Here is a 57,671-nt window from a genome sequence, read left to right as displayed (position 1 = left end):
AACATGCTACATAATATTTTTTCTACCCCTGTTGGTCTTCCAAAAAAAATACGCCAACCATTATCTATTTACATGAATCAGGATGCTTTTTACATATATCTACCATATCGGCCGAGTATATCCATGTAGCAGTAAGTTGTTGTAATACTTTTTGAATCCGGTCGTACATTAATCCTCTTACTTCAAGCAACTGTATGTAATATTTATTGGTGGTCTCATGATTATCCAAGATCGCATTGTACCCTCTTTTGTTCATGTAAGCATTCGTCCCGACCAGGATTTGTTTTACTTTTTTTATATAGTGCGGGATTTCTTTGCGATATAGTTCTAACTGCAATGCAGCCCTGTCAATAGCGGGATAATTTAGTTTGTTTATAGAATCATAGGCGTTTCCGAGGGTGCGCCCCAATTTATCCGCTTCACTGAAAAAAGAGTTATTAATATCTCTCATCCTGTTTTCGAGATCTTTGTCCCTGGGTAATTGATTATGAATACGATCAAATTTTCTATCGTCCTGTCCTACTCTGCCGGCCATTGTCATTAACAAATAGCTTTTACCGGCCGCCTCTATAGCCAGTGTATTAATAGCTGCTTTAAGCGTGTCACTATACTGTTGGTAGGGAGGTTTCTTTGTTTTAGGGTAAATTGTCTTATAAGCCTCGTCAACTGTAGCAGGCAGTGATGGCATTCTTTCAAGAAAATTGGGGATTTCGGCACCTTTCATTGTTACCTGCGCCTTAGCTGTTGTCCAAAACAGCAATAATGCCATGCAGCCAAATAAATATCGCATATATTATTATTGTAATGAAGTGACAAAGTATATCCCTCTCTTCTCTCTTGAAATACTAACGTAAATGAACTGCATAAAAGCCTGCATGAATTGAAGCCCGACAACGGTATAAAAAACAACAAACCCCGTCGCTGGCGCAAGTATGCAGCAATGATTGTGTGCGGATGGGTACTTATACCTGAACTAAGGAAATGACTGGGCTAAAAAGTCTTTAAGAAAACTACGATAAAGAAAAAGCAGAACTAAATGAAGGCACAAGTACACTAAGCTGCAAAGCCACCCTGCGTATTTGCGCCGGAGTTAGTATTGAAGAATGACAATACAAAAAGTATAACGTGGGCGGATTGTGATAACGATAATCTTAATTTATAACAGTAAAGATTTTAAATTTAGTATTCGTTTTCGTTGACTTCGTCCTTTCGGGGTTTCCTCTATTATCAACAAGAAACCGAAAACCATCAATAATTATATTCTTATGCTTATCGGGCTGCAAAAGTTTTTTCCATTCCAGGTTTGTGACTGTAAAAAATTGTGGATATTCAGTAATAAAAGCCGGCATATGCGATATGAAAACCACCCTCGGCGTAATACATATTTTATGAAAACAGTCAATCTTTTATTTTTTGTTATTATGTTGCTTGGGGCCTGTTCGTCCCCAAAGAAAACGACTAAAGCAGCTTCACCGGCAGTAACCCGCGACGACGTATTACGAGGTGGTACTTCTTTTAGTAATGCGGTTATTTTAATGGTGGAAAGTGAAAGCGCAGGACTAAGCGAGGAATACAAATGGTTGGCTAATAATTATCCGGGTTATGGGTTAATCAGGAGGACCCACGTAAAAAAGTTGTCAAAACACTATGATATCATACGGATCAAAACAAGACAAGGACATGTAAAGGATATTTATTTCGATAGTACAAGCTTTAGGGGGAAAACCTGATTAAGTAGCTTTGCGTCCTGCCGGGGTCTCCCTTTACCACAACGAGGCTCTGTCTCACCGGGGTTTGGCCCAAACCAACCGGCAGGACAAAAAAAAGGAAGATGACTTTAGACGATTACTGCAAGAGAAAATTAAAAATAACCACACCCCCTTCCCGCCGGAACCAGAACAATAACCATTTTAAAAAACAAGGAGCAAAGAAATCACTGATTCTTTGCCCCCTGTCATTAATGAACTGACATGAAAGTTATAGCTGCTTCCTCACTCTTTCCAATAACGCTTTTGTCTTTCGTATCCCTTCTTCTTCGCTTATTTTATCACCCTCATATTCGATGCCTACATAGCCTTTGAAACCGGAGTCTTTTACAATCTTCATGATCTTATTGTAGTCGGTTTCAATGCAATTGCCCTCCTCATCGAAATCATAAGTTTTGGCACTGACGCCTTTTGCAAATGGCATTAGTTCTTGGGTTCCCTGGTAGCGGTCATAGCTTTCCAGGCAATTGGTCCAGTTGTTCGGTTCACGTTTAATGCAGAAGTTGCCAAAGTCAGGAAGCGTTCCCACATTTTTCTTACTAATTTGTTTCATCACACCTGCCAGCCAACTACCATCGGAAGAATAACCGCCATGATTTTCCACGATCACGTTGATCTTTTCTTTGTCGGCGTATTCACCCAGCCTGCCCAGGCCATCCACTGCAGCACTGGCCACTTCTTCTCTTGTTCCTTTGCCGGCTGCATTCACCCTGATAGTGGCACAGCCCAGGTATTTCGCGGCATCCACCCATTTGTAATGATTCTCGACAGCTTTCATTCGTGCCGCATCATCGGTAGCGCCCAACTCGCCTTCACCATCGCACATGATCAAATGATTTTTTACCCCATTGTCTTTGCATCGTTTCAATAATTCGTTGAGGTAAGAAGTATCTTTTGCTTTGTCTTTGAAAAACTGGTTCACATATTCTACTACACTGATTCCAAAATCATTTTTTGCCTTAGCAGGAAAATCGAGGTTGTCCAGCTTTTTTGCAAACAGGGCTTTATGCAACGACCATTGCGCCAGCGAGATTTCAAAAAATGGCTTTTTTATAATCTCAGCAGCAAATACGTCCTGGCCCAGCACCGAAAGTCCCGCTGCACCGGCTGCAAGTCCACTGAGCTGTTGTAAAAATTGACGGCGATTAGATGACATGTAATTTGTTTTTAGTAAATGAAAATAAACAATCTTCAATTTATTCTCTTTCCGGAAATTATTCGCCAGCGGCAGTAGCGGCTGTTGAGTTTAAAAATTATTCTATTACAAACCAGGTATAGCTTTCGGGTGCTATGGTAAACGATAACTGAATCTCATTCTTTTCATTCATCCGAATCGATTGCATTGCTTTTCCCTTTTCACCGATAAGGGCCGAATTCTCTAAGCCAGTGTAATATAACGGAACCTGGATGGCTCTTCGGATGCTTTCTTTTAATGGGTTATACAACATCAGCAGGCCTTTTGTTTTCAAAGCCGGGTTCACATGCAATATCCCATCCCAATCTCTTCCATCGGCCCTTCTTAAATGAACAATGTCTGAATTTAGAATAGCCCGATATTTTTTATACCAGTTGATGACGTCAACCACTACCTTTCTTGTTTCATCGGTATCATATAATCTTGGACCACGATAGCAAGCCTGCACTCCTGCCCCATAATATTGCATCATCAACTGTTCATAATCTTTTATGTGTTCACTTAATGGTTCCAGTATGGCTTCGGGCCCGCCACCCTGGTATCTCGTTAATGGAACAAAGCCCCAACCCATCGATGGTGTTTTTTCCCAGGTACCATCGAAGATATTTTGCCGGTTTAAAATTTTTTGATTTTCCCGCGGTAAAGAAAAGTTGACTTCGCGGTAGCCAATAGCAATCTTATGGGTGCCATCTAAAAAATACCAGTCAGGTGCATTGATGTAAACTCCCTTTTCATTCAGCCAGCGATATAACTCCTTTTGAATTTCCATTTGCCGCCACTGTGAATCATCCAATCCTTTATGACCGGGGTGTAACACAGAAGCACAAACATCACCGGGATATGGGCCATCATTTTCCCAAATATCAAAACCGGTTTGTGTAAAAAAGTATTTTATTTTGTCCCGGTAGGCTAATCCCCATTTACTGCCAAAGCAGGGTGCATTGCCAAAAAAAGCCCCGCCTGTTTTACCGGTTAGCGGGTTGATCACATCATCTTCTTCGCTGATGCGTCTTGAACTGAATAAAGAATAACCACCGATCTTAATTCCTTTGCGATGCGCATATGCAGCATTATTTTTCCAGCGTTTTATATTGTCCGCAGAACTATCTTCCATATTGATATGACTGCCGAAGCTTAAGATCAATGCCTCATAACCTGTAGCAGCACATTGGTCAATGGCATTTTTTACTTCTTCATCATTCTTACTGACGAGATGCATAAAGATGGGATTTGCTGTAGTCCAGGGAGCAATGCTGCGATACATTTTGCGGATGGTTAATCCTCTTCGCTCCCGGTCATAACTATCCATCAGCAATTCAAAACTGCGAACAGAGGTAAATGATTCGCCGGATTTTAATACAATGCCCGGCGCTTTGTCGGGGTATACTTCCAGCACGCAGGGAGTATTATAATCATAGTTTACCTGCGAAGTGTATGATGAATCGATTTTCCAGTGCAAGGTCTGATCGCTGATATCATAGCGCATCGCATTGTTGAAGGCATAATTGGTTTCGACATAAATGCCCTGTTGCTTTTTCATCCGGTCGGGTTTGCCCACCACGGCACTTTCCTCTTCCACTATTGCCAGTAATTCATTTTTAACGCGGTCTATTTTGACAACCGCACCGTCATTCTCAATGGTCACCCATTTGGCGATCAATGGCAGCCCATCATATAAAGCGTAGTGAACTTTTACTGTTAAATCTTTTACCGGGGCAGCATCATTTTGATAAATAAAGCTGATTAAAACGCCGGTTGGCTGCTGTGTATTGGATGCCCACCAACCTTTTGCATTCCAGTTAATAAATGGTTGGAGTTTGTTGATTTCAAATTTTACGAACTGAAAATCATTATCATCTTTTCTAAATTCATCCACCCATGCAGGAAGCAAATAGGCCTTTTCCTTTTGGCCATACAATCCGCCGACATTATACTCTTTTGCATTAATGGTGATCACCGCTTCCGGCATCACGCCTCGCAGCAATTGCTGACCGGTAATCATATTTCTATAATCAATGCAAACGGTATTGGGCAATAACCGGAAAGTTCTTTTCACCAAGCCATTGTACAGTGAAATATCTTTTTTGTCGGCGCTGGTGTAAATGGCAGCTTTTTGTTTTACGGGGGTGATAAGCCAATCCTGCTTGTATAAAGCAGGTTCAACTGTCAATGTTTGCAACGGCGACTGAGCTCGTAAAACAACGGCAATTGTGAAAGCGGGAATTATTGGCAGCAATCTTTTCATCATAATAGGCAATGCTAATCGGATAGTTGTATAATCCAAACTCAGAGAGAGTTGGTTTAATCATGAGGAGAATTTTCAAGCGAATCTTTATTCAACGCTTTATTTCAGTTCAACTAAAACCACTGTGTCAGCTCCATCCGTAGCTATTCCTTCTGTTGAAATAGTTACGCCATCCTTCTGTTGTTTAAATTTCATTTTATCAGTTGCTCCTAACAATGTTACCTGCTTTATCTTGTCTTTTATCGGCAATAAAATTGTATTTGCTTCAGGCTTTTTAAATAGATGGAGGTAGATTTTTTTATCTTTTTGTGTTGTCACGCCCCAGGGTTGGGGGCCAAGCGGTCCGCCTCTTGTTCCATAAATACTCTCACCGTATTGCTGCAACCATTTGCCGGCAGCTGCTAATGTATCGGTAAACTCCGGCTGTATCGCACCGTTTGGCATGGGGCCAATGTTCAACAACAAGTTTGCATTGCGTCCTGCTGCACCCACTAACAATTGGATCACCTGGGAAACTGTTTTGTAACTCGTGTCTGTAATATTATAGCCCCAGGAACCATTGATGGTTTCGCATGTTTCCACGGGCAGCTCATCCGATGCTTTTTGAAAGCTAAGCCCTGATTTATTTTCACCGGGCAGGTCCCTTTCAAACATTTGAAAGTCTTCACCATTTAGCGGTGACAGGTGATGATTGTTTCCAATCATACACTGTGGTTGAAGTTTGTGAATTAAACCATAGATCTCATCATATTTCCAATCGATGCGGGATGTCCTGTCCGCATCTCCTTCGGGATTTGTTTGATCCCAATGACCATCGAACCAAACAGACATGATCTCACCATAGTTGGTCAGTAACTCCGTCAGTTGGCTTTTCATGAATTGCAGGTAGGATGCATAATTACTTTTTGCCGTACGACCGGTGCCTTTTCCTGTTCTTCCTGTTTCATAAGGATAATCATTGCGGTACCAATCCAGTGTTGAATAATACAGGCCGAGTTTTATTCCTTGTTTCTTACATTCATCCGCCAGCATTTTCAAAACATCTTTACCATAAGGAGTGTTCGTGATTTTCCATTCCGATTGTTTAGTATCCCAATTGGAAAATCCATCGTGGTGACGGGTGATAAAAACAATATATTTCATGCCTGCATTCTTCGCCGTAGCCACCCATTTAGCGGCGTCGAAATCAACCGGGTTAAATGCACGGAGCAAACGGGTATAGTCTTCCACTTTGATGTTGCGGTTATTCATCACCCACTCACCGTGCCCCAATACGCTTGACAGGCCCCAGTGAATAAACATTCCATACTTATTATCCTGGAATTGACGACGGGCTTCGAGGTTTTCTTTAGCAGGCGTATACGATGACTGTGCCAACAACCATGTATTTACAAAAAGGCAGGCTGCGATCATTATTAATTTTCTCATACAAAATGTGTTTGAACGATGAAAATTAAAGGATAATAAGCGAACAGGATCAAAATGGGCTTGATTGATTTTACCCTTTTGTAGTGATTGTTTCACTTAGAAGTTCCTATGTTTCAACCAGGAAACCTGTTTAATTTTTTTTAGCATAGACCGCAGATATGTTAAGATAGTGATGATTTTCGCTGATTTTATCTTGATAAATCATCCCGATAGCTATCGGGATCAGTGTTATCCGCGTTCTGCTTTTACAATTTTAAACAGTTTCTTAGAGTGGTACTGATATAAAATCAAAACGGCCTGCCGATCAGGCAAGCCGTTTATTTTTTGCTTTCAGAAATTCAATGATCTCATTTGGTTCCATGTTCCCCTGTAGAGGTCGTGGCTTTATAAGTATTTTCTTTTTGTTGTGCTAAAAAGCTAACCACGTCCCTGATTTCCTTTTTGCTCAGTATATTTTTCATTTCAGGCATACTGGAAGCAGCATTCGTTCGTTTTGCAACCTGGTCCTTAGCAATGGTTTCATTTTGCTGATCGCCGGTCTTTACCACTAAGCTGGTTGCTGTTTCACCATTCAAAGTACCGGAAACCGTCTTCCCACTCTTCAACTCCAATGTAATAAACCCAAAGCCCGGAGCGAGCCGTGCACTCGGATTGATCAATGCTTCCAGAATTTGCGGACGGGTCAACCTTGCTGCCACACCATTCAAACGGGGACCGGCGTTACCCCCCATATCATCATAAGAATGACAACGGATACACTGCGCTGATTGGTTTCTGAAAAATATTCTCCGGCCTTTATCCGGATCGCCACCGTATAAACTTCCTGCATAAGCGGATGCCAATGTATCAGGAGAAAGAGATGAGCTGATTTGTTTGTACTTCGTGATTAACTCAGATGAACGGGTACTATCGACAGCTTCAGCTAATTCCAGGTAAACGTCTGACGAAAGCTTACCGGATCCCATTTTTTGCAGCAAATCATCAAACACCGCTTTTGAATTTTGGACAGGAAGATTTCCAAGTGTTAACAAAGCCGCCTGTTTTTCCTCAGAGGTTTTTGTATTGATCACATCTGAAAGCAATGATACCATCAATTCTTTTGAAATACTCATTTTGGGAAGCAAATCAATTCCTGCAATGCGCACTGATTTATCTTTATCAGCAATCGCAGATTTGATAGCGTCGCCAATCTGTGCATCACCAATGGCAGCCAGGGCTTTCAGCGCTTCTACCCTTACCGATGGTTCTTTATCATTTTTGACAAGATTCATCAACACAGCATTGCCTTCGTTGATTTTTAATTTACTAATGGCCTTTACGGCACTTGTTTTGACGATCATATCTTTATTCTGCAACAAGCTCACCAAGGTTGATGATGTCTTTGCTTTTAATGAGGCAAGGTCACGCTGAATGACGCCGCGGTAACGACCGTCCACTCTATCGACCACTGATGGTTTTGCCCAGGTGCTCAATGCATCGATAGCTTCTGCCCTCATCTTCGCAGGAGTTTCTTCTCTTGTTGAATAGCTGACAAGATTCTGCAGCGACTGATCTGTGCCTACCCGGAGATTGGCATTTATGCAACGCCTGATCAATGCCTCGTTTGTAAACCTTGTGGTGTTTAACAAATTTCCCAATGCAGGTAAAGCGTCTTTAATTGAAAGATCATCATTGATAGCTCGTGCCGCTTCGGTTACTACAAACTCATCGACATCGTTTAAAAAGTTAGCTATACCCGGGTGAGCCATTCTTCTTAAAGCCACCACAGCGCCTATCCTTACGGCACGGGATGGATTCTTCGCCAGGTTGATAAGCGGATCAGCTTTTCCAATTTTTGCTAATGCAAGGCTCGCTGCATGACGGATGTAAGCATCTTCATCATTATTTGTTTGCAATAATTCAATCAATGCATTGATGGCCGGCTCGTGTTCTGTACGTCCTAATGCTTCAGCAGCAAAGAAACGGGTGCGGCTATCAGAATCTTTTAGTAATGGAATCAATTTGCTGCCTGCTTCTTTATACTTTGTATCGCCCAACCATTTTGCTGCCTGTGCTCTTATCTCGGGATCTTTATCCTGCAACAAAGGCAAAAGACTCTCTGCATACTTTTTTTCTTTTCTTGCCAATTGGCTGATGCCCCAGATGGCATGTACTCTTGCTAATTGGTTTTCAGTTTGAGCCAATGCTTTTTGAAATATCGCATCACCCGATGCACCACGTTTTGCTAATTCAAACTGGGCTTTCATACGAACCCGCATGTCGGCATTCTTCAACAAGTCACCCAGCTCATTTTCTTTTTTCGCAGTAAAATCCGCTGCTAATAAGGTTTTAGTTTGGTTTCTTTCAGCAGTGCCTCTTTTGTCATCCAGTTTCCAGACACGGCCATAGTCATGAGTGCCCCATCCATCAATCCAGTCGGCAATGTATAAAGCTCCATCTGGTCCGAAGTCAAGGCCCGTTGGCAACACGCCACCCACAATTTTTTTACTGTCGCCTAATTCAAAGCTGGCCCCTTTTGGTTTCAGCTTAAAGCCATAGACACCCGACTGTGCAGGGTTACCTACAAACTCTCCAATGAAAAAAGTGTTTTTATATTCAGGGCTCAGGGCGGTACCGGGGTTATACACCATCCCTGACGGACCACTTACATAATTGCTGATGCAGGGAGTGATATATGCAGCTTGTCCTTCAAAGCGTGGCATCCACATTTTTTCATCCATCCATACTTTATAGGTATTGTTTTCGGGATCACGATACTTACCATATTGCCAGTTGCTTCGCCAGCCGGCATCGGAACCATTCACGATATAAACCAGTCTTTCTTTTTCGCCGGCATGATCGCCATCATTGTCTTCACTGATAAGATTCGCATATTCATCAAACACAAACTCATGGGTATTGCGAAGCCCGGATGCAAATATTTCAAAGTCACTTCCATCAGGATTGCTACGGGCAATCACACCGCAATTGGGGTATTCCCATTTTTTACCTGTTTGATCAGTACCATTAAATCCAATATCACCGATCTGCCAGTAGATTCTTCCATCGGGGCCCATTTCTACGCCCGACATACCATGCCCGCTAAACCCAATGTGAATACCATAGCCATGCGACATGGAAGTCTTGTCATCAGCGATGCCATCCCCGTTTTTATCTTTCATCCGCCACATATCCGGTCCTACTGATACATATAAATCTTTTCCATCGATCAATAGACCGCCGGCCACATCGGTCACCTCATCATGAAAGTCATCGACTACCAATTGTGATTTATCGGCAACGCCATCCCCATCTGTATCCTGTATGCGGTAGATATTTTCTTTTTCAACCGTCATGTCACGCCAGTCATGGGAGCTGTCGCCATTGACATCCTTTAACCACAAATTATTCTTGCTGTTTTCCGGCGATAGCACTTTACGCAGGAAAGCCCGTTTGTCGTCGATTGTTTGTAATTGAATAGAAGGGATCTCCCACTCCTGGTGGCTGCGGATATCAAATTCAGAATTTTTTTGCCGGTTGGTAGTCACATAATACAGGTCGCCATTATCATCAATATCGATAGCAATCGGTGATATCACTAATGAATCAATACCCCATAAGCTCATGGTGAGATTGCTGTCAGCCAGTTCGGGTTTCACGATGGACTCAACGGTGGCAGCCACTTTTGCTGCTTTGGCGGGATCCATTTGTTTAATTTTTTTGTCAGCCGCTTCCTGCTTACAGCCCGTCACACAGGTTATAGCCAGCACACACAAAGAGATGAAATGATATTTGCTTGTTGATACAACCATTGGTTTCTTCATTCTAGTCATTTAAAAACATAATTGAGATTATATATTACTTTTTTCTTTTCTTTAAAAATACAAGTAGCAGCACAACAGCAACCAGCGCTGCCAATAAGTATGCAAAATAAGGGGTTTTTTTAGCGGGGATTTCTGTTATCGTTATTTGTTGGTTAATGTCCACATTGGTTAACGTTTGTTTGTTACCACCGGTCCAATAAACAGTGATCTTATCAATCTTGGTCGCCTTTCCCAAACCAAAATGAGCAATCACTGAATTCTGGGAAATATGACTGGAACCGCCGCCATCAATCTCACGAATCATTTTTTTTCCGCCTGCTTCTACTTCAATTTTAGAACCTATGCCCTGGCTTTCCGCATCAACACCTTTCAACGCAATTTGTATCCAGTTGCCGCTGGTTGAATCATTCCGGTATAAACGGGTGAAGGATGGCACAGGATAATCTGCAACAGGTTGCTGGTTTACGACTAACAGATCAAGATCGCCATCTTTGTCATAATCAAAAACGACGGAGCCACGGCCTATGCCGTAATCTGCCAAGCCATAAGCACGGGCTTTATCTTCAAACTTAGTACCGAGGTTTTCAAAATAGAAATCTGCCATCGCAACGCAATTGGGATTCAGATCACCATTGGCAACAAAAAGGTCCACATCACCATCCTGGTCAAAGTCGGCGAAATTAGCTCCCCAACTAATGGCAAAAAAACCCATGCCCAACTCGGTTGCTTTATTTACAAACGGTTTGCCTGCACCCTGGTTCACCATAAAATAATTAAAGCGGATATTGGTCATGTAATAATCCATCAGCCCATCATTATTATAATCACCAACAGCCGTACCCATGGAATTTATCTTAAGATCCATGGCCGTTTCTTTCGACACATCTTTAAATGATTTTTTGGGATAGTTGTTTTTTAGCAACATATCCGGTGTTCGCTTGTAACCAAAATCATGATTTACAAATAAGTCCTGGTCGCCATCATTATCGTAGTCTGTAAAAACACCACCGAAACCAAAACCCCGAAAATCCAATCCATAATCTGCATATACATCCCGGAACTTTTCTCCCTTTTCGTTCAATAAAAGATAACCCTTTGCAATTTGGTTGGCACCGACAACCGTATAGTCGTTGATCACACTCAGCTTGCCTGTATATTCATTGAAGTAATTGCCTACATAGATGTCTGGCCAACCATCAGCATTGATGTCGCCAAAATTGGCACCGGTGCTGAATGAATACATCTGATCAAGTCCATATTCTTTCGTGGCGTCACGAAATGTGCCATTGCCCTTATTTAAAAAAAGTAAATTTATTTCCCGCGGTATGACTTGCTTTTTATCCCGCGAGGTAATGGTTGTAATAAAAAGATCAACAAATCCGTCACGGTTGACGTCCGCTCCAGTTACTCCCTGCGTTACGTATCGCTTAGTAATTGTTAACCCGGATTGTTCAAATACATTGGTGAATGTGCCATTGCCATTATTCTTGTATAAAATATCATCATTGGTACCACCGGTGATATAAAGGTCTTCATACCCGTCTTTATTGTAGTCAAAAACACAGGCACCGCCACCAAACATTCCTTCATATACTTTAAATACGTGATTGATACCGGCTGCAGCCGTCACATCGGAAAATTTTGTTTGGCAAAAAACGTTGCAGGAAAAAGAAGTGATAAAAAACAATACTGCAAAACAATGACGCATTTTCAAAATACTTTTAAGATTTTCTTTTCCATTTTAACTGGTTGATATTGGTCCCGATTATTTTTCCTTTCGCCAGCCCCTGGGCATTATCCTGCGGGGTGTGTATACCACCATAAAAGCGGGAGTTAGCTGTTTCTTCTGCTACCTGCATAAAAGAGTCAAACTTTCGGAATTTAAAATCGGCATTCCTGATCTCGTCTCTTTTTCTTCCGGTATGAGCACTATCTGTAAAGGAGAAATTGCTTCCATATAAATCGGTAAGAACAGTGGCTGCCGCAGCGGCTTGTATGGCATGACCCGAAGGAAAAGCCGGAAAAGGCGGATCGGGCCAGAAGGAGTTCCACTGCTGGTCTATATGTTGAGTAATGTAAGTGTTGGGCCGTTCTGAGAAAAAATGAAATTTCCATTTCCAGCAATTCCGGAAAGCATCCGCTACAGCCATTCCCACCCTTGCATAGGTCTCAGCACATTTTATTAATGGCGGTTTCGATTTTTGAATCGCCAATGTTGCGAGGTAGTAAGAATGGCCGGGAGGTGTAAATGTTTCTTCCGGATCATCGCCCCACCAAATGGCAATTTCTTTTTCTTCCTGTGTCAGCGATTTTTCTTTGTCATATACTTGTTTAAACTGGCTATAGTACGCAGAGCCCGGCACCGTATCAAAAGGAATAAATTCAGGATCGGCAATAGTTGAATCACTAACTAAAAAAGTGCGGTTCTTCCCCCAATGCGGATGAAGCGGGTAGTGACTAAATGATTGCGCATATAAAGGCGGCCTCCAGCAGCCGGGTTTTTCTTTAAACAATAATTGTTTGTCAAAATTTTTCAAATACGCCCGGTGCCCCCCATCCGTTTTGGACCACTCAAAAATTTGTTGCGCTATTTTTTTGCCATATTGTGCAGATCGGTTGATAACTGAATCACTAACATTATTTGCCTTAAACCAGTTGATGAAATGGTCCTCAAGTGAGTCAATTTTAGCTTTATTCTGATCAGAAGTTTGAATGTAAATATTCCGGATAATTTCAGCCTGTCCCGCATTTAAAACCAGTGGCCAACTATAGGATGCATTTTTTTCAGGTAAGGTCAAATTGCCTAATCCATTTAGCTGAGGAGCGATTGATTGATACTCCGTGAATCCATTCACCACTGACTCATACATGGTAAGTCCAATATATCCAAAACAGCGGGATGCGAAAGTAGGTGTATTGGCAGGCGTTGTTTTTGTAATATGATTTGTCATATTTGCCCAAGCTGTTGCTAATTCAAAATCCTCCGGCAATTTTTTGTTCTCCTGTTGGCATGACGAAACAAATAGAATGATCGTCATTCCAACTACTAAAAACATATAAAACTGCAATCGCTTCATTTTACTTCGCTAAGGAGTAAGCCACCAGGCCTTTCCCATTAATACCAAAAATGATTTTATCATTTAGCTGAATACTGCTTCTTACATCCCCCCAGATATTAAAACCGGATTCATTCTGCTTAAGATAGCTGAAATTTCCTTTGCCATCCCCTTGTAGCAATACGCCATAGTTTGCATCAAACTTACCCAACCTGATCTTCGTATTGCTATTGTTGCCACAAAGCAAAATATCTGTTTTCCCATCCTTGTTAAAATCTAAAATGTTAATGTTGTAGACAGGCGAGTACTGTACCTGCAGAGGCAATTCCATTTCCTGGAACTTTCCGGATGCCATGCTTAAAAAGCAGGTGGTCTTCATGTGATTAGCCACCAGGTGTCCTGCATCTTTTAATTCGGTGGATGAAAAAAGATCGTCCATCGTTATATCAGCATAGCTTTTGAAGTTGGAAAATCGTTTCCGCATCACGGGAAGCTGGCCCACCAGTTCATCACGGGTGAGAAAAGGATATTTTTTCCCCTGGATATAAAAACTGAAAATAGGATCCACAGAACCATTTTTGTCAAAATCCTTGTAATACATTTCCAGCGGCTCTTGTGGAGTTGCTTTGAATTGTGTATTCAATCCCATGTTTCCGATAACAAGATCAGCACGACCATCTGCATTAAGATCGCTGACAGCTATTTTGTTCCACCAACCGGAATAACTTTTATCAAAAAAAACGTTGTTGCTATTAACGAGTTTGTCGTTGCTCTTACGATACACGGTTACCGGCATCCACTCGCCCACAACAATTAGTTCATTTTTTTTATCTGCGTCTAAGTCAACCCATGCGGCATCTGTAATCATTCCTGCGGTTGAAAGTTCAAGACAAATACCTGCCGTTTGATCGGTGAAATTTCCTTTACCATCATTGATCAGGATAAAACTCTTTGGTGTTTCAGGATAACGGCCAGGAACTACTCTGCCACCAACAAAAATATCAGGCGCACCGTCGCCATTAATATCTTCGACCCTTACACAGGATTTACTTCCTTTTATTGCAGGAAGCGTTTGACTCTTATTAAAGTTATTATTTCCATCATTCAGATAAAGCCTGTCCTGCAACATAGAGTCTGAGACAGTAAAACTATTGTATCCGCCACTGGCTATATAAATATCCGGGTGACCATCCGCATTGGCATCCAATACGGCGATATCAGCGTCCACACAATTCTTATCCTGCTCCAATGCAGGCATTTTCTTTTGTACAAAAGAGCCACCTTTTTGTTGCATAAAAACCGTTGTCGGCTGTCCTGCTCCGCCACCAACAATCACATCTTCCAATCCATCCTTATTCAGATCATATTTATATAAACAAGGTCCCTGGCGGGAAAATTTACTGATCAATAGAAGCTGCCTGTTAAAATCATTAACCCTGGCTGAGGAGTCTGAATATTTTATCGGGGATTGAACTTCAGTAAACCATTTTGTAACCGGTTTGGAAAAAGAACTCTTATCCCTGGCATCTTTTTCGGCAAGTGTCAGTACCTGGTTCGCTTTTATATCATAAAGCTTTTGTTCCTTGCCACTATTCCATGTTACAATTAAAGAATCTAATTTTTCACTTTTACCTAAACCAAAATGCAGTGTAAATGAAACGTTCGATAAATAGCCCCGTGCAGGATTTTGTTCCAAAGTTTGAACTTCTCCTTTGTGATAAATTTTAATTTCTGCGCCAAGGCCCTGTGTATTTCCTGCTTCACCGTTTAACCTTACCTGCAGGAAATGAGTACTTCCCAGTTTCCTTGCTTCATTGCGATAAATAAATGCCGGTTGATTGATATTATTCACGACGAGATCAAGATCCCCATCATTATCCAGGTCCGCATACAAGGCGCCGTTGCTGTTGGACGGCTGTTGAATACCCCAATCCTTATTTCTATTTTGAAAGCTGCTGCCTTGTTTGTTTTGAAAAATATAATTGACGACGTTCGAAGAGGGCATATTCTTAATAATATCCATCACATCTTCCCGCTGCAACCGGCCTTTCTCCTCTACATACTCGTTCATATAATTGATAAAGTCAAGATTGGTATAATCCCTGAAATAGCCATTGGTCACAAACAGGTCTTTCCAGCCGTCATTGTCATAGTCTGCAAACAATGCGGACCAGCTCCAATCCGTATTGGATATCCCGGCTATTTGCCCGGTTTCGCTAAATGTGCCATTTCCATTATTCACCTGCAGCATGTTGCGCATATACTGATAATGGAAACCGCTGCGAACATTCAGGTCAAACTTTTCATGATTATCCGGAGCCAGCAATAATTTCTGGCGATGGTTATCTTCCGGCAACATATCCAATGTAAAAATGTCCTGTAGTCCGTCATTATTGATGTCTGTCACATCATTACCCATGGAGAACTGGCTGTTGTGACCGATGCTACTTTGCAATTGATTGGTGAATGTTCCGTTCTTGTTGTTTAAATACAGGTAATCGGGTACAGCATAATCATTGGATACATAAAAGTCGGACCAGCCGTCTTCATTCAGGTCGGAAATTCCGAGACCCAGGCCATAACTCAATTGGGAACCATTGATGCCGGCGTTTACAGTGATGTCCTGAAATTTTCCATTTGCCTGCTGGTATAAACGAAGTCCCATTTCCACATTGTCTTCCTTCAATAATTTCGCCGTGCCTTCTTCGTTGAGCAACGGCAAATTTTTTGGATTATGATTTAACAACAACATGTCCAGATCACCATCTTTATCATAATCGAAAAAATAGGATTGATTACTAAACCCTGTACCGGCTAATCCATATGACTCTGCTTTTTCATCAAACATGGGCACACCCTGGCTGTCATTTCCGATATTGATAAATAACTGGTTCGCTCTTTTTGCAGGAGGCAGTGCACCGGAATAACAAACATACAGGTCGAGCTTTCCATCGGCGTTAATATCCACGGCATTCACTCCTGTTTTCCACGGACCGGGTCTGCCGCCGGCATGTGATGCGAGTGTGATATCCTGGAACTGCATGTTGCCTTTATTCAGGTAAAATTTATTATCACTCATATTCGAAGTGAAATAAAGGTCGACAAGGCCATCGTTATTAAAATCGCCTGCGGCTACACCGCCACCGTTGTAGAAATATTCATACATCAGGATGTTAGTGTTTAAGCCTTCTGTCAACAAATTCTGAAAATCAACTTTTGTTTCCTCAGGGGTTAACAGGGTAAAAAGTTGTGGGCCTGTTTCGCCGATATTGTCCGTTGTTCCTTTACAGCCAACTAAAAAACAAGCGGCTGCGAGAATTAAATTCCGCACTAATTTGGTAGGGTTCATTTCAAAAAGGATCATAAGTAAAAAATCTATCTCAAGATAGAGATAGATTTTTTACATCTGCTTATTTAACTGTTTAAAATCCGGGGTTGTTAACGAGTTTTGAATTGGTATTTATTTCATCCCTGCTGATAGCACGATAATACATCTTATCGTTCCAAACCCTTGTTTCGTTTTCTGTATTATCAACCGGCGTATAGGTGTAGGTATAAACTGTCTTATCATACCTATATGGAACAAGTGCTGATTTACCGGGTTTCAATTTTGCAACGATGTTAATTGCTTTGATACCTCTGCCGACTGTTTGTGCAGGTATCATCCACCGCCGTGCATCGTGATAGCGATGCTCCTCATACGCCAATTCTATCCGTCGCTCATTACGATAACGGGCTACCAGCGCTGCACCGGCGTCTGTAACTGCCGGCATTCCGGCACGGAATCTTATTTTGTTTAACCAAATTATCGCCTCTGCTTCATCGCCCGTTTCAATGCAAGCCTCGATGTAATTCAAAACCATTTCAGTATAGCGAATGAATGGCCACGGAATAACCTGAGCATTTGATTGGTTATCCGGCAACGCAGGATTTGGATCGATAAATTTCCGGGTATAATAGTGGGTTCTACTACCATTCCAGTTTTCAACGGGGGACTCCCTTGTATCGACGCCATTGATCAATCCGCCACTGCCATTATCATAATAGCCTGTTTGAATTTGATTTACCGGATCTACTGCGGCTACATCTGCTGGTCTTGGTTTCCATTCTGCGCCATCGTACAAAATGGTTGCATAGAACCGGGGATCTCTTTCAGCATAAGGATCAGCCTTATGCAGCGGGTTAGACCAGTCGAACTTGGTTCCGTCCATCATTTCGTAGTCATCCACCAGCTGTTGTATCGGTGTATTACCGGCCCAATTGTGATAGCCGTTGGGACCATTATTGATACCATAGTGAATACCGCCCAGTGGCCAATTGTCTTCTTCGGTGTAAAGAGCAGTATGCGAACGCTGGAAAATAAGTTCAACGGCTGCCACCGCATCGGCACCGGGAGCTGCACTTTTACCACCCAATGCAATCGACATATAATTCAATCTTCCGTCTTCTGCAGACACGGGTGCAGTCAGGTTAAGTTTATAGCCCTGTGCGGCATCTATCACAGCTTTGGCAGCAGCTTTTGCAGCCTGCCATCTTGATTCCTGGCTGCCGGAAGGATAAGCTAATAAATCAAGATTTGCATAGCCTGATAAAACGGACGAATTAGCTTTCGCCGTAGGTCCATCATGCAAGTCGCTTGCTGCATATAACAACACTCTTGACTTCAAAGCCATGGCCGCTATTTTTGATGTGCGGCCAGCCGTTATTGGTTTACCTTCTAACAGTTGAGCGGCTTTGTCCAAATCAGCTACAATAAAATTTACACACTCCTCAAATGTGTTCCTGGCAACGCTATAATCTTCATTCAACCCATATACCTTCTCGATAAGCGGAACACCTCCATAAAACCGCAACAATTGATGATAATAATAAGCTCTTAAAAAATGAGCTTCCCCCAGGAGACGATCCTTTAAAACCTGATCGGTAAATGTAGCATCGGGGAGGTTTAGAATGGCAATGTTTGCGACACGTATCGCTTTATACATCTGTTTCCATTCATAAGTATTACTCAGCCAGCCTAGACTTGAAGCAGTTTCAGATCCCTGGGTAAACGTGTTAATGTTTCTGCCAGCATGGGTAAACATGGCTTCATCAGTATAAGCAGCAAGAGCTTGTTCTTCAAAGCCGCCATAACCCAGGTAAGCGTAAATGCCATAGACAAACGCCTGGGATAAAGCACCATCTGCCCAGGTTAGGTCACTGGATACCTTGTCTTTGGGCTGCACATCGAGAAAATCCCTCTTACATGAAAGAGTGAAAAGCAGGAATAGTCCCAGAAAGCCGGTTATTAATCGTAAATTTTTCATATCAATTAGTTTAGAAAGTTAATGTCAAACCAGCATTGATCACTCTGGCCTGTGGATAATAGACACCGCTTTGTACGGTAGCTTCAGGGTCGTACACCTTGATCTTATCCACGGTAAATACATTCAGGCCGTTTACAAACAATCTGAGGTTACTGAGTTTTGCCTTGTTTAACAGACGCTCCGGTAAATTGTAACCCAATTCAATATTTTTGAGACGCAAATAGTTTTTACTAAATAAATAGTAAGTATTATTTCCGAAGTTGCCACCGGTAAAATAAGTATCGCCACGACTTGCTAGTCTTGGATGCTCACTGCTTGGATTATCAATTGACCAACGATGGTCATATGAATATTTCAGGAAGTTGCCGATGTCACCAGATTCAGTTTGTATGCGAATGGCAGCACCAGTAGCACCCTGGAATAAGATATTTAAATCAAATCCCTTGTAACGAACATCAAAGGTGGCACCGTAATTAAAAGTAGGTGTTCCACTTTTATCTAAACGAACCTGGTCGTCACCGTTAATTTTGCCATCACCATTTACATCCTCAAACTTCATATCGCCGGGAATCAACTTACTGGTTACGCCGCTATAATCAATCGTATTTTTATTAATGTCGTCCTGGTCTCTGAATACCCCAGCGGATTTGTATACCAGATAACCGCCGATCGGTTTACCTTCCTGTCTCTGGTATGGTGGCGCACCCGGAATTTCATCCATAAATTTTATTTTATTTTTTGCATAGCCCCCATTGACTCCGGCCCTGAAAGTCCAGTCACTTCCTATTTTACCATTATATGCCGCACTAAATTCAAATCCTTTATTGTCAACTTTACCTGCATTTACCGGGGGCAGATCGTCAACTATACCCGTAGTCTGTGGAGTTTGGCCGACAAGTTGAATCAGGATTTGATTTCTCTTGTTATAGAAATACTCCAATGTAAGTTCTACCTTATTATTAAACAACGTAGCATCCAAACCTACATTATAGTTGTTGGCAACTTCCCAGGTAAAATCAGGGTTGGGTACAATTCCTGGCACAACAGTTCTTACAACACCGTTATCAATGGGATATCTTCCAAACCCATATAATGCCAGGTAAGCAAACTCCTGCAGCCTTCCCTGGTAGAATACCTGGTCATTGCCCATCTGGCCATAAGAAGCCCTTAATTTGAGGTAGTTAATTTTGCTCACCTGGAAGAAATCTTCATTAGAGATATTCCAGCCCAGCAATAATCCGGGGAAGAAGCCAAATCTTTTTTGATCCGGGAACATGTAAGAGCCGTCATAACGCCAGATAAATTCGGCGAGGTATTTTTCTTTATAGTTGTATTGAGCTCTTCCGTAGTAACCCAGTTTGGTTCTCTCAAAAGCACGGCCATCAACAGTCTGTGTCGCTCCGCTCACAAAAAGTTGGTCAACAGCGGATGAAATAAACTCCCTTCCAAAAGCGGAAAAAAATTCACCCGAAAATTTTTCCTTTGTTACACCTGCCAGGAGACCAATATTATGATCAGAACCAATCTTGGTATCATAGTTCAGTAAGGCGGTCAGATTAGTATTCAAAACAGAGCCATAGCTTTGTCTTAACCTTGGATCGGTAAAGTTTGAACGGATAGCACCTACCAATTTAGGAGTTCCATCAGCCTCGTAGGTGACTTTATCCCAGGTATAGAGCATCCAGGGTGTTTGCCATGTTTTATTGGTGCCACTGTTTTTGTCGACTGCTCCCGACAAGGTTAGTTTAAGTCCTTTAATCCAGGGATTAGTTATTTCCACTGAACCATTTCCCTGAACAAAATCGGTTGGATTGTCAACGTAACCGGTAGCATTGGTGGTAATGACGTAGGGGTTTTGACCATTTTCAATATCCGGACCAGGCTTGCCATTGGGCCAAACTTCTGGTTCGGTCGGACGACCTCTCATTAACATACGAAAAATAGCTCCGGCACTTTCTGTTGGAAAACGTCTTTGCTCCCTGCGCACCATAATACCCAGGTTGGTATTTATGTAGTCGTTTACTTTGGCTGACAGATTTGTTCTGAAGTTATATTGATCATATTTCGTCGCCGAATTTTTATAATAGGCATCTTGCTTGACGAATCCCAAAGAAGCGAAATATCTGAAATTATCGGAACCACCACTTATTTGAAGATTGTGCCTTGTTTGGGGAGACCATTCTTTAAAAGCATCATCAAACCAGTCTGTATCAGGATATTTCCAGGGATCGCTATGATCCTTATGCTTTTGTACTGCTTCCGGGCTGTAGTTCGCATTTAATGTACTCACATTAGGAGTCGGAGAATCATAAGTGCCTGTTTCTTTTATGGCTGTCCAGGCGGCTTGCCATTCGTCAACCGGGATTGTTTTATAAATAGGCAGCTCATTCATGATAGTTGCATATTCATAAGCATTTGACATCTCCGGAATTCTGGCCGGCTGGTTCCAACCCCTGTTAAAATCATAAGTAATCTTTGGTTTGCCAGTAGCTCCTTTTTTAGTGGTAATGAGAATGACTCCATTAGCAGCTCTTGATCCGTAAATGGCAGCCGAAGCATCTTTTAACACTGAAATATTTTCGATGTCTCTTGGATTTAAACGCCCAAGCCCACCATCTCTTTCAGGCACACCGTCAATAACGATCAATGGGCTACTGTTTCCTAACGTGTTTGTGCCACGTATGGAGATAGTAGCACCATCATAGCCGGGCTCGCCACTTTGTTGAATAACAACAAGCCCGGGTAAACGACCGGCTAAAGAGTTGGATAGATCAACAGCCGGAGACTTCACCAGGTTTTCACCTTTTACTGCTGACACCGCACCCGTTACCGTCACTTTCTTTTGAGTAGCATAACCGACCACAACTACATCAGTCAAATGCTGGGGTAATGCTACTAATTGAAGATTCACTGAATTGCCCTCACCCACGGCCACTTCCTGGTTGGTGAATCCAATTGAAGAAAAAACCAGGACAGCATTTCGGGGAACGGTGATGCTGAAGTCACCTGTTTCAGAAGTTGTCGTTCCATTAGATGTTCCTTTTTGAAGAACACTCACACCCGCCAGGGGTTTGTTCTGCTCGTCAGTTATTTTGCCTTTTACCGTTTTATCCTGGGCTTGCAGATTACTGATAAGTCCAAAACAAAGGAGTAAAATCAGAGCAGACGTTAGATACTTTTTAATGTATCTCTCATAAAAGATTGGTTTTATCATAATAAGTTAGTTAACGATTAAGCAATAGTTAGATCATACACTGCAAACAATTTAAATAATGGCTGCCTTAACCATCCGGACAAAAAAGTGTCATAGTATTATGTGTTTAGAATTTGGGGAAATGTTTTTTTCCTTTCATTCTCTATAGGAAGGTCTGTATTTGCTAAACTATTTTTTGCTGAAGATTCACGAAAAAATGGCACCGGTTCAAGAACGATCTTTGATATTAAACCCGTCTTGTCGTTCTTCCTGTCGATTAATTTCATCAACATGTTGAAAGCCTCTTGTCCCATCCGGATTGTTTGCTGATCGATGGAGGATAATGTTGGCGATATATGCTCATCAAAGTCTTCATTCGCAAATCCAATTAATCCCATCTCACCAGGAATACTTATACGTCTTTCTTTGAACCGCTTCATCAGCCCAAGTGCAGAAAAATCTTCAACCGCGAAAACGGCATCAGGTGGAGCAGGTAAGGCCAAATAATAATCAGCTCCCGCCTTGCCTGCTTCGATAGATAAATCACCGGTATAAATCAAAGATTCATCTATCGGCATATTATAAGCTTTCAAAGCTTCAAAATAACCCCGGAGCCTGTTTTGAAATGTTTCAAACCTTGCCGGACCAGCCAGATGAGCAATACGCTTATAGCCTTGCATGATCAAATGTTCTGTAGCGCAGAATCCACCTTTAAAATCGTCCAGGACCACAGAGGGAATTTGTAAAGAATCGTTTGACCGGTCGAATAGGACCAGGGGTATATTTTTTTTCTTTAGATCAACGTAATGGCTGAAGTCAGTGGCCTCCTTTGCAAGAGAGGCAAGGATGCCATCAACTCTTGCTCCCAAAAAAGCTTCTATTGCTTTTTTTTCCAATTCCGGTTTTTCTTCCGATTGATAAATGAACGTATGATAATTGTATTCACTTGCCAATGTCTCTATTCCATGAACGACGGAGCCAAAGAAGTTCATCCTGGCGCTGGGAATGATTACGCCAATTGTATGCGATTTTCCGGTCCTAAGTGAAGAAGCTATCCTGTTTCTACGGTAGTTTAACCGCTCAGCGGTGGCATTTACAATTTGCTTGGTTTCACTACTAATACGGGGATGATCACTCAATGCACGGGATACCGTGGCCGGTGTAAGATTCAACTCTTCAGCTATATGCTGTATAGTTGTCCGCAATGGTTAAGCAATTGGTTAGTTAATGTGTGCAATCGATTACACAAGTTAAAATAGATTTCAACGAACGCCAAAAAAAATTAAGCTTTTGTTAACACAAAAATGTCTTTTCGTGATAGTTTTTTATCCTTCCAATGCCTGGATCTCCAGATAAAATCTAAAAAATATAACTCAATAAAAAGAAAATGCCCTGCTTTCGCAAGGCATTTTGATTGCTAACTTACAATTGACTGCTTATGAGAAAAACTTTAAGTCAAATACCTATGCCACACAAAAACGGCAGTTGGTTCTTATTGGTAGCCAGGATTTTGTATCAACAAGTTGTTACGTTGCGTTTCATCCAGGCGGATTGGACGGAAATACATCTTATCCACCCAGACTCTCTTTTCAAGACCCTCATTCACAACTGGCAGGTAGGTATAGTCAAATTTTGTTTTATCCTTACGATAAGGAGAAGGAGCTGTTGCACCTGCTTTCAGCGTTCCTTCAATCTGAATATAGGTTGTTTTCCTGCCCAACGTTTGTGGAGCTATCATCCAGCGTCGCGCATCAAAATAGCGTTGCTCCTCAAAGGCCATTTCTATTCTTTTTTCGGTTCGATACCGTTGCCTGAGTGCGTCGCCGGACTCTGTGATTGCAGGCATACCCGCCCTGAATCGTATCTTGTTTAACCAGGTACGGGCTTCATCTTCCTGCCCGAGTTCGATGCATGCCTCGACGTAGTTGAATATAGCTTCTGTATACCTGAAGTAAGCCCAGGGAATATATTGACGGCCGGTATTATCCCGAAGGTTAGGATCCGGATCAATAAATTTCCTGAAATAATAACCTGTAAAGCTGCCGTTCCAGTTTTCTATTGAACTCTGCCGGGTGTCAATACCGTTAATTTTAGTTCCATTCACAAAATAAGTTCCGGTTTGTATTTCATTAGCAGGATCGGCTGATCTGCCGCGAGGCTTCCAGGGCGCGCCATCATAAAGTATAGACACATAGAAACGGGGCTCTCTATTTACATAAGGATCGGTCTTATGTGCGACATTGCTCCAGTCAAACTTTGTACCGTCCATCATCTCATAATCATCTATCAATTCCTGGATCGGAGTATTTCCTGCCCAGTTATTGTAACCATTGGGTCCCTGGCGAAGGCCGTGCTGTTGGGCACCTTCATTTAAATCGAGGCTAAAAGTCCTTTCAAATATGATTTCTTTGGTTGAGGTGATAGCCGCATCCGCATCTGGATGTTTACTACCACCAGCCATTGCGATAGACAGGTAATTTTTTTTGCCCTCATCAAACGAAACAGGAGCTGTGAGATCAGTTTTATACCCAGAGCCGGCTTCATCCAACACGGCTTTTGCAGCGTCTCTTGCCGCAGTCCAACGAGCCACCCGGTCCCCGCTTACAAAACCCAACAATTCAGGATTCGCATAGCCGGAAATAGTAGCCGACTTTGCCTTGGCTGTAGGAATATCGTGTAAATCACTGGCATCATATAGCAGTTGCCTTGACTTTAATGCAAGGGCAGCTAAGGCCGAAGCATTTCCCCTTACCCTTGCTTTATCCTTTAACAACAAATAGGCTGAATCAGCTTCTTTTATTATAAAAGCGCTTACCTCGGCATAGGTATTCCGGGCCATTTTGTAATCTTCGTTCAGGCCATATGATTTTGTAATAATGGGAACGCCTCCATAGAAGCGAAGCAATTGGTGATAGTAATAGGCTCTTAAAAAACGAATCTCCCCCTCCAATTTTTGTTTTAAGACCACATCATCGAAAGTAGCGGTCGGTAAACCCTCCATCCCCAGGTTGGTCATTCGAATAAAATTATACATATTAAGCCAACTGGTGTGGCGGTTGACCCAACCTTCGTTGGAAGGGTTTAACGTGCCTTCGTTGATAGTATTGATACCACGACCGGCATGGGTAAATATTGCTTCGTCGGTAAGACAGGCAATCATTTGCTCATCAAACCCACCTTCATACAAGCCACCGTAGAGGCCGTGAACAAATGCCTGTGCAAAAGCAGGGTCGGTCCATGTTATATCGGACGGAACCTGGTCTGCCGGATCAGTGCTTAAAAAGTCTTTTTTACACCCAGTAAAAAAAACACCTGCCGACAATAAAAGCAGAATATTTATATAGATTATTTTCTTCATAGTGTTTTATAATTTAGAAAGTTACTCGTGCTCCCACGCTTAGAATTCTCGACTGTGGATAGATATAGCCATTTTCAGCAGTTCCCTCCGGATCCCATATTTTCATCTTTTCCCAGGTAACCAGGTTTAACCCGCTTACATAAACCCGGAAACGGCTGATGCCAATTTTGCGGCCTATATCAGAAGCAAGAGTGTACCCCAACTCAACATTTTTAAACCGCAGGTAATTATTGTTTCTAAGCCAATATGTGTTATTGCGAAAACCTCCGGTATAGTACGTATTGGTACGGCTAACCAACCTTGGATGCTCACTGCTGGGATTGTCAACCGACCAGCGATTATTGTAACTATAGTTTAACCAGTTACCAAATTCGCCGGTTTCATTAAAGTTTATTAGCTGGAAACCTCCTGCAGCTCCCTGGAAAAGAGCCGACAGATCAAAGGACTTGTAGGATACATTGATATTAAGACCTCCTGTAAATTTGGGGTCCCTGGTTTTGTCAAGCCTAACCTGGTCCAAAGAAGTGATCTTTCCATCAGGCTTTCCATCAGGCCCCGAAATATCCTTGAACTTCATGTCCCCCGGACGGAGACCGTTTGTCGCTGCGCTATAGTCAATTGTATTTGCTGCAATTTCTGCCGCATCTTTAAACACGCCGTCATATTGGTAGGCCAGGAAAGCGTATCCGTTTGTTCCAAAAGGATGGCCTGTAGCTCGCTGATGCGCCGGCACACCCGGGTTTTCATCCCAGAACATTACTTTGTTTTTTGTATAGGCTCCGTTGACACTTACCCTGAAGACCACATCACTTACTTGCCCATTATATCCCACATTAAATTCAAAGCCACTATTATTAACCCGTCCGGCATTAACAGGAGGTAGTTTTTCGGAAATACCGGAACTTTGGGGGGTTGATCCAGTCCGTGGAATAAGGATTTGCTCCCGCTCATTTTTAAACACATCGAACTCGAAAAACACTTTGTTATCTAGTATAGCACCTTCAAGACCGATATTAGCATTGTTGGCTACTTCCCAGGTAAAGTCAAGATTGGGAACGCGAGGTTCTATCAACGACCGAACAACTTGTCCATTGACGACTCTTGTTCCTAGAGCATACAAAGGTAGAAATGCATATTCCTGCAATACGCCGTTAAATTCGACCTGGTCGTTACCCATCTGGCCATAAGAAGCCCGAAGCTTTAAGTTATTCAGGAAGCTTATACTTTGCATAAAGTCTTCCTTGGTAATATTCCAACCGACTAAAACGCCGGGGAAGAAACCAAATCGACCAGATTCAGGAAAGATATATGAACCGTCATAACGCCACAGGAACTCAGCCAGGTATTTTTCTCTAAAATTATAAGCAGCACGACCAAAATAACTTAAGCGGGTCCGCTCATAAGCAGTTCCACCAACATTTTGTTGTGCTGTTCCACCCACATTCAAAACATCGAGGTTGGGTGAAATGAAATTGCGTCTGAAGGAAAAGAAATTATCCCCTTCTCTTGTCTCTCTCTGCACTCCTGCCATAACACCGACCGTATGATCAGCAGCAAACGTCCGGTCATAGTTAAGCATGGCTACCAGGTTAGTGCGCAGCTCCGCCTCATCAGATTGAGTTAGTTGCGGATCAGTGAAAGTAGAACGAACCGTCCTGGTAAGTTTTGGCGTTACGCCGTCAGCTTCAAAGGATACTTTATCCCAGGTGTACAATGACCAGGGAGTGGCAAAACGCTTGGTGCGCCCAATATATTTGTCTGCCGCACCCTGTAGTGTAAGTTTTAATCCTTTGATCCAGGGGTTTGTAATGTCAATTTGACCATTTGTTTGAATATAGTCACGACGGTTTCTGTCGTACCCTGTTGCCCCGGTAGTAATAACCACAGGATTTTCTCCATTTTCAATATCAGGTCCTGGTAAGCCATTTGGCCATACTGCGATTTCAGTAGGTTTTCCACGTACCAGCATCCTGAAGATAGCACCCGCACTGGAAGTGGGGAAAAAACGATATTCCTCACGACCGGTAATGCCAATTGTAGTAGTAATATACTTGTTCACCTTGGCCTCAAGGTTTAATCTTATATCGTATTGCTTATAGCCGGTTGCCGAGTTTTTATAATAAGCATCCTGTTGTTGGTAACCAAGAGAAGTAAGGTACTTTACATTTTCTGATCCTCCACTTACCTGCAGGGTGTGCTGCTGCTGGCCTGACCAATCTTTAAAGACGGTTTTATACCAATCCGTATTAGGATGCGTCAGCGGGCTGGAACCATCGGCAAATTTTTTTATATCGTCTGGCGTGTAATATGCATTTACTTTGTTCCCGTCAAGCTTTGTATAAGATCCTGTTGTCTTAAATGCTTGCCAGGCGGCGCTCCATTCCTGGTAAGGAACGTTTTGAAACATTGACTGTTCATTTAACAATTCCGCATATTGCGAGGAGTTTCCCATTTCGGGTATCACAGTAGGTTGCAGCCAACCCTTATTGATATCATACGATACCGTAGGTTTCCCTATCTTACCCTGCTTTGTAGTAATTAAAATAACTCCGTTGGCCGCCCTTGCCCCATAAATGGCAGCAGAGGCATCTTTTAATACCGACATGCTTTCTATATCGGCCGGATTCAAACGTTCGAGCCCACCGGAGCGTTCAGGTACACCATCAATAACGATCAATGGGCTACTATTTCCTAGGGTGTTAGTACCACGAATACGAATAGTTGAACCGTCATAACCAGGCTCACCACTCCGCTGCATTGCCGTAACACCAGGCAAACGCCCGGCAAGTGTGTTAGAAAGGTTCACTGTTGGCGATTTGTCAAGATCAGCACCTTTTACCTGCGTTACTGACCCCGTCACCGTAACTTTCTTTTGGGTGGCATACCCTACAACTATTACCTCGTCCAATTTCCTTTCAGCCTGTTTCAATGTTGCATTGACCATTTCGCCTTTGCCTATCGTTAGCTCTATTGTTTCAAACCCTACAGCAGAAATAGACAGTACATCCCCTTCATTAGCATCAATCGAAAAATTTCCGTTTTCATCGCTGCTGGCGCCTTTGGTTGTACCCTTCACTACCACACTCACATTGGCAATCGGGTTACCCGCAGCATCCTTGACCGTTCCTTTTATAGGTTTGAAAAAAAACAGCTCACTGACATTTTCGTTCTCCACCTGGCTTATCAGGCTGAATAACTTTTTTTTGCTCAACACTACCTGCTTACCGACAGCCTCATAATTAATACCGTAAGGCTGAAACAATGTTTTAAATATATCGTCCAGGGTTTGGTTGTTTACGGAAATAGATATTTTTTCCTTTTCAGGTATGGTATTCCGTTGATAAGAAAAGCGAATATCTGCCTGATCGCTTATCTTCCGCAATACATTTTTAAAACTTTCATTTTTAATCTTAAAAGAGATCTTTTGATCCAGGATACCCTGGCCTTCAGCCTCTTTGGCAAACGATACTGCTGTGAAGGCAAGGGTAATAAATGTCTGAAGCAGCAAGACTTTCATGAGAAAAGAAGGAGGTTTAGTACACCATACGGTTTTCTTCATAACTTTAAACAGTTTTGCAATTAGTAATAAATGTAAAAACTCCTTTTCACCGGTATTTGTCTGTGATGAAAAGGCTTCTAACGGTTGGCCGCTGTTCCAGAGCAGTCAACCGTTTCTTTTCAGGTTAGTTTGGTTTCATTTTTATTTGTTATTGTTTTTGTTCAGCAACCTCCTTCCAACGGTTTAAGATTGGCGGATTGTTACCTATAAAAAATTGTCGTCGCTATTAGTTTGTGTTTGAGTCATCCCCTGTTTCTTCCACCTATTACTCAATAATTATTTGCAACCCCGGCCTTCGATACTGATGCCGTAATCACTGATACTGAAGGAAGCCCCTACTGTTTTTGTTATTACCTGCAGCTTGTCTTCAAGGCTTTCGTGCTCCAGTGAAATAGTAATAAAACAGTTTTTAAATACTTCCTTATCATAGTGAACTGGCAGGTTATACATTTTTTCCAGTGTTTTTAACACGCCTGCCAATGGCGCATCTTCAAAATTGTACCCGCTTATATTTTCAACTTCTATTTCAATTTTGGACTTGCCTGTATAGGATGTGGTTATTAGTTCGTGTTTAGGAGCAGAATAGGTGCAAATCTGTTGTGGTAGTAGAATTTTTTCGGTTGATTTTTCAAGACCCTTTCCGCGGAGAGAAACGGAAACTTTACCGGTCTTCACTGTTACAGATTCTTTACCGGCAAGGGTATTAACTCTGAAACTGGTTCCCAGTACTTTTATTACCATGCTTGTGGTGTAGATGTAGAAAGGCTTTTCGGGATTTTTTTCAACGTCAAAAAAAGCTTCGCCGCTCAGGGATACTTTTCGTTTTTTACCATTCATCAGGCGGCTATAAGTGATGCGGGAGCCCTTTGCCAACGTTACTTTAGAGCCATCCGGCAAAAAAACCAATTCATTTTTTTCGCTGCCATTGAAATGAGTTACCTCAGATGGTGGCAGCTTTTCCTTAGAGTCCCCCTTCGCCGCTGAAACCTGAATATTGTTATTGCCTGACGTAAAATAAAAAAATCCTAACAAGGAGATCACACTGACAACTGCCGCTGCAGCCCAATACCAGCGCCTGTTGACCGGTTTTTTAATGGCAACAACAGATGAATCATGGTCAATTGCCTGCCTGATGTTCATCAGCATTGATTCTATAGTTTCGTTGTCGATTTCCCTGGAGACCTCCTTTTCGCTTGCTCTGAATTCAAGCAGGAATTTTTTTGCACTTTCGGCTATTGCAGCGTTTTCGGGATTGGCATTAATCCACTGCAGCCAATATTCTGCATATGGACTTTGAGGATTTATGACCCAGTCAACAAATCTATTATCAAGCAATAAGGCGTTAGTTTTCTCCTGCATTTTACTCATATAGGCATGCAATACTAACTATAATGGAAGTTTTGCTGATTATATACTCAGTTTCCGGAAAGTTTTTTCAGAAAATTTTAGATTTCGGACGTGGGAGTGCCGCGATATTCCTTTCGCATGGACTTTAAAGCCCTTTGAACCAGGTTCAGAACTGACTGATAGTTCATGTTCATCATTGACGCAATGGTCTCATAGGAAAAATTGTGATAGAACCGGAGATATATAGCTTCCTTTTGTCGCTTTGACAATCTTTCCAACACCCGCTTTAGCACCCCGTTGCTTTGGGATTGCTGTTCTTTATAAACGATTGTCAGTTCTACATACTCAGTCTGCAAATTTTCTTCAACAAGCTGCAGCTCTTCTTCGCTGACAAAAGAATGCCGGGATACACCCCTCATTAATTTATTCCGCAAGGCCCTGAAGAGATAATATTTTGGTTGATCTGTGTCCGCCAGGTTTTGGCGGCCTTTCCAAAGCTCAATAAAAAGATCCTGGATACTGTCTTTAACCAAATTCAGGTCATCAGTGATCTTCAAACCATAATTGATCAATGATTGCACATGCAACCGATAAATGCTTTCAAGCGCATTTACATCACCGCTTTTGAAACGGCTCCATTCCATATCGTGGGAAGAGGTAAGCAATCAGAGTCTGTTTTGCAATCTTTGCTTTTAACACATACTTGCAATGGAACATGAAAGTACAAAACTAAAATTCTTAAAAAAGATTTTTTTTCTTTTCCATGATATTACCCCATTCTTCTTTATTATTACCTTTTTTTTACTACCTGGGACAATCGTCCGTTGTACGAAATATGGTTCGTCATGTTTCTATCTTTTGTTTTGAATACTGATGGAATACTCCTGTACTTATCCTTTCTTGCTAAATAAAATGTGTTCAATTTAGCTATAAATTACCCCGCCCGGGATTTCTTACTTATAATAAAAAGGCAAACGAATGAAAAAAAAGTTCAACCGTTTGCACTAGTTATTAAAACCGGTAAAACAACAATCTACTTCACAAATGAAATCCTTTTATTTATTGCCCTGCCATTTATATTTATAAAATAAATTCCCTCTGTCAATTTGCTGATGTCAATTCTCAAGCGGTTGTCGCCTGTCACTATCAGCCTTGATTGACTATTGATAAGCCTGCCGGTTGCATCGAAGATTTGCCATTTGATATTATCCTGAATCGTGGAATAAATGAAAAGATTGAGCTCTTTATTTGCCGGATTAGGATAGAGCTTAACCAAATCATTTCTACTACCCAAAGAAAGGGTCACCACCTTTGAATAAGTAAGCCGGCCGTCTATATCCCTTTGCTGTAAGCGGTAATAGATTGTTTTCACTCCTAGGGCAGATACGCCTATATCAGTGAAGCTATAATCATGAGTACCTGCCGTATTTAATGCAGCAACTTTTCCTACCTCATTAAATTGAGCACCATCGACACTTCGCTCCACTATAAATTTGTCCGTGTTCAACTCATTTTCCGTCTTCCAGTTTAGCACCGCATAGTTATTTTCAAATTTACCCGAGAACTCCAGCAGGGTCAAAGGAAGAGCAGTATTGGCTTTATTGGAGAAGTAAAAAGTAGAAAATTCATCAATGCTTGCTGTAAGTACATAATCATTTATCCAATTACCGGCAGTCGTTATCACCTGGCTTGCCATTTTTAAAATCGCAGCCCGGCAGCCATCAACATTTTTGAATATACCCAGGTCATTGATTGTATTGATACCCGAACCCACTCCATTTGAATTAACAGCATTCTTCAGCGCCTCGAGTTCTTCAACTTTTAAATAAAGCCGTATATCAACAGGCGTAGCCGGTTGAAATTGTGGAGTGATAGTTATGTTCCTATCCAGGTACAACCGTTTTTGCCCGTCCTCCCTAACAGGATTATTATTAATAAATAAAGAAGTGGTTACCATGCCGAGGTTGTTTCCATTCGCATTTATTTCTGCAATGGCATTGCCTTCGGTATCCGTAATTGGCACCCATTGATCGCTGTTATCGTCATCGATGGTAACCGGAGATATCGTCAAGCAGCTGCCCGGCATGCCTTCAGCCACATTTGCTGGCAGCGCTACCAGGTTACTCCTGTTGTCGACTCCCCGTCCGTTTGTCCCATTGAACTCACTTTTGATATTGAACTGGTACGAGGCCGGATTAAACTCAAAGATTGCACCCATGTTTGAACTTCCACCATTACTTGTCATCCCATATAATTTACCACTCTTAACCACCAGGTTGCGGAGAGGCTTCCCATCGGTGCTGGTAAAATCATAACGCTTATAATATGTATTGGTAGCAGGATCCCATTCAAAAATAACTCCCATGCCATTAGCTCCGCCTTCACTGGCGATACCCCAAAATGTATTATCCAACAACAACAAATTGCCTTCAGGTTTACTGCCTGTTGCCAATGCAAAATCAAACTTTTTGGAAAATGTTTGCATGGCGATGTCCCATACGTAGAGCACACCAAGATCGTTAATACCTCCAAGTGAAGTTAAACCGTATATTTTACCGTCCAGTGGGGTCAGCCCAATACCGGGACTTCGTCCGGTAATCTCGTCGGTATTATTATAGGCTGGCCCAAAAGAGAATAATTCTGTTAACACATTTATTCCAGGATCCCACTCAAAAAGCTTTCCGTCACTAACATCAATAGTGCCGTAAACCTTGCCGCCAACTTCAATTAGATCTCCGGACGGCCGGAAATTTTGATCAAACTTATACAATGATGAATAGGTATTGTTTTCAGGTTCCCATTCTACAATATGCCAGTCAAAATTTTGGTTTTTGTTTGGCCAGGAAGTCAAGGTGCCACTAACCATGTAAAACTTATTATTGTATTGGGTCATTTTTCCGAAAGGCTGGCGTCCGTTTCCTAAGTCTATATCTTTTGTCTTTTTAAACTGGGCAGATAAACGATCCCATTCGAAAATAACGCCTAATCCATTGATTCCCCCATCGGCCAATCCGTATAAATTATCATTGTTTGCAATAAGGCTTTGGGGTTTATACCCATTATCAGCGCCATTAAAACTTATTTTCCTTTCGTAGATATTTGAAGTTGGATCCCATTCAAATATTACCCCATTATTGGTGCTTCCGCCCTTACTCGTCATGCCATACATTTTTCCATCTAATAATATTAAACTACTATAAGGGTTTTCTCCCGTTGGAGTGTCATCAAAGTCACCAGTGAAGTTGGTATAAATGTATTTGCCAACATGACCGTTCGTTATCGGATCCCACTCATATAACGCCCCATAAGTGTATCGACCATTTCCTCCGCCCGACATCATCGTATAAAATTTTCCATTGTAAAATAACAAGCTGCCGTAAGGACTATGCCCATGAAGCCCTCTACCATTACCTCCTTCCAAGTCATAACGCATAATGTAATTGTTTATATCTGGCTCCCATTCAAAAATGACTCCAAAGCCATAAAGTCCCCCATCAGTGGTCATCCCATAAAATCTATCATTTACAAAAGTCATCTTTGAATAAGGGTTAGCCCCATTGGCTCCTGTAAAATCTACTTTTTTTATATAGTCATTTGTTGCCGGATCCCACTCAAAAATGACTCCTTTATCACTTGTGCCACCCGTGTTTGTCATTCCATAGAATTTTCCTTCATGTAGCACAAGATCTCCATATGGATTGGAACCATCCGCTCCATCAAAATCATGCAGCTTAAAATAATTATTATTAACAGGGTTCCATTCAAAAATGACACCCTTGTCATTTACCCCGCCGTCATTTGTCATTCCATACAATTTATTATCTCTCACAGCGAGGCTGCCATAGGGGCTGCTGCCTGTGGTACCATCAAAATCAAATTTCCTGGTGTAAACATTTGTTACAGGATCCCATTCAAAAACGACTCCTTTATCATTCGTTCCTCCGGCAAGTGTCATTCCATATAATTTGTTATTCCATACCAGCAAACTCCCATGTGGCTTTGTTCCTTTTTCAGGATCAAAGTCAACTTTTTTGGTATAAATATTTGTTACAGGATCCCATTCAAATAGCACACCCAGATTATGGCTGCCTCCTGCAGAAGTCATCGCATACAACTTACCGTTATATTCGGTCAATTGATTGTACATCGGCGTAGCACCGGCGTGATATTTGGCAAAGGAATACAGCGTCTGAATATTTTGGCCCTGGCCATCTGTTCGAAACAAAGTGCCATAGTCATCGGCGCCGCCTTGCGGTGTAGTGCCCCATAGTTGATGAATGCCCTGACCAAAGGATAACCGGGCAATACAGCAAAATAAAATAAGAGCAATACCGGGGTAAAATTTTTCTTTCATATTATAAGGTTTAATAAAATACTTAGCCAGAACAAATATGTTCATGCAAGGGCGCAACTCCACTAATCAGGAATTACTTTGACAGATTTGTTTACAAGGGAAGACCGGGGAAGAAAACAGGAAAGTTTTAGCAATAGATTTGGATGGATGGCGAAGCGGTCAACACAGCGTACAAGAATTTATGTATGTACGAACAGCTAATAAATAAGCACCCGAATCAACTCGTATCAAAAAAGCGATCAGCAGCTGATCGCTTTGGGTGTACCTTAATGGATCAGCATGTTACAACGAATCTATTATAAACCTTGTACTCAACCAGTAATTTCTCGAAAACGGGAATTATTGTTTTACAAATTGAATTTGCTTATTGATTTTATCACCCTGCACACCGAGCAAATAAACGCCTCTGGATAATTTCGTCACATCAAGTCCAACGATATTGTCGCCGGCAGCAATCGTACGCTGCCCATTCATTACCGTCACACCCGACATATTAATTATTTTCCAAACAACTCTGTCATTGGCAGCCGAAGTTATTTGTAAGCTAAGTTGAGTCCCCACAGGATTGGGGTACGCCTTTACATCGTTCCCTTTATTCTCCAGCGAAACGGATATAACTTTTGAATACGTGAACTTTCCGTCAATATCTTTTTGCTGCAACCGGTAGTAAACAATGGACACGCCATGTGCGTTGATGGCAGGATCTACAAAACTATAATTATGAGTTCCCGCTGTATTTGCTGCCGCTACTGTCCCTATACCGGCATAGGATGTGCCGTCAGTACTTCTTTCTACAGTAAACTCCTGTGTGTTCAACTCATTTTCTGTTTTCCAACTTAGCAGTGCATCGCTGTTTTGCAACCTGCCCGAAAATTCCAGTAATGTTAAGGGTAGGGCTGCTCCTGCCTTATTAGCAAAATAGAAAGTTGAAAATTTAGTAATGGTGGCCTGCATAACATAATCATCGATCCATGCAGCGCCATTAGTTATAACGGGACTTGCTGTTTTTGAAACAGCAGCACCACAACCATCATCATTTTTGAAAACGCCAAGGTCAGTAATGGCATTTATTCCTGATGTCGTGCCGTTTGAGTTAACTGCAGTTTTTAATGCAAGCAATTCCTCGCCCCGGATGTACAAGCGAACATCTACCGGCGTGGATGGTTGAAATTGTGGCGTGATGGTGATATTCCTGTCGAGATACAATCTCTTAGTACCGTCTTCTCTTACGTTTGAATTGTTTACAAACACGGAAGCAGTAACAATACCCAGGTTATTACCATTGGCATTTATTTCTGCAACCGCCAGGCCGTTCTCATCCGTGACTGCCACCCATTTATTACCGTTGCTGTTGTCAATTATAACAGGCGCATATGTTTGGCAACTGCCGGGCAAACCTCCGGCTACTTCCACAGGCACTTTTGTTAATTCATTTTTAGAGGTTGGATTTCTTCCGTTCGTTCCATTAAAATCTGACTTCTTCGTGTACGCATGGGTGGCAGGGTCCCACTCGAAAATCGTTCCTAACCCATAAGCGCCTCCGTTCCTTGTCATCCCGTAAAACTTGCCATCGTTTAGCACAAGACTACTGATGGGATTACCACCATCGGTGCTATTGAAATCATATTTTTTGATGTAAATATTTGTTGCAGGATCCCATTCAAAGATGACGCCTAGGTTATTGGCACCGCCAGCGCTGGTCATACCGTAAAATTTCCCGTTATAAAGCAGCATTGTCCCAATAGGTGCACTGCCAGATGCAGCAATCAAATCAAACTTTACAGTATAGCTTGTCGTAGCAGGATCGTATTCAAAAATAAAGCCTGCGTTGTTGGCGCCACCATTACTTGCCCCATATAATTTTTCGTCTTTGTTGGCTAACCCATTTCCGTCGGGGCTATTTACCTGAGTAGCCAGGCCTGATGTAAACTGATTGGATGCAGGATCATATTTAAACAAACCGGTGTTTGAAGGAGGTCTGATAATGCCATATAAAGCATCTCCACTTACTGACAAGTCGCCAGTATTTCCATAGCTCCCATAATAAAGCTTTTGTGTAAAATTGTTGGTAGACGGATTCCACTCAAAAATATGACTTTGAGGTTGAGGACCTCCGCCAACCAACATATAATAACTTAACCCGTAAAAATTACCATTGAAAAAGGTCAATTTTCCACTTGGATGCCGCGTATTACCTGAATACTGTTCTATTCCGGCATTTCCGTCAAAATCGTGTTTCTTATCAAGTTTATTTGTAGAGAAGTTCCATTCAAAAATCGCCCCGAGGCCGTCAAACCCTCCTTTATTCGTAATTCCATACAAATGATTTTCATGAAATACAAGGCTATTAGGAAGCGAAGCATTGTCATGAGCATTTAGATTTATTTTTTTTGCATATTCAGTAGTGTTCAGGTTAAACTCAAAGATGACGCCATCGTCACTGCTCCCCCCTTCAGAAGTCATTCCATAGATTTTTTCGTCTTTAATAATCAAACTTCCATAGGGATTCTCTCCATTAAAAGTATTATCCCGACTACCCTGAATCGTGTAATTATATTTAATGATATATGCATTGGTAGCAAGATCAAGTTCAAAAAGATAACCAAAGTATTTCCCGTTACTTACATAGTCTGAACTGGCCATACCATATAGTTTACCGTTATGAAATACTAAGTTTCCGCGAGGGTTTCCGTCTGCCCCCAGGTATTCGTGTAATTTGATAAGAGTGTTGCCGGTAGGATCCCATTCAAAAATAATTCCCTCCTTTGCGCCTGGCGCCCTGCCCCAGGTCATTCCATAAAATTTTTGATTTACTAATGTCAGGCTACCATATGGCTTGCCCTGGTTTGTAAGATCAAAATCCAATTTCTTTACATAATTATTTGAATTGGGGTTCCACTCAAATATTACTCCGTAGTTATTCGCTCCACCCGAAAAAGTCATCCCGTAAAACTTACCGCCTTTTAATGCCAGATCCCCATAAGGATTACTTCCATTGGCGCCATCAAAATCATATTTTTTCGTGTACGCATTTGTCGCTGGGTTCCATTCGAAGATTACGCCTTTATCATTAACGCCGCCGGAATAAGTCATCCCGTAAAACTTTCCGTTATCTGCTACAAGACTACCATAAGGATTGCTACCACCTGCTCCGGTAAAATCATACTTTTTTGTATAAACATTTGTCGCAGGGTCCCATTCAAAGATCACGCCCTTATCATTAGCCCCACCGAACAGCGTCATCCCATAGAGCTTATTATTCAACACAACCAAACTGCCGTGTGGATTGATACCAGTAGCCAGTTCGAAATCATATTTTTTTGTATAAATGTTAGAAGCCGGATCCCATTCGAATATCACTCCCAGGTTGTTGCTGCCTCCTTGTGAGGTCATCGAATAAAACTTCCCGTTGTACTCTGTTAACTGATTGTACATGGGAACAGCTCCTAAATTGGTCATCGGGAAAGAATACACAGATTGAATATTGCCGCCCTGTCCATCGGTGCGGAAGATAGCGCCGATATCGTCGGCTCCTCCCTGCGATGTCATTCCCCATAATTGGTAAATACCCTGAGCAGGAGCGCCAAAGGATAAGATTGTACAGATAACGAGAGCGAATAGAGGGTAGAATTTTCTTTTCATAACATAGGTTTTATCTCTGACCGAACTGTAGCATGGCAGGTATTTATTTGCTACTACCCGGTCCTTATTTATTTCGTTAGGGTATTAATGAAACTAACAAGCCTTAAATACACAATGAAAGAAACTGGAGTATTTCACGAATGGATATAAATGGATAAGCGGGATACTTTCCAGGATATTAGTCGCATTTCTCTGTAAAAGAGAAACACCGGCTGCCCTTACAAAAGGTATTGGATGGGAGAAATTAGCGCCGGGATAAAGGCGCAAGATCAGCATCTAAGTTAGGGTAAAACAGGTCAACCTGGCAAATACAAATTTGCACAAAATTGTTTTGAGTCAATATAAGGACATGATATCTTAATGAATCATGGTTTATTACCAGTAGCTACCGGCCGGTCATTTCTCGACCATTCACTCCAGGAACCGACATATAAGGATGGTATCCCGAGCCCTGCCTGATCCATTGCCAATAGCGTATGGCAGGCCGTAACGCCTGATCCGCAGTGGACGATCACCTGTTTGGAACCCTTGTCGCCAAGCACTTCTTTATATTTTGTCGCCAATTCCCCGGGTGAAAGAAAATCTCCGTTTGCATCCAGATTGCCGGCATAGGGAATATTGACTGCTCCCGGGATATGACCTGCAACGGTGTCGATTGGTTCGCTTTCGCCGCGATACCGGAATGCTTCTCTTACATCGACCACTTTGTAGCCGGGGTCTTGCACTGCGTTTGCCACTATATTGATATCAACGGTCGGTAATACCCATTCAATAACAGGATAAGCCGATTTTGTTCTTGCTTTTGAAGCTTCGCTGGTTATTGGCAGGCCCGCATTTTGTGCAGCCTGTAATCCTCCATCAAGCACCTGGACTTTTTCATGTCCAACGGATCTCATCATCCACCAAAAACGAGCGGCAGCATTTGCACCGCTTTTATCATCGTAAACCACCACATGGCTTGCTTTATCAATGCCCAATTGCCCGAGCAAAGCCGCAAAATCTTTTACCGCCGGTAAAGGATGACGCCCCCCGTTTGCCGGATCTTTTTTTTCAGACAGATCCTCTTCCAAATCCACAAATAACGCTCCCTTCAAATGCTGGCCGTTATATTTTTCCTTTATCCCGGGTCCCGTCCTTGCATCAATCAAAACAAGATTTTCATTTGATATCAATGAGGTCAATTCTATTGCACTGATTAAGGGAGATATTTTTTGCATAGCTATTTTTATTTGAGTCATCAAAATTGCAATGATCCGGTAAATCTTGAAAGATTTTTTTATTAGCCCTCTTTCAATAACAATCGTTGGTCAGCTTGTCTAAAACGCTTAAACTTACTAATTACCTACATTTGCGGCACAAAATTGTATTGTATGGATTATCGTATAGAAAAAGACACCATGGGCGAAGTGAAAGTGCCTGCCAACGCCTATTATGGCGCACAAACACAACGCAGCATCGACAATTTCAGGATTGCACAGGATATCAATAAAATGCCAAAGGAAATTATCCGCGCCTTTGCCTACCTGAAAAAAGCAGCTGCTATTACTAACCAGGAAGCTGGTGTATTGGCAAAAAATAAAACTGCCCTGATCGGTAAAGTATGTGATGAAATACTGGATGGAAAACTGGATGATTATTTTCCGCTTGTGGTTTGGCAAACAGGTAGCGGTACTCAAAGCAATATGAATGTAAACGAGGTGGTCGCTTACCGCGGTCATGTGTTGAGAGGCGGTAAACTTACCGATAAAGAAAAATTCTTACACCCTAACGATGATGTCAATAAATCACAATCATCGAACGATACGTTCCCCACAGCAATGCATATTGCCGCTTATAAAATTTTGGTAGAGACTACGATTCCCGGTATCAAAAAGCTCCGTGATACACTTGCGAAGAAGAGTAAGAAATACATGAAAGTAGTGAAGATCGGCCGCACTCACTTCATGGACGCTACGCCATTAACTGTAGGCCAGGAATTCAGCGGTTATGTGTCGCAATTGGATCATGGATTGAAAGCGATCAATAACTCACTAGCCCATTTGAGTGAACTGGCGCTGGGAGGAACTGCAGTAGGTACGGGCATTAACACACCGCCAAACTATGCTGCGAACGTGGCCAAACAAATTGCCAAACTTACCAGGCTTCCTTTTAAAACAGCCGACAATAAATTTGAAGCCCTGGCAGCACATGATGCCATTGTTGAAGCACACGGCGCCCTGAAGATGGTAGCAGTGAGCCTGATGAAGATCGCCAACGATATTCGCATGCTGTCTTCAGGACCAAGAAGCGGGATCGGCGAACTATTTATCCCGGATAATGAACCAGGTTCTTCTATTATGCCCGGCAAGGTAAATCCAACACAATGCGAAGCACTGACGATGATTGCTGCACAAGTAATCGGTAATGATGTGGCCATCAGTGTAGGCGGCAGCAACGGTCATTTTGAATTAAATGTGTTTAAGCCGGTGATGATTTATAATTTCCTGCATAGTGCCAGATTGATTGGCGACGGCTGTGTCAGCTTTAATGATAAATGTGCCGAAGGAATAGAACCCATTGCCTCGAATATCAAAAAACACGTTGACAATTCGCTGATGCTGGTTACTTCATTAAATACGAAGATCGGCTATTACAAAGCGGCGGAAATTGCTCAAAAGGCACACAAAGAAGGAACTACACTAAAAGAAATGGCGGTGAAGCTGGGCTACCTGACGCCAAAGGAATTTGATGAATGGGTGGTACCGGCCAATATGGTTGGAAAATTGAATTAAAACAATAGTATATTTTCTATCGTAAAAAGAGAAGAACTGCTGGTTCTTCTCTTTTTTCATCTGGCCGTGCTTGTAAATTAGGTGGTTTCCTGACTATCTTTCTAGTCGAAAATTTACTACAATCCAACCTTATGAAAAACAACATTAAACCGTCCTTTTATTACTCGGCTTACCCGTTAAAGGCTATTGAGAAAGCTGTATCAGAAGCAAAAAATGGTGATCCTTCGCCAAGACTGAAAGCACTGCTTTCAAACGAATCAAAAACTCCAAGCCGTATTCGTATTCATCCCATGGTCAATGCCTACAAAAGCATGATCAAAGCGTTGACACCTCGTTTGAAAAAAGCAAAAGATGTAGAGCCTGAAGGAAGAGACTGGTTCTCTAATTATGAATAATACTTTGCTCTGATGAAGTATTCCCTTTACAACAAATAAAAACTTGCTGAAAGGCAAGCAAAAACCGGTTCGTATCAGAACCGGTTTCGTTTTTTTAAAGCACCTGCATTTTATCGCTTACTTCCGTACTGGTTTCAACAGTCGGATGTTTCTCTTCTTCATGATGTTTTTTGAAGAACTTTTTTTGAAACACAAATAAGGTAATAACGCCAATTGAAATAGAGGCATCAGCTATATTAAAGATCGGGCTAAAAAATTCAAAATCGTCACCCCCCACAAAAGGAAACCAGGAAGGAAAATGCGCATCTCTGATAATAGGGAAATAAAGCATATCCACAACCCGTCCATGAAGGAAGCCGGCATATCCCTGCGGAGGAAACATTTCAGCCACATGGGAATACGAACTGTCTTCAAATATCAATCCGTAAAACATGCTATCTATAAGGTTGCCCAATGCACCTGCATAAATAAGTGCTGCGCATATAATAAACCCCTTGCTATACTTTTGCTTGACAATTTTACCAATGTACCAGGTTCCGAATATCACGGCACCCAACCTGAAAAGCGTTAAGATCATTTTCCCCCATTCACCGCCAAATTCCCAGCCCCAGGCCATTCCTTTATTTTCAATAAAATAAAGTTTGAACCATTCCAGTCCAGTAAGTTTTGTATCTCCAAAAGGAAAACTTGTTTTGATCCATATTTTCAGGGCCTGGTCAGCGATAATAATAAGGGCAATAATCAGAACCGTATTTCTAAGCTTCACTGCTAAGTTTTTAATCAGCAAATATAATGGATATATAGGAAGGGGTATAGCGAGGGGGAAGCAGGGGAAAGGGATTTATTTTCTATGATTTTCTTATTTATTCTTCATAATAAACCCGTTTTACCCGCTGCGAAATGCTCGTCATTATTTCATATGGAATAGTGCCGGCCCATTCGGCCACATGCTGAACTGGTAACTCTTTTCCAAAAATGATCACTTCATCGCCTTCCTGTATATGGGATATGCCTGTTACGTCGATCATCGTCATATCCATGCAAATGCTGCCAATAACCGGTACCAGTTTTCCCTTTACCCACATTTTGCCATTGCCATTTCCAAGCTTTCTTGAATAGCCATCAGCATATCCGATCCGGACCGTAGCTATCACTGAATCCCGTTGTACAACACCCCTGCGATTATAACCAACCGATTCTCCTTTTTTCAAATGTTTCAATTGCGCTATCGTTGTTTTTAATGTAGCCACAGGTTGCAACAACGCCTGGTGATCAACGGCACTATCTACCCCGTACATACCAATCCCCAGCCGGACCATGTCAAGATGAAGTTCGGGGCGCCTGAAAATACCAGCCGAATTACTGATGTGTTGTAAAAAGGGATAGCTGATTTTTTCTTTTAATTGACTAACGGCATGTTTGTACGCATCGAGCTGTTGTGAAGTAAAAGCATCTTGCTGTGGATCTTCGCTGGCAGCAAGATGAGAAAAGACAGTTTGCACTTTTAGCAATGATGTTGATCCAAGATGTGTTGCCAGTTGCACTATTTCATCGATGGCAAATCCTAACCGGTTCATTCCTGTCTCTATTTCTATGTGAACCGGGTAGCGCTGAATTCCTTCATTCTGCAAAAAGTTTTCAAATGAGCGCAGCAGGTCAAACGAATAAATATCGGGTTCAAGATTATACTCGGCTATCGAATCAAAAGCAGACTCCTCGGGATTCATGACCATGACAGGCAACACAATTCCGGATTTACGCAATTCTACCCCTTCATCAGCATACGCAACACCGAGATAATCGATATTCTGGTATTGTAAAATGCCTGCGATCTCAGCACCTCCGCTTCCGTATGCAAAGGCCTTTACCATCGCCATCATTTTAGTAGACGGTTTCAGGGTTTTTTGATAGGCTTTTACATTGTGAACAATCGCATTAAGGTTAATCTCCAGCACAGTTTGATGTACTTTTTGTTCCAGCAATTGCACAATTTGTTCGAAGCCGAATACCCTTGCTCCTTTTACCAGAACAACTTCCTCTCTAAACTGAGAAGAACGGAACTGTTGAAGATAGCTTTCAGTTGAGGAAAACAACTCTATGATGAATCCTTCATCGGCAGGGACATGCCGCAATGTTTCAGCAATATGTTCTCCGATACCTATCAGCCGGCTTACCTGGTGTTTTTTCAACCGCTCAATAACATAAGAATATAATTGCGCATCCAGCCTGGCGGTTTGTAAAACATCCGAAAGGATGACTGTCTTTTTCGAAAAGCTTTTTTGCTGATCTAAAAAATTCAAGGCAATTTCAAGCGAGTCAATATCCGCACTATAACTGTCATTGATAATAATGCAATGATTGATGCCCTTTTTTAACTCCAACCGCATGTTAACGGGCTGAAGTTGCTTCATTCGGTTTGAAATAACACTTTGCTCTACTCCTAATTGCAACAAAGTAAAAAAACAGGTGATAGCGTTTTCTATCGATGCGTCATCAGTAAAAGGAATAACAAAAGATATGTCGGCAGAGCCCGGGCAAACTGTAATAGTTGTATGGCCTTCTTCTTTTTCAATATGCTTTACAGTCAGATCACAGGTGGTTGAAAGGCCCCATGTCAGAAGTTGTGGATTCCTTTCAAAAGAGCTGATCAACCCTTTTTCGCTCTCAACGTCTTTTTCCCGTGCAATGATCAGCTGGCAATGCCGGAAGAGTTGAAGCTTCTCTACCAGCTTTTGTTTTTTATCAGTAAAACCCTCGTTATGCGCCTCACCGATATTGGTTAAAATTCCAATCGTGGGTTGAATGATTTTTTCCAATGATTCCATTTCGCCGGGTAATGAAATACCAGCTTCAAAAATGCCCAGCGTGTGTTGTTCTTCCATTTGCCACACACTTAGCGGAACACCGATCTGTGAGTTATAACTTTTTGGGCTCCGGACAATATGATAGTCCTGGTGTAAGAGCTGGTAGAGCCATTCTTTAACGATCGTTTTCCCATTACTACCCGTAATACCTATCACCGGTATATCAAAACTTTTCCGATGATGGATGGCCAATTGTTGCAGGGCCGCCAGGGTATCTGGTACAACAAGAAAGTTCGCCGCAGGGTAATTAGCCTGTTCAGGTTGTTCACTAACAACAAAACTGCGAAGGCCTTTTTTGTAAAGCTCTGGTATGAACTGGTGACCATCCCGTCTTGGTCCCTTCAAAGCAAAAAAAAGCGAAGACGATGGGGAATAAACTTTTCGGCTGTCTAATAAGAGGTGATCGATAACTACATCTTCAATAGTTTGGTAAGGAGCCGCCACTATTGCCGCAATATGATGCAATGAGTATTTCAAGAATTAGTAATTAGCTCAGTAAATGGTTTCATCTTCCAGCACTTCTCCTTCTACTGCTGCTTCCGGCTTCTTATCTATAAAAATAGAATAGAAAATAGATCCGAAAATACAGGCAAATATTACACCCAATGAAATAAAAACCTGGTTTGTTTTATCAAGCCATTGGTTGATCCAATGCTCGCCTAACATTTTCAACCCGATAAAGATTAATACAATCGCAATACCTTGTGGTAAAAAGTCAAACTTGCTAACAGCGCCACGCAGCAAAAAGAATAAGGATCGCAGACCCAGCACAGCAAAAATATTCGACGTGTAAATCACCATTCTGTCTCTCGATATACCCATTACCGCGGGAATAGAATCCAGGGCGAAGACCACATCGATGGTAGCCAGCATAATCACGACGACAAAAAGAGTGGTGTAAAACTTTTTGCCATCATGCCGAACGGAAAATCTGCCATCACCATCATGAGGTACAAGAGGCAACACCCGCTTTAATGTTTTATAAACCCTGCTTTGCTGCGGATTGAACTCCTCCTCTTCATCAGTAGTAAACATTTTATACCCGGTGTATACAAGGAAGACACCAAAAACATATAGTATCCAGTGAAACCTATCCACCAGTGCCACTCCAACAGTAATGAAAATGATGCGGAAAACGATAGCCATCAAAATTCCTATCAGCAAGACCCGGCCATAATTTTTTTCTTTGACCGAAAAGGCAGAGAAGATCAATATAAAAACGAAAATATTATCGATACTCAGGCTCCACTCCATCAGGTAAGCACTCAGGTATTCAAGAGCAATTGTCTGCCCATTTTCCAGCCACATAAAAATGAAGAACGCCAGGGCAAGGCCTACCCAAAAAAAGGTTTGATACAAGGCTTGTCTAATTGAAACCTTTTTTCCTTTTTTGCTTAAAAGACCCAGATCAAAAACCAGGGCAAGCACCAATACAACTCCAAAAACTAAATACGTGATCTGGTCTGCATTCATAAAGACTATACTGAATTGAGTGGCAAAGATAGCGGAGATGCGACAAGCGACAAGACTCAGGCATCAGGGTGTCACAAGAAAAAATATTTTTGTCAGGCATATTTTCTCTTTCGCACCTGTTGGTATATAAATCCTGCAAGAATTATCAGCAGTACCGGCAACCCAATATTGATAAATTGCCAGAATGTTTTTTTTGCTTCTACTTTTTTTGAATCCAGCAAACGAAGAACGATATCTTTATTTCTTGTTTGACTGATGGCAGGATCATTCACCAGGTATTCAATACAATTCAATAAAAACTCCCGGTTGGCTACAGGTATAAAAAGCTTTCCGTATTCAGACTGTTTTTGGTATTCCCCATAGGTATATTTATTCCAACCCATGGGCAATGGTATCGGCTGGCTATTAGGTCCGCCACTGGGAATAAAATCATTCAAAACAATATCACCATCTGCCACAACGATCATTTTATTATCCTGTGACAACGGAACAAACTGTCCGCCGCGTTGCGATAAACTATCGAGCTGTGCTTTTGTTGCCCTGTTCTTATACAACGAATTAAATTTTCCTTCCAGCATCATTGCCACCGGAATAGCATTGCGCTTGAATTTTTCATCTTCAGGAGTATTCTTATTCTCATTCAAACTTATCAGGGCAGGCGTACTGATAGATCGTGAATTGGCAGATGAAACAAGCAATGGTGTTTTGCTGATATTCTCCACTTTGATCGTATCAATTGAATTAACAAAACGCCCGGCGATATAGCCAAGATTTTTGTTTAATGATTGAGCGCCAGCAGGCGTAAATAAAGGGAAGTAATTCCAATGTAAAAATTCATATTGTGGATTATCGGCCGATCCGCCAACAACAAAGGGAATCATATCACACTGCAGATCCATTACCAGGTCAGTATTGATCCGAAGTCCGTAGCGGAAAAAGAGATCAGTTAAGTTCAGGTTCCTGTCATAGGCAATAGTCTCTGGTTTAAAAGCAAGGCTGTCCTGCTCTGCAAAAAGATTATCGATAAAACAAAGCAGCTTACCGCCATTCATTACAAACTGATCAATTTTAAATTTCTCTTCCTCGGTAAAAGTTTGACTTGGTTTTACGATCATCAATACATCTGCTTCAGTCGGTATTGGATTCTTAGAAATGTCGAACGGACCAAAGCGGTAATTTTTGATTAAAGTTTGTTCGAGGTCAATTACTCGGTGATCGGTAGGCTCACCATTTCCGGTCGCATACACTATTGCAGGAGTTCGCTGTTGAGTCATTTTATCCAATGCTTTGGCAAACTGATACTCCATCAATGCTTCTGCGCTATTGATTTCCTCTTGTGAAATTCTGCCGCTGGCGCCGGGGTATAAATTGACTAATGATTGCTTTCCTTTGTACTGCATCAGCGCTACCGGGAAAATTATATTGCTGCTTTCTCCCGTCTTTTTTTGAACGGTCAGGTTAATAGGTGTCGCTCCGAGATTGATCAGCGAATCGCCATAAGAAACCTGTGAACCCGGCATCTTTTCTTCCGGTGAAATAAAACGATAACTTATTTTGGAACCGTTGCGATCTTTTAATAATTGCAGGAACTCATCCGTGCTATTAGCCAGTTTTCTGAAACCAGCCGGAAATTCCCCTTTCAAAAAAACATCTATCTGTACCTTATCATCCAGGGCTACCAGCAAATTCCGGGTGGCCTTGCTCAACGTATATCGCTTTTCTTTTGTAAGATCAATGCGGGAGTGAAATGCTGAAGCGAGAAAGTTTATAAAAAACAAGAACAATAAAAGCCAAAGCCAGCCAAATTTTGAGGTCAATATTTTATCAAAAAGGGTTTTCATCCTATATTTTTTATTGTTTTCATGGCCGGAACTTTATTTGCCATCCTATCGCTTTAAAAGATTACGATCTGTTATAGTGAGAAATAAAAAAATCATACTCAGGAAATAGACCAGGTCTCTTGTGTCAATAACTCCGCGGCTGATGCTGCGATAATGAAAATCGATACCCAGCATTTCAATATAATAGTCCGCTCCCCCTTCTAATGCAGCAAGCCGGCTGATAGCACTAAATCCATAATACAACAACGCACAGGCTATAAGGCTGATAATAAATGCCACAACGGCATTATTGGTAAAACTGCTCACACAGATACCGATGGCAGTAAAAACAGCCGCCAGGAAAAACAAACCGATATAAGAACCTATGGTGGCTCCCATATCGATTCCATCGTTGGATGAAAGTGACTGGATCGAAACAATATATACTATGGTTGGTAGCAGCGCTATCAATACAACTACCAGGCTGCCCAGGTATTTTCCGACCACTATTTGCCAGCGGGTCAATGGTCTTGTTTGCAAAATTTCGAAGGTACCTCCCTTAAACTCGTCTGCAAAACTTCGCATGGTTATGGCAGGAATCAGTAGCAATAGTATCCATGGCGCTAACTGAAAAAAACGATCCAGTGTAGCGTAGCCAAACTCAAGAATATTATCCTCGAAGACAAAAAGCGTCAATCCATTCACTAACAGGAAAACAATAATAGCAATATAGCCGGTGAGACTGCTGAAAAACTGCCGGAGTTCTTTTTTACAAATGGACCACATAGATATTGCAAAATAAGGCAAAAAGGTGAGCCATCAGTAGCGAATAGAATATCAGAAAGTGAAAAAGCAAAAGTGAGAAGTGAAAAGGCAAAAACTAAAACGGAGGCAGATGCAAAAGACGCACTTAAAAAATATGGAATTATGACGCTGGTGAATCTTATGCTAAAACCAATTTATGAAGAAGATATTAATACCCGTTTGCCTGGTTTGCATTGTTGGGATAGCACAGGCACAAAACAAAAAACTTCCTCTGCCTCCTCCTCCTCCTCCAGTTCCGGTAGTTGAAAAAACAGAAGCCGTAACTCCGCCCATCATGCTTGATGAAGAAGTGGCCGCTGCAGTTCCTGCACCACCGCCGCCTGCGAAACCAGGAACCAAACATTTGAAAAAAGGAGTTACAAAATTGGATCCGCCAGGGTTTGTAAAAGATGAAGAGGTGAACATTGCTCCGCCACCACCACCTAAACCGCCAACAGCGGCAAAAGCACCCAAACAAATTCAATAAAAATAAAGGCCTCCCCCGGTAAAGGGAGGCCCATTTCATTATAAAAAGATTCTATACTGCAAAGCTCTCACCGCAGCCACAGGTGCGGCTTGCATTTGGATTATTAAAGAAAAAACCTTTTCCATTCAATCCATCAGAAAAGTCAAGTGTCGTGTTTACTAAATATAAAAAGCTTTTCAGATCGGTTACTACTTTTACCCCATTGTCTTCAAACACCTGGTCGGAGGGTTTTTGCACGTTATCAAAATCCATTTTATAACTTAACCCTGAGCAACCGCCGCCAACTACACTTACACGCAGAAAGTACGATGGGTCATCCCCTCTTCCGCCTTCTTTCAAAAGCTCTTTGATTCTTTCTTTTGCCTTATCGCTTACATGTATGCCATTGTCTAATGATACACTCATATTTTGAAATTTTAAACTCTAAGTAAACTACAGCTAAAATTTATTCCGGCTGTAGCTCATCATTTTTATTTTTTTACTATAGCTTTCCCGCCATTGATTCCGCTCTTAATTTATTTACCGTGCTTGTTACCTGCTCAATGGCATAATCTATTTCTTCCTCTGTTGTATGCCGGCCCAGGCTAAACCGCAACGAGCCATACGCCAATTCATCATCCACACCCAATGCTTTCAATACATAAGAGGGTTCCATCACCGCCGATGTACAAGCCGAACCCGATGACAAAGCAATGTTTTTATTTAAACCCATCATCAGCATCTCTCCGTCAATATAACGGAACGACATATTAGTAACGTGTGGAAGCCTGTTTTTAATATCACCGTTGACGGTTGATCCTTCAATCTTCAATAAGGCTGATTGGAGCCGGTCTCTCAATTTAGCCAGTCTTGCAGATTCTTCTCTCATCTCATTTCTACAAATTTCGCAGGCCTTCCCAAAACCAACAATGCCCGGTACATTCAGGGTGCCGCTTCTCACTCCTTTTTCGTGACCACCACCATCAATCTGCGCTGCTAATTTTACCCGGGGATTTTTTCTCCGGATATATAACGCACCCACGCCTTTGGGCCCATACATTTTATGCGCTGAAAACGCCATCAGATCGATCCCATCTTCCATCACATTGACCGGTATTTTTCCAACGGCCTGGGTAGCATCGCTAAAAAAGATTATTCCCTTTTTCTTCGCTATTGCACCAATTTCTTTGATGGGCATTATGGTGCCTATCTCGTTATTAGCATACATGATAGCAATAAGAATGGTAGTGGGTTGGATGGCAGCCTCCAGCTCCTCCAGGTCAATCAACCCGTTGCTTTTTACAGCCAGGTAAGTGACATCACCGCCCCGTTTTTCAATATGATGACAAGTGTCAAGAACTGCTTTGTGTTCAATATTAGTGGTGATGATATGGTTGCCTTTTCCGGCATACATTTCAAAAACACCCTTCAGCGCCAGGTTATCTGCCTCGGTGGCCCCGGAAGTAAAAACGATCTCTTTGGATTCAGCCTCTACCAGTTTAGCCACCTGTTCGCGGGCATCCTCCACGGCCTGTTCAGCGGCCCATCCTAATTGATGGGTTCTGCTGGCTGCGTTACCGAATGACTGCGTGAAATAAGGGAGCATAGTTTCTACTACCCGTTGATCACAGGGTGTGGTGGCATTATGATCAAGATATACAGGCAGTTTCACCATAGCTTTTGCTCCTTGTACTAAACACAAAAATAGCTCAAAAGGTTCTATTTCAAAGCTAGCGTAGCCCTGTTTCACCTCCATTAAGCATGGCGAAAATTTTTATTTTTACCACTCTCAATCATTCTTTTAACCTTTGCGTCATGCAAAAAATAGAGCATATCGGCATTGCAGTAAAAAGCCTGGCCGCCTCAGTGCCTTTATTTGAAAAGCTGCTGAATACCAACTGTTATAAAACCGAAACGGTAGAGAGTGAAAAAGTGAACACGGCTTTTTTTAAAACCGGCGATGCAAAGATCGAATTGCTGGAAAGCACAGATGCAGATGGAGTGATTGCCCGTTTCATTGAAAAAAAGGGGGAAGGGACGCATCATCTTGCTTTTGAAGTAGCGGATATCGAAGCTGAGATGAAAAGGCTTCAAGCTGAAGGTTTTGTTTTGCTCAACGAAAAACCGAAGGCTGGTGCGGACAATAAGCTGGTTTGTTTTTTACATCCCAAACATACCAATGGCGTGTTGATCGAACTGTGCATGGAGAGAAAATAAAGTGATGGCCGGATCAGGCGGTACGACCGATGCCGCTTTCTTCTATCTGTGTATCTGCATTGATGATTCCCATTTTTTCTACCGCGGCCTGGGCTGCAATTTGAGAGGCATCTTTTTTATTAAATGCTTTTCCCTGGGCTACCTGTTTACCATCAATTACCGCTGCAACGGTGAAGAGACGCCGGCCATTCTCTAATTGCTCGTTGATGGTTTCAAATTCCAATACTTTTCCGTTCTTATTTGCCCAACCGTATAGTTTGTTCTTATGATTGATCTCGAGGTTCTCCAGGTCGTCCATAAACATGTGGGGAAGAAGAATATATTCCTGCACCCATTTCGCAGTCTTTTTATACCCAAGATCAAGATACACGGCGCCTACCATGGCCTCTAGGGTATTTCCAAATATCTGGCTCACCTTCAGCGAGCCATCCATCTTATTATAAAGCGTAATTTTTTTAAGCCCCATCCGTACAGCTATCTCGTTTAACTGCTGGCGGTTGACCATTTTGCTACGCATTTCGGTCAAAAAGCCTTCTTCTTTGTAGGGATATCGTTTGAAAAGATAATCGGCGACCAGGGCACTCAGCACAGCGTCACCCAGGTATTCAAGGCGTTCATTGTTTTCATCTGCGCCTTCACGAACAGAGCGGTGGGTCAATGCTGTTTTATAAAGTGACAGATTCTTTGGACTGAATCCCAGAATATTGGTTAGCTCTTTTTTAAAGGTCGAACCTGTATGTTTCTTGAAAAGATTAGTGATAAAATCCACGGAATTCAAGCTACGAAAAAAAATTCAGCTGTTGAAAAGTTTGCCGGTCTAAAAAGTTATGCAATAAAATTTCAGATAAAAAATAATCGTGATCAAGAAGTTATTAATCCTTATACTTTTTCACAATGACGCAGGCATTATGTCCACCAAAGCCAAATGTATTACTCAATGCAGCGTTAACGATACGATTTTGTGCTTTATTGAAAGTAAAATTAAGGTTCGGATCCAGGTCAGGATCATCAGTGAAGTGATTAATGGTAGGTGGTACCATATCATGCACCACAGATTTTATACAAGCAATGGCTTCAATGACACCAGCAGCCCCCAGGCAATGCCCGGTCATACTTTTAGTGGCACTGATATTCAGTTTATAAGCATGCTCGCCAAAAACATCAATGATCGCTTTTGTTTCGGCAATATCACCCAAAGGTGTGGATGTTCCGTGAGTATTGATATAGTCAATATCTTCCCGTTTCATCCCCGCATCGTCCAGTGCAGCCAGCATTACGTTCTTAGCACCCAGCCCTTCCGGATGTGGCGCAGTAATATGGTGAGCATCAGCCGAGGCTCCGCCACCGACTACTTCGCAATATATTTTCGCTCCTCTTGCTTTTGCGTGTTCCAGTTCTTCCAATACTAACACCCCGGCTGCCTCGCCCATTACAAATCCATCCCTATCCTTATCATAAGGGCGACTGGCTGTTTTGGGATCGTCGTTTCTTTCACTCATTGCTTTCATGGCGTTAAAACCACCTACCCCTGCTTCGCTGACAACGGCTTCACTACCCCCGGTGACGATGATATCAGCTTTGCCAAGACGTAATATAGTAAGCGCATCAATTATTGCGTTCGTACTACTGGCACAGGCACTTACCACGGCATAATTGGGTCCGCGGAGATTATGACGCATACTGATTTGGCCGGCAGCGATATCCAGTATCATTTTTGGAATAAAGAAAGGATTAAAGCGGGGTGTGCCATCACCTTTGGCAAACTCCATTACTTCATTCTGAAAGGTAATTAAGCCACCTATACCGGAACCAAACACAACTCCGATACGATCAGGATTGATATTATCGTGGTTTAAGCCAGCATCGGTCATGGCCTGGTCGCTGGCAACCAGTGCTAACTGAGTAAAACGGTCAATTTTTCTTGCTTCTTTCTTATCAAGGAACTGAACAGGATCAAAATTCTTCACCTCGCAGGCAAACTTTGTACGAAACTTAGCAGCATCAAACAGGGTGATCATATCAGCACCAGAAACACCATTTATTAACCCGGACCAGTAATCATCTACCGAATTACCCAAAGGTGTAAGTGCGCCTATTCCTGTAACAACTACTCTTTTCAGTTCCATATAGTCTGTTCAGCTTTTTATGTGCTAATTATATTGGACTTAATTACAATTTGTTGCGAAAATTAATTCGGGCAAGAATTGGTCATTATAATTATTATGACGTATTCCTTGTTCCAGATTAAAACCGCCTTCCTCCAATACTTTCAACTCAGTATATCGGATAAGAAGGCGGGTTTTGATTTATTTACCTGTTTGTCCTGTCTGCCGACAGCCAGACGGCAAGCAGGCATTAACATCATTTGTCCCGACGTCGTCGGGATGAAATGCACCAGGTTCATTATTTAGCATGCTCTTCCAGGTAAGAAACAGCCTGACCTACGGTAGTAATGGTTTCAGCCTGCTCATCAGGGATGGAGATATTGAATTCTTTTTCAAATTCCATGATCAGTTCAACGGTGTCTAATGAATCGGCACCCAGATCATTTGTGAATGAAGCTTCATTTGTTACCTCTGCTTCGTCAACACCTAATTTGTCAATGATGATCTTTTTTACTCTTGATGCAATGTCTGACATGTCGTAATAGTTTAGTTATTATGGGTGCAAAAATATACTTTTTGAGTAAACCAACATCGTAAACCCAATTTTTTCCAATTTTACCCTAAACGTCTGAGAACAAGTAAATAAGGGGTTTTATTTATTTTAAAACCGATTAAAATAATAAAGCATATCCGTTGGCTGTGTTATAAGTTCTTTGTAAATTGAAAACCTTCAAACTACATTAATACAATCAATGGCGCTGAAAATTATTGACTATGGTTCCCCCGAATATATGCAGATGGTAAAGCTGCGGGACGCTATCCTGCGCAAACCATTAGGGTTATGCTTTACGCAGGAAGACCTGGAAAGTGAAAAAGACAATATGTTTATCGGCGCTTTTGAAGAAGACAGAATGTTGGGATGCTGCATGTTGGTAGAGGAACAGCCAGATATTGTACGCTTACGTCAAATGGCCGTACTCAATGATCTGCAGGGTAAAGGGATTGGAAGGGCCCTGATGAACTTTGCCGAAAATCTTGCCCGCGACCGCGGCTATAAAATTGTTCGCATGCACGCCCGTAACAATGCCGTCGGATTTTATGAAAAAGTGGGCTACAAAGTAAAAGGTGATCAATTCATTGAAGTAACGATTCCTCACTTTGTGATGGAAAAAGAGCTTTGAAGGAGGATTATCATCCGTTAGATTGTTTTATCGTCACAACTATCCATTCACCAGTTTATTTTTTCCTGGATTTTTCATTGAGAAGTTGTCTCATCTCATATATTTCATCTTTATCACGAAAGCCGCTTTTGGGTACCAGAAAAAACGACCGGCTATCAAAATACAAATGAAAGAAATGCGGGCTTTCAATAAAGTGGCTTAACGCTTTCCAGGGCCACGCCCGTGAACCTTTTTCATGTTGCAGGGAAAATCCTTCATTTTCAAAGCTCATACTGAATTCGTGACGAAATGTTTCTGCCCTGCGATAAACCATCATAGGAAGAATAAACCAAAAGCTTATCATGAGTATGATCCATAAAAGTGACCCCACCAAAAAAGCAAATGGCGTGATCTTTTTCATCATGTATAATACAAGTGAGACCAATGCAAATACATTTACCAATATGATCATGATACGTATTTCCGGGCGACTAATGAAATGGTAACGTAACGCCTGTAATACCTGTCCTTTTTCATATTCAAAATGTATGGTCATAATCAGAGTCTGTTGGTTTGATAATAGGCAGGCAAACGTACAACGAATTTTAATGCAGAGAATAGTTTCGCCTATGGCAAATACAAAAGCCTCCTGCAATAGCAGGAGGCCGAACTAAAATAAATAATAATCAGTAATTATTTATTGATCATTTGTTTGGCTTCAATGCTCAACGTAGCATGAGGCACTGCACGAAGACGAGCCTTATCGATGAGTTTACCGGTAACACGGCAAACACCATAGGTTTTATTTTCGATTCGCATCAGTGCTTTCTCCAGATGATCGATAAAGGTAATCTGGCGACTGGCCATCTGGCTCAGTTGCTCACGTTCCATGCTCACACTACCATCTTCCATGGTCATATAGCGGGCCTCATCCATGTCACCGCCTTCATCACGACGTGTAATCAGTCCCTGTAAGTAGGCCAACTCTTTTTTAGCGGCGTCTAATTTTTTATTGATGATTTCTCTGAATTCTGCAAGGTCTTGATCAGCATATCTCATGGTAGGTCCAGTTTGTTCGTAAGAAGGTGAAGAATCTAATACGGATTTAGTGAAATCGGGTTCATACTTTACAGCACTCTTAATAGTTGTTTTTGGAATGACAATTTTAGAGGGCTTCTCAGGTTCCTTTTTAATAACCGGTTTCGCAACCGGCTTTATAGAAACCAACGACTGAGGTCCCTGTACGGCCGGCTTTTTTACCGGAGCGGCTTTCGCCTCCACGGGTTTAGCTTCTACAGGTTTTACTTCAGGTTTTGCCGCTACAGGGGGTGCAGGTTTTACGGGTGCAGCCTTTTTAACCGGCACAGCATGTTTAGCGGGTTTAGCAACAGGTTTGGCAGCTACAGGCTTTTTAGCTGCAGGAGCCTTGACCGCCTTTTTCGGTGCGGGGGCTGGTTTTTTAGGAGCTGGCTTTTTAGCGGCAGGCTTTGCTGCCTTTGAAGAGGGCTTGGCTGCAGGTTTAGCCGCTTTTTTTGGTGCAGCTTTTTTAGGAGCCACTTTTCCCGCCTTGTGCGGAGCATTTTTTTTAATAGCCATACAAATTAGCCTTTTTTTGAAACAATCACATTTAGCAAAACATCGTTCAATTCAATCGTTGTACCTCCCTGTATTTCAGGCACTATTTCCAGCTTGTCGGCCAGAATTTCGGCGCAAATATAGGTATTAAACGTTGCCAAAGCGTCTTTGATACCGTTGCTGGCAGCTACTATAACAGTTATCCTGTCAGTAAGTTCAAACCCACTGTCCTTGCGGATTTTCTGGATCCTGTTGACAAATTCCCGGGCATTTCCTTCGGCCTCTAATTCCGGTGTTATGGTGATATCCAAAGCCACCGTCAATACGCCTTTATTGGCTACCGTCCAACCCGGAATATCCTCGCTGCTGATCTCTACTTCGGTAATCTGTAATATTACGGGTTCGTTATCAATTGACAAATTATATTGGCCTTCTTTTTCTAAACTGGCAATATCTTCCTGTGTGAATTTGGCCAAAGCCGCCGACACAGCCTTCATTTTTGGACCCAGTTTTTTACCCAGGGCCACAAAATTGGGCTTTATCTTTTTGCTGATAAAAGTATTGTTGGGATCAAGGTATTCTATTTCCTTCACGTTCACTTCCGCCTTGATCAGGTCCTCCACTTTGGTCAATTGCTCTTTCATGGCGGAATTCAGCGCCGGGATCAAAACCTTTTGCAACGGCTGACGAACTTTGATATTTACTTTTTTCCGCAGTGATAAGATCAACGAAGAGGCATCCTGTGCCAACTGCATTCTTTCTTCCAGCAGGGTATCAATGGAGGTTTCATTCGCTACAGGAAAGTCGGCATGATGCACCGATTCCGCATTGAAGCGTTTGGTAACCGCATTCAGGTTTTGGAAAATAGTATCGCTAAAGAAAGGTGAAATTGGCGCTACTAAACGAACTATTGTTTCCAGGCACTCATACAATGTCTGGTAAGCACAAATCTTATCCTGTTCGTATTCGCCTTTCCAGAAACGGCGGCGACAAAGCCGAACGTACCAGTTGCTGAGGTGCTCATCTACAAAATCCTCGATCAAACGACCGGCCTGTGTAGGCTCGTAATCGTCCATGTATTCGTTTACTCTCTTAACCAATGTGTTCAGGCTCGACAATATCCAGCGGTCAATTTCCGGTCTTTGTGCAACCGGAATGTATTCTTCGGTAAAAGAAAATCCATCAACGTTGGAATAAAGAGCAAAGAACTGGTACGTATTGTAAAGTGTACCAAAAAACTTCCGCTGCACTTCTTTGATACCTTCGCTATCGAATTTCAAATTATCCCAGGGTGAAGCATTGGTAATAAGATACCAACGGGTAGCATCAGCACCATAGGTTTCAATGGTTTTGAATGGATCAACTACATTGCCCAAACGCTTACTCATCTTATTGCCGTTCTTATCCAACACCAGGCCATTGCTCACCACCGTTTTATAGGCAACAGAATCAAACACCAAAGCAGCGATGGCATGTAATGTATAAAACCAGCCTCTTGTCTGATCTACGCCTTCACAAATAAAATCAGCCGGGAAGTTTTGTTCAAAGGTTTCTTTATTCTCGAATGGAAAATGCCATTGTGCATAAGGCATGGCGCCGCTGTCAAACCATACATCGATCAGGTCAGGAACTCTTTTCATCGGCTTGCCCGATTTGCTCACTAAAATTATATCATCAACATAAGGCTTGTGAAGATCGAGAATGCCTTCGTGTAAGTAATGCGTATTTACATCGCCACCCAACACTTCATTGGCCTTACGAATTCCTTC

Annotated in this window: 38 protein-coding genes (2 of these 38 only partly in view); 7 read left to right on the top strand and 31 right to left on the bottom strand. The window is 42.0% G+C overall.

Going from position 1 to position 57,671, the window contains the following annotated elements; translation table 11 throughout:
- A protein-coding gene (locus ACFEL9_RS14820) for a hypothetical protein (RefSeq protein WP_385891474.1) crosses the window boundary here: on the top strand, positions 1-2 show a 2-nt sliver of it. Its footprint begins 475 nt before the window's first position; a 2-nt sliver of its 477-nt coding sequence is all that appears in the window; its start codon lies beyond the left edge, outside the window; its stop codon straddles the left edge of the window (only 2 of its three bases are visible, at positions 1-2).
- A 62-nt stretch (positions 3-64) separates the two neighbouring features.
- Here the strand turns inward: ACFEL9_RS14820 and ACFEL9_RS14815 are convergent, their stop codons facing one another.
- The gene (locus ACFEL9_RS14815; protein ID WP_385891472.1) at positions 65-790 is read right to left on the bottom strand and encodes a hypothetical protein; all 726 of its coding nucleotides are present in this window, start codon (positions 788-790) and stop codon (positions 65-67) included.
- 598 nt (positions 791-1,388) lie between these two features.
- Here ACFEL9_RS14815 and ACFEL9_RS14810 point away from each other — a divergent pair.
- Positions 1,389-1,730: a hypothetical protein gene (locus ACFEL9_RS14810; protein ID WP_385891470.1), complete on the top strand. Its 342-nt coding sequence runs from the start codon at positions 1,389-1,391 to the stop codon at positions 1,728-1,730.
- Positions 1,731-1,977: 247 nt separating this feature from the next.
- Here ACFEL9_RS14810 and ACFEL9_RS14805 read toward each other — a convergent pair whose 3' ends face one another.
- From ACFEL9_RS14805 to ACFEL9_RS14725, 17 genes are all read right to left on the bottom strand, one after another.
- Entirely contained in the window at positions 1,978-2,922 is a 945-nt protein-coding gene (locus ACFEL9_RS14805; protein ID WP_385891468.1) for a sugar phosphate isomerase/epimerase family protein, read from the bottom strand.
- Positions 2,923-3,019: 97 nt separating this feature from the next.
- Positions 3,020-5,245: an alpha-galactosidase gene (locus ACFEL9_RS14800; protein WP_385891466.1), complete on the bottom strand. Its 2,226-nt coding sequence runs from the start codon at positions 5,243-5,245 to the stop codon at positions 3,020-3,022.
- A gap of 60 nt (positions 5,246-5,305) precedes the next feature.
- Positions 5,306-6,634, bottom strand: a complete 1,329-nt coding sequence (locus ACFEL9_RS14795) for an alpha-L-fucosidase (protein WP_385891464.1) — start codon at positions 6,632-6,634, stop codon at positions 5,306-5,308.
- A 347-nt stretch (positions 6,635-6,981) separates the two neighbouring features.
- Complete coding sequence (locus ACFEL9_RS14790) at positions 6,982-10,437, bottom strand: HEAT repeat domain-containing protein (protein WP_385891462.1); 3,456 nt, start codon at positions 10,435-10,437, stop codon at positions 6,982-6,984.
- Positions 10,438-10,471: 34 nt separating this feature from the next.
- A complete protein-coding gene (locus ACFEL9_RS14785; RefSeq protein WP_385891460.1) occupies positions 10,472-12,145 on the bottom strand; it encodes a CRTAC1 family protein in 1,674 nt (557 codons plus the stop codon).
- A gap of 13 nt (positions 12,146-12,158) precedes the next feature.
- Positions 12,159-13,514: a vanadium-dependent haloperoxidase gene (locus ACFEL9_RS14780; protein WP_385891457.1), complete on the bottom strand. Its 1,356-nt coding sequence runs from the start codon at positions 13,512-13,514 to the stop codon at positions 12,159-12,161.
- Position 13,515: 1 nt separating this feature from the next.
- Positions 13,516-16,857: a VCBS repeat-containing protein gene (locus tag ACFEL9_RS14775; RefSeq protein ID WP_385891454.1), complete on the bottom strand. Its 3,342-nt coding sequence runs from the start codon at positions 16,855-16,857 to the stop codon at positions 13,516-13,518.
- Positions 16,858-16,915: 58 nt separating this feature from the next.
- Positions 16,916-18,799, bottom strand: coding sequence for a RagB/SusD family nutrient uptake outer membrane protein (locus ACFEL9_RS14770; protein ID WP_385891451.1), 1,884 nt, complete (start codon positions 18,797-18,799; stop codon positions 16,916-16,918).
- A gap of 10 nt (positions 18,800-18,809) precedes the next feature.
- Positions 18,810-22,013 carry a SusC/RagA family TonB-linked outer membrane protein gene (locus ACFEL9_RS14765; RefSeq protein WP_385891449.1) on the bottom strand — a complete coding sequence of 1,068 codons (3,204 nt, stop codon included), beginning with the start codon at positions 22,011-22,013 and terminating at the stop codon, positions 18,810-18,812.
- A gap of 98 nt (positions 22,014-22,111) precedes the next feature.
- Positions 22,112-23,197: a LacI family DNA-binding transcriptional regulator gene (locus tag ACFEL9_RS14760; RefSeq protein ID WP_385891446.1), complete on the bottom strand. Its 1,086-nt coding sequence runs from the start codon at positions 23,195-23,197 to the stop codon at positions 22,112-22,114.
- 287 nt (positions 23,198-23,484) lie between these two features.
- Complete coding sequence (locus ACFEL9_RS14755) at positions 23,485-25,350, bottom strand: RagB/SusD family nutrient uptake outer membrane protein (RefSeq protein ID WP_385891444.1); 1,866 nt, start codon at positions 25,348-25,350, stop codon at positions 23,485-23,487.
- Between the two features lie 13 nt (positions 25,351-25,363).
- A complete protein-coding gene (locus ACFEL9_RS14750) occupies positions 25,364-28,909 on the bottom strand; it encodes a TonB-dependent receptor (protein ID WP_385891441.1) in 3,546 nt (1,181 codons plus the stop codon).
- A 276-nt stretch (positions 28,910-29,185) separates the two neighbouring features.
- Positions 29,186-30,268: a FecR family protein gene (locus ACFEL9_RS14745; protein ID WP_385891438.1), complete on the bottom strand. Its 1,083-nt coding sequence runs from the start codon at positions 30,266-30,268 to the stop codon at positions 29,186-29,188.
- A gap of 86 nt (positions 30,269-30,354) precedes the next feature.
- Entirely contained in the window at positions 30,355-30,921 is a 567-nt protein-coding gene (locus ACFEL9_RS14740) for an RNA polymerase sigma factor (protein WP_385891436.1), read from the bottom strand.
- A 368-nt stretch (positions 30,922-31,289) separates the two neighbouring features.
- Complete coding sequence (locus tag ACFEL9_RS14735; protein WP_385891433.1) at positions 31,290-34,610, bottom strand: choice-of-anchor tandem repeat GloVer-containing protein; 3,321 nt, start codon at positions 34,608-34,610, stop codon at positions 31,290-31,292.
- A gap of 339 nt (positions 34,611-34,949) precedes the next feature.
- The gene (locus tag ACFEL9_RS14730; RefSeq protein WP_385891431.1) at positions 34,950-38,252 is read right to left on the bottom strand and encodes a choice-of-anchor tandem repeat GloVer-containing protein; all 3,303 of its coding nucleotides are present in this window, start codon (positions 38,250-38,252) and stop codon (positions 34,950-34,952) included.
- Positions 38,253-38,617: 365 nt separating this feature from the next.
- Positions 38,618-39,469 carry a sulfurtransferase gene (locus ACFEL9_RS14725; RefSeq protein ID WP_385891428.1) on the bottom strand — a complete coding sequence of 284 codons (852 nt, stop codon included), beginning with the start codon at positions 39,467-39,469 and terminating at the stop codon, positions 38,618-38,620.
- 153 nt (positions 39,470-39,622) lie between these two features.
- On the opposite strand from ACFEL9_RS14725, the gene fumC reads away from it, so the two are divergent.
- Together fumC and ACFEL9_RS14715 are read left to right on the top strand one after the other, a co-directional pair.
- Positions 39,623-41,023, top strand: coding sequence for a class II fumarate hydratase (gene fumC, locus ACFEL9_RS14720; RefSeq protein WP_385891424.1), 1,401 nt, complete (start codon positions 39,623-39,625; stop codon positions 41,021-41,023).
- Positions 41,024-41,154: 131 nt separating this feature from the next.
- Entirely contained in the window at positions 41,155-41,418 is a 264-nt protein-coding gene (locus tag ACFEL9_RS14715) for a hypothetical protein (protein WP_385891422.1), read from the top strand.
- Positions 41,419-41,512: 94 nt separating this feature from the next.
- Here the strand turns inward: ACFEL9_RS14715 and ACFEL9_RS14710 are convergent, their stop codons facing one another.
- The 5 genes from ACFEL9_RS14710 to gldF form a co-directional block, all read right to left on the bottom strand.
- Positions 41,513-42,184, bottom strand: a complete 672-nt coding sequence (locus ACFEL9_RS14710) for a lipoprotein signal peptidase (protein WP_385891419.1) — start codon at positions 42,182-42,184, stop codon at positions 41,513-41,515.
- A 97-nt stretch (positions 42,185-42,281) separates the two neighbouring features.
- Positions 42,282-44,759, bottom strand: coding sequence for a bifunctional UDP-N-acetylmuramoyl-tripeptide:D-alanyl-D-alanine ligase/alanine racemase (locus ACFEL9_RS14705; protein ID WP_385891416.1), 2,478 nt, complete (start codon positions 44,757-44,759; stop codon positions 42,282-42,284).
- A gap of 15 nt (positions 44,760-44,774) precedes the next feature.
- On the bottom strand, positions 44,775-45,755 hold the full coding sequence (locus tag ACFEL9_RS14700; RefSeq protein ID WP_385891413.1) for a TerC/Alx family metal homeostasis membrane protein: 981 nt from the start codon (positions 45,753-45,755) through the stop codon (positions 44,775-44,777).
- 92 nt (positions 45,756-45,847) lie between these two features.
- On the bottom strand, positions 45,848-47,596 hold the full coding sequence (gene gldG, locus ACFEL9_RS14695; RefSeq protein WP_385891410.1) for a gliding motility-associated ABC transporter substrate-binding protein GldG: 1,749 nt from the start codon (positions 47,594-47,596) through the stop codon (positions 45,848-45,850).
- A 45-nt stretch (positions 47,597-47,641) separates the two neighbouring features.
- Positions 47,642-48,361: a gliding motility-associated ABC transporter permease subunit GldF gene (gene gldF, locus ACFEL9_RS14690; RefSeq protein ID WP_385891408.1), complete on the bottom strand. Its 720-nt coding sequence runs from the start codon at positions 48,359-48,361 to the stop codon at positions 47,642-47,644.
- A 175-nt stretch (positions 48,362-48,536) separates the two neighbouring features.
- On the opposite strand from gldF, the gene ACFEL9_RS14685 reads away from it, so the two are divergent.
- Complete coding sequence (locus ACFEL9_RS14685) at positions 48,537-48,866, top strand: hypothetical protein (protein ID WP_385891405.1); 330 nt, start codon at positions 48,537-48,539, stop codon at positions 48,864-48,866.
- A 51-nt stretch (positions 48,867-48,917) separates the two neighbouring features.
- Here the strand turns inward: ACFEL9_RS14685 and ACFEL9_RS14680 are convergent, their stop codons facing one another.
- Entirely contained in the window at positions 48,918-49,271 is a 354-nt protein-coding gene (locus tag ACFEL9_RS14680; protein ID WP_276503086.1) for a HesB/IscA family protein, read from the bottom strand.
- 76 nt (positions 49,272-49,347) lie between these two features.
- Positions 49,348-50,601, bottom strand: coding sequence for an IscS subfamily cysteine desulfurase (locus ACFEL9_RS14675; protein ID WP_385891403.1), 1,254 nt, complete (start codon positions 50,599-50,601; stop codon positions 49,348-49,350).
- Positions 50,602-50,660: 59 nt separating this feature from the next.
- Between ACFEL9_RS14675 and mce the strand changes: the two genes are divergently transcribed.
- The gene (gene mce, locus ACFEL9_RS14670) at positions 50,661-51,062 is read left to right on the top strand and encodes a methylmalonyl-CoA epimerase (RefSeq protein ID WP_385891400.1); all 402 of its coding nucleotides are present in this window, start codon (positions 50,661-50,663) and stop codon (positions 51,060-51,062) included.
- 13 nt (positions 51,063-51,075) lie between these two features.
- Here the strand turns inward: mce and rnc are convergent, their stop codons facing one another.
- The 3 genes from rnc to ACFEL9_RS14655 form a co-directional block, all read right to left on the bottom strand.
- Complete coding sequence (gene rnc / locus ACFEL9_RS14665; RefSeq protein WP_385891397.1) at positions 51,076-51,831, bottom strand: ribonuclease III; 756 nt, start codon at positions 51,829-51,831, stop codon at positions 51,076-51,078.
- Positions 51,832-51,934: 103 nt separating this feature from the next.
- On the bottom strand, positions 51,935-53,188 hold the full coding sequence (fabF, locus tag ACFEL9_RS14660) for a beta-ketoacyl-ACP synthase II (protein ID WP_385891394.1): 1,254 nt from the start codon (positions 53,186-53,188) through the stop codon (positions 51,935-51,937).
- Positions 53,189-53,465: 277 nt separating this feature from the next.
- Positions 53,466-53,702, bottom strand: a complete 237-nt coding sequence (locus ACFEL9_RS14655) for an acyl carrier protein (RefSeq protein ID WP_276503091.1) — start codon at positions 53,700-53,702, stop codon at positions 53,466-53,468.
- Between the two features lie 217 nt (positions 53,703-53,919).
- Here ACFEL9_RS14655 and ACFEL9_RS14650 point away from each other — a divergent pair, with 217 nt between their 5' ends.
- On the top strand, positions 53,920-54,348 hold the full coding sequence (locus ACFEL9_RS14650) for a GNAT family N-acetyltransferase (protein ID WP_385891392.1): 429 nt from the start codon (positions 53,920-53,922) through the stop codon (positions 54,346-54,348).
- A 55-nt stretch (positions 54,349-54,403) separates the two neighbouring features.
- Here the strand turns inward: ACFEL9_RS14650 and ACFEL9_RS14645 are convergent, their stop codons facing one another.
- The 3 genes from ACFEL9_RS14645 to ileS form a co-directional block, all read right to left on the bottom strand.
- Positions 54,404-54,883, bottom strand: coding sequence for a YcxB family protein (locus tag ACFEL9_RS14645; RefSeq protein WP_385891389.1), 480 nt, complete (start codon positions 54,881-54,883; stop codon positions 54,404-54,406).
- A gap of 137 nt (positions 54,884-55,020) precedes the next feature.
- Positions 55,021-55,923 carry a TraR/DksA family transcriptional regulator gene (locus ACFEL9_RS14640; protein ID WP_385891386.1) on the bottom strand — a complete coding sequence of 301 codons (903 nt, stop codon included), beginning with the start codon at positions 55,921-55,923 and terminating at the stop codon, positions 55,021-55,023.
- 5 nt (positions 55,924-55,928) lie between these two features.
- On the bottom strand, positions 55,929-57,671 hold the 3' portion of the coding sequence (gene ileS, locus ACFEL9_RS14635; RefSeq protein ID WP_385891383.1) for an isoleucine--tRNA ligase. 1,689 nt of this gene lie beyond the right edge of the window; 1,743 of the gene's 3,432 nt are visible here — the last part of the coding sequence; its start codon lies beyond the right edge, outside the window; it ends in the stop codon at positions 55,929-55,931.

The sequence above is a fragment of the Terrimonas alba genome (genome assembly GCF_042434975.1).
Lineage (GTDB): Bacteria > Bacteroidota > Bacteroidia > Chitinophagales > Chitinophagaceae > Terrimonas_B > Terrimonas_B alba.
The sequence above is the reverse complement of the archived record's forward strand: the minus strand, read 5'-3'. Positions and strand labels throughout refer to the sequence as shown.

Bases quoted from the DNA above. Each gene is read 5' to 3' on its own strand.
- ACFEL9_RS14815 (WP_385891472.1), bottom strand. From the start codon at position 790: ATGCGATATTTATTTGGCTGCATGGCATTATTGCTGTTTTGGACAACA.
- ACFEL9_RS14810 (WP_385891470.1), top strand. From the start codon at position 1,389: ATGAAAACAGTCAATCTTTTATTTTTTGTTATTATGTTGCTTGGGGCC.
- ACFEL9_RS14805 (WP_385891468.1), bottom strand. From the start codon at position 2,922: ATGTCATCTAATCGCCGTCAATTTTTACAACAGCTCAGTGGACTTGCA.
- ACFEL9_RS14795 (WP_385891464.1), bottom strand. From the start codon at position 6,634: ATGAGAAAATTAATAATGATCGCAGCCTGCCTTTTTGTAAATACATGG.
- ACFEL9_RS14790 (WP_385891462.1), bottom strand. From the start codon at position 10,437: ATGAAGAAACCAATGGTTGTATCAACAAGCAAATATCATTTCATCTCT.
- ACFEL9_RS14785 (WP_385891460.1), bottom strand. From the start codon at position 12,145: ATGCGTCATTGTTTTGCAGTATTGTTTTTTATCACTTCTTTTTCCTGC.
- ACFEL9_RS14780 (WP_385891457.1), bottom strand. From the start codon at position 13,514: ATGAAGCGATTGCAGTTTTATATGTTTTTAGTAGTTGGAATGACGATC.
- ACFEL9_RS14775 (WP_385891454.1), bottom strand. From the start codon at position 16,857: ATGATCCTTTTTGAAATGAACCCTACCAAATTAGTGCGGAATTTAATT.
- ACFEL9_RS14770 (WP_385891451.1), bottom strand. From the start codon at position 18,799: ATGAAAAATTTACGATTAATAACCGGCTTTCTGGGACTATTCCTGCTT.
- ACFEL9_RS14765 (WP_385891449.1), bottom strand. From the start codon at position 22,013: ATGATAAAACCAATCTTTTATGAGAGATACATTAAAAAGTATCTAACG.
- ACFEL9_RS14755 (WP_385891444.1), bottom strand. From the start codon at position 25,350: ATGAAGAAAATAATCTATATAAATATTCTGCTTTTATTGTCGGCAGGT.
- ACFEL9_RS14750 (WP_385891441.1), bottom strand. From the start codon at position 28,909: ATGAAGAAAACCGTATGGTGTACTAAACCTCCTTCTTTTCTCATGAAA.
- ACFEL9_RS14745 (WP_385891438.1), bottom strand. From the start codon at position 30,268: ATGCAGGAGAAAACTAACGCCTTATTGCTTGATAATAGATTTGTTGAC.
- ACFEL9_RS14735 (WP_385891433.1), bottom strand. From the start codon at position 34,610: ATGAAAGAAAAATTTTACCCCGGTATTGCTCTTATTTTATTTTGCTGT.
- ACFEL9_RS14730 (WP_385891431.1), bottom strand. From the start codon at position 38,252: ATGAAAAGAAAATTCTACCCTCTATTCGCTCTCGTTATCTGTACAATC.
- ACFEL9_RS14725 (WP_385891428.1), bottom strand. From the start codon at position 39,469: ATGCAAAAAATATCTCCCTTAATCAGTGCAATAGAATTGACCTCATTG.
- fumC (WP_385891424.1), top strand. From the start codon at position 39,623: ATGGATTATCGTATAGAAAAAGACACCATGGGCGAAGTGAAAGTGCCT.
- ACFEL9_RS14715 (WP_385891422.1), top strand. From the start codon at position 41,155: ATGAAAAACAACATTAAACCGTCCTTTTATTACTCGGCTTACCCGTTA.
- ACFEL9_RS14700 (WP_385891413.1), bottom strand. From the start codon at position 45,755: ATGAATGCAGACCAGATCACGTATTTAGTTTTTGGAGTTGTATTGGTG.
- gldG (WP_385891410.1), bottom strand. From the start codon at position 47,596: ATGAAAACCCTTTTTGATAAAATATTGACCTCAAAATTTGGCTGGCTT.
- gldF (WP_385891408.1), bottom strand. From the start codon at position 48,361: ATGTGGTCCATTTGTAAAAAAGAACTCCGGCAGTTTTTCAGCAGTCTC.
- ACFEL9_RS14685 (WP_385891405.1), top strand. From the start codon at position 48,537: ATGAAGAAGATATTAATACCCGTTTGCCTGGTTTGCATTGTTGGGATA.
- ACFEL9_RS14680 (WP_276503086.1), bottom strand. From the start codon at position 49,271: ATGAGTGTATCATTAGACAATGGCATACATGTAAGCGATAAGGCAAAA.
- ACFEL9_RS14675 (WP_385891403.1), bottom strand. From the start codon at position 50,601: ATGGAGGTGAAACAGGGCTACGCTAGCTTTGAAATAGAACCTTTTGAG.
- mce (WP_385891400.1), top strand. From the start codon at position 50,661: ATGCAAAAAATAGAGCATATCGGCATTGCAGTAAAAAGCCTGGCCGCC.
- fabF (WP_385891394.1), bottom strand. From the start codon at position 53,188: ATGGAACTGAAAAGAGTAGTTGTTACAGGAATAGGCGCACTTACACCT.
- ACFEL9_RS14655 (WP_276503091.1), bottom strand. From the start codon at position 53,702: ATGTCAGACATTGCATCAAGAGTAAAAAAGATCATCATTGACAAATTA.
- ACFEL9_RS14650 (WP_385891392.1), top strand. From the start codon at position 53,920: ATGGCGCTGAAAATTATTGACTATGGTTCCCCCGAATATATGCAGATG.
- ACFEL9_RS14645 (WP_385891389.1), bottom strand. From the start codon at position 54,883: ATGACCATACATTTTGAATATGAAAAAGGACAGGTATTACAGGCGTTA.
- ACFEL9_RS14640 (WP_385891386.1), bottom strand. From the start codon at position 55,923: ATGGCTATTAAAAAAAATGCTCCGCACAAGGCGGGAAAAGTGGCTCCT.